At 56.7% G+C, this 55931-nt stretch carries 58 protein-coding genes (1 of these 58 running past the window's edge); 25 read left to right on the top strand and 33 right to left on the bottom strand.

What is annotated here, in order from left to right; all coding sequences use genetic code 11:
- Window positions 1-59: 59 nt before the first annotated feature.
- From pta to GOX61_RS20645, 6 genes are all read left to right on the top strand, one after another.
- Complete coding sequence (pta, locus tag GOX61_RS20620; RefSeq protein ID WP_170336763.1) at window positions 60-1082, top strand: phosphate acetyltransferase; 1023 nt, start codon at window positions 60-62, stop codon at window positions 1080-1082.
- 77 nt (window positions 1083-1159) lie between these two features.
- Entirely contained in the window at window positions 1160-3973 is a 2814-nt protein-coding gene (locus tag GOX61_RS20625) for a molybdopterin oxidoreductase family protein (RefSeq protein WP_170336765.1), read from the top strand.
- On the top strand, window positions 3970-4734 hold the full coding sequence (locus tag GOX61_RS20630; protein WP_170336767.1) for a 4Fe-4S dicluster domain-containing protein: 765 nt from the start codon (window positions 3970-3972) through the stop codon (window positions 4732-4734). Before GOX61_RS20625 ends, GOX61_RS20630 begins: the two co-directional genes overlap by 4 nt.
- Window positions 4734-5621, top strand: coding sequence for a dimethyl sulfoxide reductase anchor subunit family protein (locus GOX61_RS20635; RefSeq protein ID WP_170336769.1), 888 nt, complete (start codon window positions 4734-4736; stop codon window positions 5619-5621). Before GOX61_RS20630 ends, GOX61_RS20635 begins: the two co-directional genes overlap by 1 nt.
- Window positions 5622-5725: 104 nt before the next feature.
- Window positions 5726-6187: a carboxymuconolactone decarboxylase family protein gene (locus GOX61_RS20640; protein WP_170336771.1), complete on the top strand. Its 462-nt coding sequence runs from the start codon at window positions 5726-5728 to the stop codon at window positions 6185-6187.
- Window positions 6184-7080 carry a sigma-70 family RNA polymerase sigma factor gene (locus GOX61_RS20645; protein WP_367646992.1) on the top strand — a complete coding sequence of 299 codons (897 nt, stop codon included), beginning with the start codon at window positions 6184-6186 and terminating at the stop codon, window positions 7078-7080. Before GOX61_RS20640 ends, GOX61_RS20645 begins: the two co-directional genes overlap by 4 nt.
- 23 nt (window positions 7081-7103) lie before the next feature.
- Here the strand turns inward: GOX61_RS20645 and dapA are convergent, their stop codons facing one another.
- The gene (gene dapA / locus GOX61_RS20650; RefSeq protein WP_170336967.1) at window positions 7104-7976 is read right to left on the bottom strand and encodes a 4-hydroxy-tetrahydrodipicolinate synthase; all 873 of its coding nucleotides are present in this window, start codon (window positions 7974-7976) and stop codon (window positions 7104-7106) included.
- 133 nt (window positions 7977-8109) lie between these two features.
- On the opposite strand from dapA, the gene GOX61_RS20655 reads away from it, so the two are divergent.
- Window positions 8110-10083, top strand: a complete 1974-nt coding sequence (locus tag GOX61_RS20655; RefSeq protein WP_170336773.1) for a lytic transglycosylase domain-containing protein — start codon at window positions 8110-8112, stop codon at window positions 10081-10083.
- On the opposite strand, the gene GOX61_RS20660 is transcribed toward GOX61_RS20655, so the two are convergent.
- A complete protein-coding gene (locus GOX61_RS20660) occupies window positions 10057-10926 on the bottom strand; it encodes a DMT family transporter (RefSeq protein ID WP_155145741.1) in 870 nt (289 codons plus the stop codon). The two genes, GOX61_RS20655 and GOX61_RS20660, sit on opposite strands and share 27 nt — an antisense overlap.
- Complete coding sequence (mnmD, locus tag GOX61_RS20665; RefSeq protein WP_170336775.1) at window positions 10923-11588, bottom strand: tRNA (5-methylaminomethyl-2-thiouridine)(34)-methyltransferase MnmD; 666 nt, start codon at window positions 11586-11588, stop codon at window positions 10923-10925. Before mnmD ends, GOX61_RS20660 begins: the two co-directional genes overlap by 4 nt.
- Window positions 11589-11643: 55 nt before the next feature.
- Between mnmD and GOX61_RS20670 the strand changes: the two genes are divergently transcribed.
- Window positions 11644-12678, top strand: coding sequence for an NAD(P)/FAD-dependent oxidoreductase (locus GOX61_RS20670; protein WP_170336777.1), 1035 nt, complete (start codon window positions 11644-11646; stop codon window positions 12676-12678).
- Here the strand turns inward: GOX61_RS20670 and GOX61_RS20675 are convergent.
- From GOX61_RS20675 to GOX61_RS20690, 4 genes are all read right to left on the bottom strand, one after another.
- Window positions 12670-13485, bottom strand: coding sequence for an FAS1-like dehydratase domain-containing protein (locus GOX61_RS20675; protein WP_170336779.1), 816 nt, complete (start codon window positions 13483-13485; stop codon window positions 12670-12672). The genes GOX61_RS20670 and GOX61_RS20675 overlap by 9 nt on opposite strands.
- A gap of 49 nt (window positions 13486-13534) precedes the next feature.
- Complete coding sequence (locus tag GOX61_RS20680) at window positions 13535-14077, bottom strand: NADPH-dependent FMN reductase (protein ID WP_170336781.1); 543 nt, start codon at window positions 14075-14077, stop codon at window positions 13535-13537.
- A 134-nt stretch (window positions 14078-14211) separates the two neighbouring features.
- Window positions 14212-14883, bottom strand: coding sequence for an OmpA family protein (locus tag GOX61_RS20685; protein WP_155145750.1), 672 nt, complete (start codon window positions 14881-14883; stop codon window positions 14212-14214).
- 117 nt (window positions 14884-15000) lie between these two features.
- Entirely contained in the window at window positions 15001-15693 is a 693-nt protein-coding gene (locus tag GOX61_RS20690) for a helix-turn-helix transcriptional regulator (protein WP_170336783.1), read from the bottom strand.
- A gap of 104 nt (window positions 15694-15797) precedes the next feature.
- Between GOX61_RS20690 and GOX61_RS20695 the strand changes: the two genes are divergently transcribed.
- Window positions 15798-15989 (top strand): hypothetical protein, encoded by a 192-nt coding sequence (locus GOX61_RS20695; RefSeq protein WP_155145754.1) that lies wholly within the window; start codon window positions 15798-15800, stop codon window positions 15987-15989.
- A gap of 6 nt (window positions 15990-15995) precedes the next feature.
- Here GOX61_RS20695 and GOX61_RS20700 read toward each other — a convergent pair whose 3' ends face one another.
- A complete protein-coding gene (locus tag GOX61_RS20700) occupies window positions 15996-16643 on the bottom strand; it encodes an RluA family pseudouridine synthase (RefSeq protein WP_170336785.1) in 648 nt (215 codons plus the stop codon).
- A gap of 96 nt (window positions 16644-16739) precedes the next feature.
- Between GOX61_RS20700 and GOX61_RS20705 the strand changes: the two genes are divergently transcribed.
- Together GOX61_RS20705 and GOX61_RS20710 are read left to right on the top strand one after the other, a co-directional pair.
- Complete coding sequence (locus GOX61_RS20705; RefSeq protein ID WP_170336787.1) at window positions 16740-17150, top strand: nuclear transport factor 2 family protein; 411 nt, start codon at window positions 16740-16742, stop codon at window positions 17148-17150.
- Between the two features lie 2 nt (window positions 17151-17152).
- The gene (locus tag GOX61_RS20710; RefSeq protein WP_170336789.1) at window positions 17153-17866 is read left to right on the top strand and encodes an SGNH/GDSL hydrolase family protein; all 714 of its coding nucleotides are present in this window, start codon (window positions 17153-17155) and stop codon (window positions 17864-17866) included.
- Here the strand turns inward: GOX61_RS20710 and rarD are convergent.
- The 10 genes from rarD to GOX61_RS20760 all read right to left on the bottom strand — a co-directional run bounded on the left by rarD (window position 17857) and on the right by GOX61_RS20760 (window position 28981).
- Window positions 17857-18759: an EamA family transporter RarD gene (gene rarD / locus GOX61_RS20715; RefSeq protein ID WP_170336791.1), complete on the bottom strand. Its 903-nt coding sequence runs from the start codon at window positions 18757-18759 to the stop codon at window positions 17857-17859. The genes GOX61_RS20710 and rarD overlap by 10 nt on opposite strands.
- A gap of 178 nt (window positions 18760-18937) precedes the next feature.
- The gene (locus tag GOX61_RS20720) at window positions 18938-21391 is read right to left on the bottom strand and encodes a GcvT family protein (RefSeq protein WP_170336793.1); all 2454 of its coding nucleotides are present in this window, start codon (window positions 21389-21391) and stop codon (window positions 18938-18940) included.
- A gap of 87 nt (window positions 21392-21478) precedes the next feature.
- Window positions 21479-22462 carry a GlxA family transcriptional regulator gene (locus GOX61_RS20725; RefSeq protein WP_170336794.1) on the bottom strand — a complete coding sequence of 328 codons (984 nt, stop codon included), beginning with the start codon at window positions 22460-22462 and terminating at the stop codon, window positions 21479-21481.
- Between the two features lie 10 nt (window positions 22463-22472).
- Entirely contained in the window at window positions 22473-23366 is an 894-nt protein-coding gene (locus GOX61_RS20730; RefSeq protein WP_170336796.1) for a homocysteine S-methyltransferase family protein, read from the bottom strand.
- 12 nt (window positions 23367-23378) lie between these two features.
- Complete coding sequence (locus GOX61_RS20735; protein ID WP_170336969.1) at window positions 23379-24431, bottom strand: alcohol dehydrogenase family protein; 1053 nt, start codon at window positions 24429-24431, stop codon at window positions 23379-23381.
- 10 nt (window positions 24432-24441) lie between these two features.
- On the bottom strand, window positions 24442-24918 hold the full coding sequence (locus GOX61_RS20740) for a cupin domain-containing protein (RefSeq protein WP_170336798.1): 477 nt from the start codon (window positions 24916-24918) through the stop codon (window positions 24442-24444).
- A gap of 19 nt (window positions 24919-24937) precedes the next feature.
- A complete protein-coding gene (locus GOX61_RS20745; protein WP_170336800.1) occupies window positions 24938-27388 on the bottom strand; it encodes a GcvT family protein in 2451 nt (816 codons plus the stop codon).
- Window positions 27389-27403: 15 nt separating this feature from the next.
- Complete coding sequence (locus tag GOX61_RS20750) at window positions 27404-27784, bottom strand: GFA family protein (RefSeq protein WP_155145776.1); 381 nt, start codon at window positions 27782-27784, stop codon at window positions 27404-27406.
- A gap of 4 nt (window positions 27785-27788) precedes the next feature.
- Window positions 27789-28412 carry a LysE family translocator gene (locus tag GOX61_RS20755; RefSeq protein ID WP_170336802.1) on the bottom strand — a complete coding sequence of 208 codons (624 nt, stop codon included), beginning with the start codon at window positions 28410-28412 and terminating at the stop codon, window positions 27789-27791.
- A complete protein-coding gene (locus GOX61_RS20760; protein WP_155145780.1) occupies window positions 28412-28981 on the bottom strand; it encodes a helix-turn-helix domain-containing protein in 570 nt (189 codons plus the stop codon). The genes GOX61_RS20755 and GOX61_RS20760 overlap by 1 nt, the downstream gene beginning before the upstream one ends.
- A 56-nt stretch (window positions 28982-29037) precedes the next feature.
- Here GOX61_RS20760 and GOX61_RS20765 point away from each other — a divergent pair, with 56 nt between their 5' ends.
- Window positions 29038-29379 (top strand): DUF1294 domain-containing protein, encoded by a 342-nt coding sequence (locus GOX61_RS20765; RefSeq protein ID WP_367646993.1) that lies wholly within the window; start codon window positions 29038-29040, stop codon window positions 29377-29379.
- Between the two features lie 21 nt (window positions 29380-29400).
- On the opposite strand, the gene GOX61_RS20770 is transcribed toward GOX61_RS20765, so the two are convergent.
- The 3 genes from GOX61_RS20770 to GOX61_RS20780 form a co-directional block, all read right to left on the bottom strand.
- Window positions 29401-29679, bottom strand: a complete 279-nt coding sequence (locus tag GOX61_RS20770; protein WP_170336804.1) for a DUF3303 family protein — start codon at window positions 29677-29679, stop codon at window positions 29401-29403.
- Window positions 29680-29787: 108 nt separating this feature from the next.
- Window positions 29788-30237: a GAF domain-containing protein gene (locus GOX61_RS20775; RefSeq protein ID WP_170336806.1), complete on the bottom strand. Its 450-nt coding sequence runs from the start codon at window positions 30235-30237 to the stop codon at window positions 29788-29790.
- A gap of 89 nt (window positions 30238-30326) precedes the next feature.
- Window positions 30327-31499, bottom strand: a complete 1173-nt coding sequence (locus GOX61_RS20780; RefSeq protein ID WP_170336808.1) for a thiolase family protein — start codon at window positions 31497-31499, stop codon at window positions 30327-30329.
- 98 nt (window positions 31500-31597) lie between these two features.
- Between GOX61_RS20780 and GOX61_RS20785 the strand changes: the two genes are divergently transcribed.
- The 3 genes from GOX61_RS20785 to GOX61_RS20795 all read left to right on the top strand — a co-directional run bounded on the left by GOX61_RS20785 (window position 31598) and on the right by GOX61_RS20795 (window position 34187).
- Window positions 31598-31939: an STAS domain-containing protein gene (locus GOX61_RS20785; RefSeq protein WP_170336810.1), complete on the top strand. Its 342-nt coding sequence runs from the start codon at window positions 31598-31600 to the stop codon at window positions 31937-31939.
- Window positions 31940-31958: 19 nt separating this feature from the next.
- A complete protein-coding gene (locus GOX61_RS20790) occupies window positions 31959-32396 on the top strand; it encodes an ATP-binding protein (protein ID WP_170336812.1) in 438 nt (145 codons plus the stop codon).
- A 213-nt stretch (window positions 32397-32609) separates the two neighbouring features.
- A complete protein-coding gene (locus GOX61_RS20795) occupies window positions 32610-34187 on the top strand; it encodes a gamma-glutamyltransferase family protein (RefSeq protein ID WP_170336814.1) in 1578 nt (525 codons plus the stop codon).
- A gap of 35 nt (window positions 34188-34222) precedes the next feature.
- Here the strand turns inward: GOX61_RS20795 and hspQ are convergent, their stop codons facing one another.
- On the bottom strand, window positions 34223-34549 hold the full coding sequence (gene hspQ, locus GOX61_RS20800; RefSeq protein ID WP_155145794.1) for a heat shock protein HspQ: 327 nt from the start codon (window positions 34547-34549) through the stop codon (window positions 34223-34225).
- 80 nt (window positions 34550-34629) lie between these two features.
- On the opposite strand from hspQ, the gene GOX61_RS20805 reads away from it, so the two are divergent.
- Window positions 34630-35511, top strand: coding sequence for an AEC family transporter (locus GOX61_RS20805; RefSeq protein WP_170336816.1), 882 nt, complete (start codon window positions 34630-34632; stop codon window positions 35509-35511).
- Between the two features lie 60 nt (window positions 35512-35571).
- On the top strand, window positions 35572-36153 hold the full coding sequence (locus GOX61_RS20810; RefSeq protein ID WP_170336817.1) for a lytic transglycosylase: 582 nt from the start codon (window positions 35572-35574) through the stop codon (window positions 36151-36153).
- 16 nt (window positions 36154-36169) lie between these two features.
- On the opposite strand, the gene GOX61_RS20815 is transcribed toward GOX61_RS20810, so the two are convergent.
- The 4 genes from GOX61_RS20815 to GOX61_RS20830 form a co-directional block, all read right to left on the bottom strand.
- Window positions 36170-36766 carry a LolA family protein gene (locus GOX61_RS20815; protein ID WP_170336819.1) on the bottom strand — a complete coding sequence of 199 codons (597 nt, stop codon included), beginning with the start codon at window positions 36764-36766 and terminating at the stop codon, window positions 36170-36172.
- A 40-nt stretch (window positions 36767-36806) separates the two neighbouring features.
- Window positions 36807-39752 carry a DNA translocase FtsK gene (locus GOX61_RS20820; protein WP_170336821.1) on the bottom strand — a complete coding sequence of 982 codons (2946 nt, stop codon included), beginning with the start codon at window positions 39750-39752 and terminating at the stop codon, window positions 36807-36809.
- Window positions 39753-39766: 14 nt separating this feature from the next.
- Window positions 39767-40948, bottom strand: a complete 1182-nt coding sequence (locus tag GOX61_RS20825) for an aminotransferase class I/II-fold pyridoxal phosphate-dependent enzyme (protein ID WP_170336823.1) — start codon at window positions 40946-40948, stop codon at window positions 39767-39769.
- Between the two features lie 109 nt (window positions 40949-41057).
- Window positions 41058-42386, bottom strand: a complete 1329-nt coding sequence (locus GOX61_RS20830; protein ID WP_170336825.1) for an amidase — start codon at window positions 42384-42386, stop codon at window positions 41058-41060.
- An 88-nt stretch (window positions 42387-42474) separates the two neighbouring features.
- Here GOX61_RS20830 and GOX61_RS20835 point away from each other — a divergent pair, with 88 nt between their 5' ends.
- A complete protein-coding gene (locus GOX61_RS20835) occupies window positions 42475-43701 on the top strand; it encodes an FAD-dependent monooxygenase (RefSeq protein ID WP_170336826.1) in 1227 nt (408 codons plus the stop codon).
- On the opposite strand, the gene GOX61_RS20840 is transcribed toward GOX61_RS20835, so the two are convergent.
- From GOX61_RS20840 to GOX61_RS20855, 4 genes are all read right to left on the bottom strand, one after another.
- Window positions 43698-43883 (bottom strand): Trm112 family protein, encoded by a 186-nt coding sequence (locus GOX61_RS20840; protein ID WP_155145805.1) that lies wholly within the window; start codon window positions 43881-43883, stop codon window positions 43698-43700. The genes GOX61_RS20835 and GOX61_RS20840 overlap by 4 nt on opposite strands.
- Window positions 43880-44521 (bottom strand): LON peptidase substrate-binding domain-containing protein, encoded by a 642-nt coding sequence (locus tag GOX61_RS20845; RefSeq protein WP_155145807.1) that lies wholly within the window; start codon window positions 44519-44521, stop codon window positions 43880-43882. The genes GOX61_RS20840 and GOX61_RS20845 overlap by 4 nt, the downstream gene beginning before the upstream one ends.
- Before the next feature lie 27 nt (window positions 44522-44548).
- Window positions 44549-45466 (bottom strand): thioredoxin, encoded by a 918-nt coding sequence (trxA, locus tag GOX61_RS20850; RefSeq protein WP_170336828.1) that lies wholly within the window; start codon window positions 45464-45466, stop codon window positions 44549-44551.
- Between the two features lie 88 nt (window positions 45467-45554).
- Complete coding sequence (locus GOX61_RS20855) at window positions 45555-46343, bottom strand: exodeoxyribonuclease III (protein ID WP_155145811.1); 789 nt, start codon at window positions 46341-46343, stop codon at window positions 45555-45557.
- A gap of 181 nt (window positions 46344-46524) precedes the next feature.
- On the opposite strand from GOX61_RS20855, the gene GOX61_RS20860 reads away from it, so the two are divergent.
- Window positions 46525-46848, top strand: a complete 324-nt coding sequence (locus GOX61_RS20860; RefSeq protein WP_170336830.1) for a DUF2004 domain-containing protein — start codon at window positions 46525-46527, stop codon at window positions 46846-46848.
- Between the two features lie 199 nt (window positions 46849-47047).
- On the opposite strand, the gene GOX61_RS20865 is transcribed toward GOX61_RS20860, so the two are convergent.
- Entirely contained in the window at window positions 47048-47734 is a 687-nt protein-coding gene (locus GOX61_RS20865) for a response regulator transcription factor (protein ID WP_120634046.1), read from the bottom strand.
- Window positions 47735-47896: 162 nt separating this feature from the next.
- On the opposite strand from GOX61_RS20865, the gene ribA reads away from it, so the two are divergent.
- Together ribA and GOX61_RS20875 are read left to right on the top strand one after the other, a co-directional pair.
- Entirely contained in the window at window positions 47897-48991 is a 1095-nt protein-coding gene (gene ribA / locus GOX61_RS20870; protein ID WP_170336832.1) for a GTP cyclohydrolase II, read from the top strand.
- Window positions 48988-49488 carry a L,D-transpeptidase family protein gene (locus GOX61_RS20875; protein ID WP_170336834.1) on the top strand — a complete coding sequence of 167 codons (501 nt, stop codon included), beginning with the start codon at window positions 48988-48990 and terminating at the stop codon, window positions 49486-49488. Before ribA ends, GOX61_RS20875 begins: the two co-directional genes overlap by 4 nt.
- On the opposite strand, the gene GOX61_RS20880 is transcribed toward GOX61_RS20875, so the two are convergent.
- Both GOX61_RS20880 and GOX61_RS20885 read right to left on the bottom strand, forming a co-directional pair.
- A complete protein-coding gene (locus GOX61_RS20880) occupies window positions 49472-50131 on the bottom strand; it encodes a YggS family pyridoxal phosphate-dependent enzyme (protein ID WP_170336835.1) in 660 nt (219 codons plus the stop codon). The genes GOX61_RS20875 and GOX61_RS20880 overlap by 17 nt on opposite strands.
- Before the next feature lie 103 nt (window positions 50132-50234).
- Window positions 50235-51254 carry a porin gene (locus tag GOX61_RS20885; RefSeq protein WP_155145821.1) on the bottom strand — a complete coding sequence of 340 codons (1020 nt, stop codon included), beginning with the start codon at window positions 51252-51254 and terminating at the stop codon, window positions 50235-50237.
- A gap of 314 nt (window positions 51255-51568) precedes the next feature.
- On the opposite strand from GOX61_RS20885, the gene GOX61_RS20890 reads away from it, so the two are divergent.
- The 4 genes from GOX61_RS20890 to holA form a co-directional block, all read left to right on the top strand.
- A complete protein-coding gene (locus tag GOX61_RS20890) occupies window positions 51569-52057 on the top strand; it encodes a DUF3576 domain-containing protein (protein ID WP_155145823.1) in 489 nt (162 codons plus the stop codon).
- A gap of 71 nt (window positions 52058-52128) precedes the next feature.
- The gene (gene leuS, locus GOX61_RS20895) at window positions 52129-54684 is read left to right on the top strand and encodes a leucine--tRNA ligase (protein ID WP_170336837.1); all 2556 of its coding nucleotides are present in this window, start codon (window positions 52129-52131) and stop codon (window positions 54682-54684) included.
- Window positions 54671-55162 carry an LPS assembly lipoprotein LptE gene (lptE, locus tag GOX61_RS20900; RefSeq protein ID WP_170336839.1) on the top strand — a complete coding sequence of 164 codons (492 nt, stop codon included), beginning with the start codon at window positions 54671-54673 and terminating at the stop codon, window positions 55160-55162. The genes leuS and lptE overlap by 14 nt, the downstream gene beginning before the upstream one ends.
- Window positions 55159-55931 carry the 5' portion of a DNA polymerase III subunit delta gene (gene holA / locus GOX61_RS20905; RefSeq protein ID WP_170336841.1) on the top strand. 256 nt of this gene lie beyond the right edge of the window, so only the first 773 of its 1029 coding nucleotides appear in the window; its start codon is at window positions 55159-55161; its stop codon lies off the right edge, out of view. The genes lptE and holA overlap by 4 nt, the downstream gene beginning before the upstream one ends.

Raw genomic sequence — 55931 nt, forward strand, 5'->3', positions numbered from 1 at the left:
ACCCGTAGCAGTCGCTGGCATCGACGCAAACGACATGACACCGCAAGAGGCGTAACTGGGTGAAACCTCTACGCACAATACTCGGAGCTGCAACCAGCTCCGACAAGATCATCGCCCTCGCTGAGGGCGATGATCCAAGAGTCGTCGAAGGCGCCCTGAAGGCCCGCTCTGAAGGGGTCGCCCGAATTATCCTTATTGGTGAGCAGGCCAAGGTCAAAGCTGAACTGGCAAAGCAAGGCGGTTCGGATGTTGATGGGATCGAAATTCACGACCCCAACAGCTCTTCTCTGACCGAGTCCTTCGCCGCGGAACTGCATGAACTGCGCAAGCATAAGGGCATGACGCCCGAGCAGGCCCGAGAGCAGATCACGAAACGCCTGAACTATGCCGCGATGCTGGTTCACAAGGGGCTGGCCGATGGAACTGTCGGCGGCGCGGTAGAAACAACATCGGACACCGTCCGTGCAGCCTTGCAAATCATTGGCAAAGCACCTGATGCCGCCATGGTTTCGAGCTTCTTCCTGATGCTTTATTGCCGCGATCATCATTCCGTAAGGGGCGCTCATATCTTTGCGGATTGCGGTCTGGTTGTTGATCCGAACGAAGAAGAGCTGGCGGCAATCGCCCGTGCCTCGGCAGCATCCTACCACGCATTGACGAATGAAACGCCACGCGTGGCGATGCTGTCATTCTCGACCACAGGCAGTGCCAAACATCCAAAAGTGTCAAAGGTCGTCGAGGCAACACAGATTGCCAAGGCTGCGGACCCGGATCTGCTGATCGATGGTGAACTGCAGTTTGACGCAGCCTTTGTTCCGGAAGTAGCGGCCAAGAAAGCGGCAGCTTCTCCGTTGCAGGGCCAAGCAAATGTCTTTGTTTTTCCAAATCTCGACGCTGGCAACCTTGGCTACAAGATTGCGCAACGTATCGGCGGCGCCGAGGCGATCGGACCAGTCCTGCAAGGATTAGCGAAACCTGCAAATGACCTCTCGCGCGGTTGCTCGGCCGAAGATGTCCTGCACATGGTGGCGGTGACCGCAGTCCAGGCGCAAACCTCCCAAACCCGAAAGGATGTTTCCTAAACTCGGGCGAAGCAAAATAATGTTCCGATTTTTCCACCGGGTATGGAAAGATCGGTTCAATAGCCACAGGGACCCAAATGAACCAGCCAATCATCGACACATCGCCAAAGGTTTCAGACGAAATCCGGCGAACCACTTGCTACATGTGTGCCTGCCGCTGCGGCATCAATGTGCACATGAAAGACGGCAAGGTTGCCTATATCGAAGGCAACCGCGATCACCCTGTAAACAAGGGTGTGTTATGTGCCAAAGGCTCGGCTGGCATCATGCAGGTCAACGCCCCATCGCGGCTACGCGCACCGCTAAAGCGGGTGGGGCCGCGCGGTTCCGGCGAATTCGAAGAGATCAGCTGGGATGAGGCGCTTGAAATCGCGGTTGGTTGGCTAAAGCCAATCCGCGAGGACAATCCCGAAAAGCTTGCGTTTTTTACTGGCCGCGACCAGAGCCAAAGCTTCACCAGTTTCTGGGCGCAGAACTTCGGCACCTGTAACTATGCAGCCCATGGCGGGTTCTGTTCCGTGAACATGGCCGCTGGTGGTATCTACACGATGGGCGGCGCGTTCTGGGAATTCGGTCAACCCGACTGGGATCACACCAAGCTATTCATGTTGTTTGGAGTAGCCGAGGACCACGACTCGAACCCAATCAAGATGGGCATCGGCAAGATCAAGGCGCGCGGCGCGCGTGTGATCGGTGTCAACCCGATCCGGTCTGGCTATAACGCTGTTGCCGACGACTGGGTCGGGATCACTCCCGGCACCGATGGCCTTTTCATCTTGTCGATGATCCATGTGCTGATGAAAGCGGGTAAGATCGATCTCGACTACCTCAGCCGTTACACCAATGCTCCGGTTCTGATCGACGCGGCCGAAGGCCCGACCAAAGGTCTGTTCCTGCGCGATGCGGATGGCAAACCGCTGGTCGTCGACCGCAACACAGGCGAGTTGACCGCCTTCGACAAGCCCGGCGTCCGCCCGGACCTGTCGGCCACCTATGAAAAGGATGGCGTCACCCACCGTCCGGTCTTCCACCTGATGGCCGAGCGCTATCTCAGCGACGAATACGCCCCCGAAAAGGTGGCCGAACAGTGCGGCATTCCCGCCACCCGCATCCGCGCAATCGCCGGCGAACTGGCCCGCGTCGCCTTTGACGAGGCGTTTGAACTGGATCACGAATGGACCGATTTCCGTGGTGAGAAACACACCAAGATGATCGGCCGCCCCGTCGCCATGCACTCGATGCGCGGCGTATCGGCCCATGCCAACGGTTTTCAGACCTGCCGCGCGCTGCATGTTCTGCAGATCATCCTCGGCACTGTCGAGGTTCCCGGCGGCTTCCGCTTCAAACCGCCCTACCCCAAGCCGGTCGAGGCACACCCGACACCGCACTGCAAGGTGACGCCAAACTCGCCGCTGGATGGCCCGCATCTGGGCTTTGTTCAGGGCCCCGAGCACCTGGCGCTGAAAGAAGATGGCAGCCCCGCGCGGATCGACAAGGCATTCACCTGGGAAAACCCGATGTCCAGCCACGGGCTGATGCATATGGTGATCTCGAACGCGCATGCGGGCGACCCCTACAAGATCGACACGCTGTTCATGTACATGGCCAATATGTCCTGGAACTCGACCATGAACACCAAAGGTGTCATGGAGATGCTGACGGACAAGGATGAGAACGGCGATTATGTAATCCCGCACATCATCTATTCCGACGCCTACTCCTCGGAAATGGTGGCTTATGCTGACCTGATCCTGCCGGACACCACTTATCTGGAGCGCCACGACTGTATCTCGCTGCTTGACCGCCCGATCTGTGAGGCCGAGGCAGCAGCAGACGCCATCCGCTGGCCCGTGATAGAACCCGACCGAGACGTGCGCGGCTTCCAATCGGTGCTCATCGATCTGGCCAACCGGTTGGAATTGCCAGGCTTTACCAAAGAGGATGGCAGCGCCAAATGGGTCGATTATGCGGACTATATCGTCAATCACGAACGTAAGCCCGGCATCGGTCCCCTCGCCGGCTTCCGTGGTGAAAATGGCGACAAGGAAGGTCGTGGCGAGGTCAATCCAGACCAGCTGAACCGTTACATTGAGAACGGTGGCTTTTACGTGGCGCATATTCCCGAAGGTGCGGATTACTACAAACCGTGGAACACGGCCTATCAGGACTGGGCCGTTGGCATGGGTATCTATGACAGCCCGCAGCCTTACCTGTTCCAGCTGTATTCCGAACCGATGCGCAAATTCCAATTGGCCGCCGAAGGCCATGGTGAGCGTCAACCGCCGGACCATCTGCGCGCGCGGATCAAGGAAACGCTGGACCCGATGCCGATCTGGTATGAAACCGACCAGCACGGCAACGAAGGCTTCACCGTCAACGCCCTGACCCAGCGCCCTATGGCCATGTACCACAGCTGGGGTACCCAAAACGCGTGGCTGCGTCAGCTGCACGGACGCAACCCTCTCTATGTTCCGACAAAACTGATGCGCGAGCATGGGCTGCAGGATGGCGACTGGGCAAAAGTGACGTCTCCGCATGGTGAGATCACGGTTCCGGTCATGGAAATGGCGGCACTGAACGAAAACACCGTCTGGACCTGGAACGCCATCGGCAAGCGCAAAGGCGCGTGGGCGCTGCAAGAGGACGCACCCGAGGCGACCAAGGGCTTCCTGCTGAACCACCTGATCCACGAGCTTCTGCCGCCTAAGGGTGACGGTTTGCGATGGGCTAACTCTGACCCGATCACCGGTCAGGCTGCGTGGTTCGACCTCAAAGTGAAAATCGAAAAAGCTGCGCCACCTTCGGATGCAGAAAGCCAACCCGAGTTCGATCCAATTAAATCGCCGGTTGGCACCGGCCCCAAAGACTTGGCGTGGAAGGTAGGCAAATGACCCAACTCCCCCAATCCACTGAACGCAAGATGGGTCTGGTCATCGATCTAGACACCTGCGTCGGCTGCCACGCCTGCGTGATTTCGTGCAAAGGCTGGAACACCGAAAATTACGGCGCACCCCTGTCAGATCAGGACGCTTATGGCGCCAACCCATCAGGGACCTTCCTGAACCGAGTGCATTCCTACGAAGTGCAGCCCGAGCAGGGTCATGCCCAGCTCATCCACTTTCCCAAATCCTGCCTGCATTGCGAAGACGCGCCCTGTGTCACCGTTTGTCCCACAGGGGCCAGCTACAAGCGGGTCGAGGACGGTATCGTGCTGGTGAACGAAAGCGATTGCATCGGCTGCGGCCTGTGCGCGTGGTCCTGCCCTTACGGTGCACGTGAACTGGATCAGGCCGAAGGCGTGATGAAAAAGTGCACCCTCTGCGTTGACCGGATCTATAACGAAAACCTGCCCGAAGTAGATCGTGTCCCGTCATGCGTTCGCACCTGCCCCGCCGGAGCGCGACATTTTGGCGATCTTGGTGACCCGGACAGCGATGTCAGCAAACTGGTCGCAGACCGTGGAGGCATGGATCTTATGCCCGAAATGGGCACCAAGCCGGTCAACAAATACCTGCCGCCGCGCCCCAAGGATCAGGTCGAAGAACAAATCGACATCCTGGCACCGCTGCTGGCCCCGGTCGCTGAGGAGTCCAAAGGGTTCCTGGGCTGGCTGGACAAAGCGCTCGACAAAATTCCCGGAGGAGCGAACTGATGCATCCCGCACCTTCAGTCATCATCTTCACGACCTTTTCGGGTCTGGGCTTTGGGCTCTTGTTTTTCCTGGGCCTCGGCCAACCGCCGGTCACTGGCTTTGTCGCCTTCGTATTCTACGCCATCGCCTATGCGCTGGCGGTGGGCGGTCTTCTGGCGTCGACATTTCATCTGGGCCATCCGGAACGCGCATGGAAAGCCTTCAGCCAATGGAAATCCAGCTGGCTCAGCCGCGAGGGCGTCTGCGCAGTTGCCGCGCTTATCATTATGGGTCTCTATGCGCTTGGAGCAGTGTTCCTGCAAAGCCACTGGACATTGCTGGGCTGGGTCGGTGCGATACTCAGCCTTGCTACCGTCTTCACCACCTCAATGATCTACACTCAGCTCAAGACCATCCCACGCTGGAACATGAATCTTACACCAGCCATGTTTCTGTCCTTTAGCCTGGCGGGCGGTGCGCTGTTATCAGGGGCTGAAACACTTGCCCCCTGGCTGCTTGCAATAGCGGGCGCAATTCAGCTGGCATACTGGGCCAAGGGTGATCAAGCCTTGGCAAGCTCCGGCACCAATCTGGGCACAGCAACTGGTCTTGGGGATCGTGGCACCGTTCGGGCGTTCGAACCACCGCATACCGGAACCAACTATCTGCTGCGTGAATTCGTCCATGTCGTGGGCCGCAAACACGCTCAGAAGCTGCGTGTGATTTCATTCGTTCTTGCGTTTGTCCTGCCCTTACTGCTGATCCTGACACCGGTCGCGGGGGTCGCGATCAAGCATGTTTTTGCGCTGCTTGCCGTACTGTCACATCTGACCGGGGTTGTGGTCTCGCGCTGGCTGTTCTTTGCTCAAGCCGAACATGTGGTCGGGTTGTACTACGGTAAACGATAATCTGATTAAGAGCCTCGGTAACGAGGCTCTTTTTTTACCAACCATGTCACAAACCCGGTGGCCCGCCCGTCCTGTTTTTGTTCAAATCAAAACAGGAGAATTCGATGTCCCCCCGGATCAATCATTTTGCCGTCGCACCTGAACTGCTGCAACCAATGCTCGACATGGAGGAGCGCCTGCGTGCCTCAGGGTTGGAGCATAGTCTGAATGAACTCGTCAAACTCAGGGTTTCACAGATCAATGGCTGCGCCTATTGCATTCACATGCACACGCACGACGCCCGAACCAATGGTGAGAGCGAAGATCGCCTGCACCTTCTGAACGCCTGGCATGAGTCTTCGCTTTATTCAGAACGTGAACGCGCCGCTCTTGCATGGGCCGAAGCCCTGACCCGCGTTGAAACCAATCGGGCTCCGGACGATGTGTATGAGACGATGGCGAAGTATTTTTCGGAACACGAGCAGGTCGCACTGACTTTGGTGGTCACCACCATCAATGCATGGAATCGTCTGGCGATCGGATTTGCAGTTCCTCACCCCGACACCACTAAGGCCACAGCAGCGTGACACAGACGGGTCCACAGCCTAAAGAACAGGCTTTTGTCGATATGCAACCGCGACTTTTCGCGGTTGCATATCGCATGCTCGGATCAGTCAGCGACGCTGAGGACATCGTACAGGACGCCTATCTGCGCTGGCAGCGGGTCGAGTTCGATCAGGTACGAGATAAAACGGGTTACTTGATCCGGATCGTAACGCGCCTTTGTCTCGACCAGCTGCGCGCAGCACGAACAGTACGTGAGACCTATCCCGGTGAGTGGTTGCCGGAACCTCTGATCACTGACGATTCGACAGAGCGGCTGGATCGCGATGTTTCGGTCGCGCTCTTGATGGCATTGGAACGTTTGTCACCGCTCGAACGCGCGGCCTTCCTTCTTCATGACGTTTTCGAGCACTCTTATGAAGAGCTTTCAGAAACGCTCAAACGCAGTCAGAGCAGTTGTCGTCAACTCGTCAGCCGTGCGCGCAAACATGTCGAACAGGTCAAGCCACGGGTTCGGGTTGAACGTGAGCATGGTGAGGAACTGGCCAAAGCGTTTTTCAGCGCTGCAAAAAGTGGAGATACAAAGCACCTGACTGCTCTTCTGGCGCGCGATGTTCAATTGCACTCGGACGGTGGTGGAAAGATCATCGCAACTCTGAACCCGATCTATGGACGAGACAAAGTCACTCGTTTCTTTTCCGGGCTGGCACGAAAGCCGTCAGCACCACGTTCATTCCGATGGGCATTTTGTTGGTTGAATGGTTTGCCCGCAATCATCAACCGCGAGCCCGGAGGCTCATTGCAGGCAACATCACTGAAGATCGAGGATGGGCAGATTGCGGAGATCTACATGGTCCGCAATCCGGACAAAACTCAGCATCTGGAAGATCTGCTGGATAAACAGGGCCTGCTTTAGCCAGCAGACCCTGACAGCTGAATCTACACCAGTCCGGCGTGCGCCATGGCCTTGTCGATGGCCGATTTTGTGCTGTCCTCAAGTGTGGTCAGCGGCGAACGAACCTCTTCACTGCAACGGTCCAGCTTGCTGAGGGCGTATTTGGCACCCACGAGACCGGGTTCGATAAAGATAGCCTCATGCAGAGGCATCAGACGATCCTGATACTCCAGCGCTTTCGCATAGTCGCCATTCAGCGTTGCCTGCTGGAATTCAGCGCAAAGCTTGGGCGCAACATTGGCAGTGACCGAGATACAACCCACACCCCCATGCGCATTGAAGCCCAGCGCCGTCGCGTCTTCGCCAGACAGCTGGCAGAAATCCGTGCCACAGCTGGCACGTTGCTGGCTGACACGCGCCAGATCACCGGTGGCATCCTTGACGCCGACAATGCGCGGCAGCTGAGCCAGCTCACCCATCGTGGCAGGTGTCATGTCGATGACAGAACGACCCGGGATATTGTAGATGATGATCGGAATATCCGCGCAGTCGTGCAGTGCACGGAAATGCGTGATCAGTCCCTTCTGGGTCGGCTTGTTATAGTAGGGGGTCACAACCAGAGCCGCCGCCGCACCAACCTTTTGAGCGAATCGCACAAAGCGGATTGCTTCGACGGTATTGTTGGATCCAGCACCTGCAATGACTGGCACGCGCCCTGCCGCCGCTTTCACAACCTCTTCGACCACGACCTCGTGTTCTTCGTGGCTCAGTGTGGGGCTTTCACCGGTTGTCCCAACAGGCACAAGTCCGGTCGAACCTTCCTGAATCTGCCATTCCACCAATTGTTTGAGCGTATCCAGGTCCAACTCGCCGTTGCGGAACGGGGTGACGAGAGCTGGCATCGAGCCTTTGAACATGGAGCGCTCCTTAGCGTGCAGTTTGCAGATTTTGCGTCCCGGTCCGTCACGATTTTGAGTTTGTGAGTTGATCCCGGTGGCGCAAGGTTTATCCTGCATGGCTGTATCCTTGGTTGGTTGGGAAATGCAAGGGATGACACGCATTCTGTCACTTATGATCGCCGTGATTCTGGCTTCGGTGTTGCAGGTTCAGGCTGCCCGCGCCGATGCGGCTGCGGATTTACGCGCCGCGCTGTATCAAATGCGGAAAGGCGATTGGAACGAAGCACTGCGGGTGGCTGGTGCGCGTGGCTCCGTCTCGCGCGACATCATTGTCTGGCATTGGCTGCGCGAGGGTTTTGGCAGTTCGGGCGACGTGCTTGTGTTTCTTGACCGCCGTCCTGACTGGCCCGGTCTGGCGTGGCTCCGCCGCAAGAGCGAACCCTCCTTCACCGGTGCTGACCCGGATCGGGTCTTAAAGTTCTATTCGGACACTCCCCCGCAATCTGCCGAGGGCGCCCTGAACTATGCCGTGGCCTTGATGGCCAAGGGGCGTCAGGGTGATGCTGAGGCAGATATCGTGGCTGCGTGGCGCACGATGCCCATGGGGTCGGGACTGCAGGGTGACTATCTGGAAAACTTCGGCAAGTTGCTGAAACCACATCACGAGGCGCGCTTGGATCGTCTATTATGGGATGGTCATCTGGTCAGCGCCAAACGGATGCTGCCGCTTGTAAGTTCCGATCAACGCAAACTGGCCGAAGCGCGCATTGCGCTGCAGGAACGTGCGCCAGGTGTAGACAGCAAGATTTCGGCTATACCAAAATCGCTCACATCATCGCCGGGCTTGGCATTCGACCGTTTCGTTTGGCGGGATCGGAAAGAACTGGATGACAGCGCAATCGATCTGATGCTGGAACGCTCGACCAGCCCAAAGTCGTTGGGCGAACCGGATAAGTGGGCCGAAGGGCGACGCCGGCTGGCCCGGCTGGAAATGCGCAACGGGGACGCAAACCGCGCTTATGCCATCGCTGCAAACCATCACATGACGCCTGAAATGGGCTATGGTTATGCCGATCTGGAGTGGCTGGCGGGATTCCTTGCTCTCCGCAAGTTGGATGATCCGGCGACAGCTGTGCGGCATTTCCAGAATTTCTCGGACGCTGTCGCATCACCGATCTCCAAAGGCCGTGGCGGGTATTGGCTGGGTCGCGCCTATGCCGCGCAAGGTGACGCCGAGAAAGCCTATGAGGCCTATGCGGTCGGAGCTGACTATCAGACCTCATTCTATGGTCTGCTTGCAGCCGAGCAGATCGGTCGCCCATTCGACAGCGAATTGGCGAACCCGCGCCGCGCGCCTCATTGGAAACAAGCGGAGTTCACGAAATCCAGCGTGTTGGAAGCCGGGTTGCTACTGCATGCGGCCGGGGAGCCAAACCTGTCCGAACGCTTTCTGACACATCTGGTCGAAGAACTTGATCAGGTTCAGGCCAATCAGCTTGGGGATCTCGCGCTTGAGCTGAAAGAGCCCCACCTCGCCGTAATGATCGCCAAACGCGCCGCTAAAACCGGTGTTGTCCTGCCTGCAGCCTATTACCCGGTGCATCCGGTGGCTGATATGGGCCTGCCGATGGCCAAAGAGATGACGCTGGCCATTGCCCGTCGCGAAAGCGAATTCGATCCGGTAGTCATCAGCGGGGCCGGCGCCCGTGGACTGATGCAGGTCATGCCAGCCACTGCGAAACTGGTCGCAAAGGATCTGGGTATCCTCAGCGGCCATCAGACCGGTCGACTGACCACTGACTGGCAGTACAACGCCAAACTGGGGGCAAACTATCTGGCTGGGTTGGCCGAGGATTTCAACGGCAACATCGTCATGATGGCTGCAGGTTATAATGCAGGACCAAGGCGACCCATCTCATGGATGGAGCGCTATGGCGATCCCCGCGCCGGAGAGATTGACGTGGTGGATTGGATCGAAACGATCCCCTTCAACGAGACCCGGAACTACGTGATGCGGGTCGCCGAAAGCCTACCAGTTTATCGGGCACGACTGGGTCAACCTGCCTTGCCCGTTCCGTTTACAGAAGAACTGAACGGCTCAACCTTGTCGTCTTTCGCGCCATAGGGTGAACAACCCGGCTGCGACCACCAATGCAGCGCCAATTACGACTGCAGGTCGCAGCGTTTCGCCAAAGATCGAGATGCCCAGAATGGCGCTCCAAACCAGATGGAAATAAGCAAAGGGCTGAACTGCGCTGGCCTCGGCCATCTCATAGCATTTGATCAGCAACCAGTGACCCAACACACCACTGACGCAAAGCAACGCCATCCACAGCCAGTCCGGGCGGGCCATCGGTTCCCAGAACCACATGCCCACCGCAGTCATCGCGACCGCACCGACAATACCTGTCCAGAAAAAGCTGGTGGCTGAGCTGTCACGCCGGGCGACATATCGGGTCAGTAGTCCATAAATTGCAAACATCAGGGCCGAAATCAGCGGTATGATTGCCCAGGGGTTGAACACCCCAACACCCGGTTCGAGGATGATAAGCACACCGATGCATCCTACCCCGATAGCCGCCCACCGGCGCCAACCAACCTTTTCGCCCAGCACCGGTCCGCTAAGCGCCGCAACCAACAGTGGGTAGCAAATGAAAACGGCCATACTGTCGATCAGACCAAGGACAGTGAAACCATAAACAGCAACACAGATTTCACCCGCCAGCAACACACCACGCAGAATCTGCAGACCTGGTTGGCTTGTCTGTGTGGCGGCCTTCAGACCACCCGGCGCACGCGCTGCAAGCGCTATAACAAAGGCGGCAAAGAACCAGTACCGGATCATCACGACCATATAAGTATTGTAGGTGCCTGCCAGATGACGTGAAACGCCGTCCTGTAGTGCGAAGACGATGGTTGCCGCGATCATCAGAGCGATACCTGCGCGGCTGTTGTTCTGCTGTGTCATGCTTTGACTGCCTGCGTCATGTGCCGCTTGCGGCCATATCCGGAACATCGCGTAACGGCAAAGCCAGCCTCTTCAAGTCCCCTGCGGACAAAGCCAGCAGCGGTATAGGTCGCAGCCGTTCCACCCGTCGCTGTGTGATCCGCAACCTGCTGCATCAGATCTGCTTCCCACAATTCGGGATTCTTCGCGGGAGAAAATCCATCAAGAAACCAGGCATTTGCACTGCCCGTCCAGCAGGACAAAGTCTGGCGTGCATCGCCTTCGATGACCTCCAGATGCAGCGTATCCAGATCGCATGTTTTACCATTCCAGGCTGCCAGGAATCTCTCGCTCCAAGGCGACAACTCGGGAAAAGCTTGCAGCGCGCGATCCATGTCTTCTAACGCCATTGGGAAAGCTTCAAAGCTGGTGAAAGACAAAGGAGTGGTTTGCCCCGATCTCTCCCACTCGGACCAGACCGTAAGCATATTGAGGCCAGTGCCAAATCCCAGCTCGGCAATCCGGAATCCGGGTACAAAACGCGCTGGCAAATCATTCCCCGCCAGAAAGACATGGCGTGTTTCCTCCAGCCCGTTCTGAAGCGAGTAATAGGGGTCGTCGAAACGGTCCGAGACGGGAATCTGGTCCTCCGTCCAAGTCAATTTGGCGCGCTGGTTTGCCATCGGGTATTCCTGTAGCTAAGCGACGCGACACTGAAGAAGGAAAAAGGGATTGGCAATGGTCGATGTGACGGTTCGCGGTGCAGGAATTTTCGGCCTGTCCATCGCCTGGACCTGCGCCCGTCGCGGCGCAAGGGTACAGATTGTTGACCCCTTCGGCCCCGGCGCGGGATCAAGCGGGGGGTTGGTCGGTGCATTGGCCCCACATGTTCCTGAAAACTGGAATGCCAAAAAGGCGTTTCAGTTTGAAAGCCTGATCATGGCCGAACCATTCTGGAAGCAGGTCGAAGCGACCGGAGGTGTGTCGCCCGGCTACGCTCGTCTGGGCCGCATTCAACCGATCCCGGATCAGCGCAGTCTGGAACTTGCACAACAACGTCATGTCACGGCGCAAGAGCTTTGGCACGGTAAAGCGGAATGGCGTGTGGTCGAAGCGGCTGCGGAAGGTGCATGGTGCCCTCCAACCCCGACCGGTTACGTCATTCACGACACTCTGACAGCACGCATGCATCCGCGCCGCGCATGTGCCGCTCTGGTCGCCGCTCTCGCGGTGATGGGAGTTGAAGTTGTGACAGAAGCGCAGGACAAGGGGCGCATCATTCACGCGACCGGAGTCGCCGGGCTGCAGGAGCTTAGCGAAGCCCTTGGTAAAACCGTTGGGAACGGGGTCAAAGGACAGGCGGCTTTGCTGCGGTTTGATGCGGGCGAGGTACCTCAGCTATTCGCGGATGCGATCCATATCGTCCCCCACGCCGATGGAACTCTGGCAATCGGCTCCACATCGGAACGCGATTATAATGACCCCACTGGTACGGACGATGCATTGGATGACGTGATCGAGCGAGCGATGCGCGCAGTCCCGGTGTTGCACGGCGCCGAAGTTATAGAACGCTGGGCTGGTGTCAGACCGCGCAGCAAGAGCCGGGCACCAATGCTGGGTCAGCACCCCCTTTATTCGGGGCAATTCATTGCAAATGGTGGTTTCAAGATCGGGTTTGGCATGGCCCCGAAAGTCGCAGAGGTGATGGCAGATCTGATTCTGGAGGACCGCGATACGATCCCCGAGGATTTCAGACCTGACGCCTCACTCTGATCGCGGTACTGCCACCGCTTGCATGCACTGACGACCATCCGGGCCGCGTACCCAAAGGTCTTGCCCATTGCGACAGAACAGAGCGGTTTCAAAATGCATAAGCGGTGACGACGCTCTGAATGAAAACTCGGCCAAGGGTCCCATAACTTCGGTCGCAAGCAGCATCAGATGTTGGGCCAATAGCGGACCGTGAACCACCAGCCCGGCATACCCTTCGACATCGCGGGCATAGTCCAGATCATAGTGGATACGGTGACCGTTGAACGTCAGTGCCGAATAGCGAAACAACAATGTGGAATCGAAGCTGATATCGCGGCTATCCGTTTCATCGGCCCGGGCCGTGGGCGGGGTCGGCTTTGTTGCGTCAGGGACAGGATCTTCACGATAGACGAGGTCCTGCAACTCGGTCAGACGCAAAGTACCCTCCTGCCAGATTTCATGCCTGAGCGTGACAAAACCCAGCGGGCCGGTTCTTCCGGTTTTAGAGCTTGCGCTCTCCAGCTCCGACCGTCGCTCTGCCTCGACCCCCGCCTTCAGGGGGGATTGGAACTGCAATCGCCCGCCGGCCCACATGCGGCGTGGCAATCCCATGTCCGGGATCAATCCGGCCCCACCAACCTTCGGGTGCCCATCCCTTCCCAATCCGGAAGGCGGTTGAGGGGACCAGAAGTAGAGCTGGTGGAAAAACGGCGGAAGCGGCGACCCGTGTGCGATCGAAGCCGCCTGCCCCAGCGCCACCTGAAAAGCGGCAGCCCGGGCAGGATCCATTACATCGCTTTGCGTTTCGGTCGGTGTTTTGTTCGTCATACCGGCAGCTTAGGCCCCGTCAGATGGCGGAACAAGCGGCAAGGTATGGTCAGAATCCCACTTCGGCACGAAGCTTTTTCATCAGGGAGTGAAGCGATTTCTCATATCGCTCATTTGTCAGCTTGCCCTGTTCATCAAACTCATTCGAACTGTCGGCAATATGAATCTCAGGACCCTGCAGAATTCGGGGTTGGAACGGAACCATATAGGCACGCAGGATCATCTGGGCACGTTCACCACCTGCCCGACCTGCGGCAGCGGACATGACGGCAACGGGCTTGTCCGCCCACGGCCGCCCATCCGTCCGGCTCACCCAGTCCAGCGCGTTCTTCAACACACCAGAAGGGCCTTTGTTATATTCCGGGGTTGAGATGACCACAGCGTGGGCCTGCGCAATCTGATCAGCCAGCACCTGAACCTTTTTCGGGATCCCCTCGCCATCTTCCAGATCACCATCATACAAAGGCAAGTCCAGATCAGCCTCGATGTAGGTTCCGGGCTCAAACAGCCGTGCTGCTTCGCGCACAAGTTTGCGGTTGGTTGCGCTTTGGCGCAGCGAGCCGGACAGGGCCAGAAGGATTGGTTCAGACATTATGGGGAACTCCGTCAGTCAAATTTCCGGTAGTTTAGCCAAGTCATTACCGCACTGCAGCCCAATTGACGCGCAGTCACTGTGCAAAAAAGGGGCCTGGCAGGCCCCCTTTGATCATAGCGACTGCGTAGGGATTACGTGTTGCCGCTGGGCACAACTACGATTTCAACCCGACGGTTCTGAGCTTTGCCTTCTGCCGTCAGGTTCGAAGCGATCGGGTTATTCTCACCTTGCCCGACTGTCGTGATGCGGCTGTAGCTGACACCATTTGCCTGAAGAATGTCCGCCACCGCATTTGCGCGCCGTTCTGACAAACGCAGGTTATAGGCGGCTTCACCATCGCTGTCCGTGTGGCCGATAATCTGGACGTTAGAGTTGGGGTAGTTGACCAGATTCTGACCGACCCGGACCAGGTCCGACCGCAGCGCCGGACGCACGGTTGAACTGTCCGTATCAAATGTAATGTCGTTTGGCACTGTCACGATCAACCGGTCGCCCGCATTTACGATTGTGATGCCATCATTGGCCAATTGCTGGCGCAATTCAGCCGCCTGCCGGTCCAGTTGATTGCCGATCAGGCCACCACCGGCCGCCCCTACCGCAGCGCCTGCCAAAGCACCCAATCCAGGGTTTGAATCATTTGCAATGGCGCCGACGCCAGCACCGATCAGGCCGCCCAGCAGAGCACCCTGTTTTGCGTTCTGGTTCGGATCGTTCTGCACAGTCAGGGTACCCGGGTCAGTACATGCGCCCAGAACAAGGGCCGAACACAGTCCTGCCGACAGAACAAACTTGGAAATCGTCATGGAATCACCTTCTGCTCCACTACCCGTTAGCCGGGTTTGCCTCTTTGGCGCAGTATAGCATGGCAGTCATAAGCGGGCTCAAGCAACAATGCAGTGAGATCGGCAAATACCTGCCGTCTACTCTGCGGCAGCATAGGTCTCCCATTGGTTTTGCTCCTGCCAGATGGCACGCAGATGCTGCCCCTGTCCGCAAAAGTGATCGTCGATCAGGTCGCAGGACCAGATCCGGTCAGTGCGAAAATGGCGAAATCCGTTCCTCATCTCGCACCAAGCAGCCAGCATGGTGCATTCGATATGGTAGATCAGCGCGACAGGTCGCACGATCCTCTCTGTGCGCTCATCCTTGGCATTTACATAGGTGATGCGAATCTTCTGCTCGGCCCGGATGGCTTCGCGATAGTTTACTACGGGCACGCATCCCTTTTCCGGATCATCAAGCGGCGCCCCCCAAGGCGCAACCTGTAGCCAGTCGGCCGGATCACGCAGCGCTTCGATCTTGCGACACACGCGGTCTGCTGCCTGCTGTAGGGTACTGTCACCCGTTCGGGCCAGCATCGACAATCCCACCCACAGCGCCTCGACCTCTTCCGCGTCGAAATTCAGTGGCGGCAGATCATAGCCTCGCCGCATCAGATATCCCACACCAGCTTCGCCTTCTATCGGCGTACGCTGGGATTGCAGCGCAGCAATATCGCGATAGACCGTGCGCACCGACACTTCGAGCTTGTCCGCCAAGGCCTCAGCCGTCACCGGCGCATCAGCTGCGCGCAGAATCTGAATGATCTCGAACAAACGGGTCGAACGGCGCATGTCTCACTCCTAGCGGTCTGCTGACACTTTAGCACACCCCCCTGACAAGGTGGTGTCAGGAGTGATGGGCGAAGCTTGGTCAAACACAAGAAAGGAGATTGGATATGCCAAGCCGGGACAATCACGTCATGATGACCTTGCAACTGGGCCGCTGGGCGCAGGATCATACACTGCGCGCCTATGAGATTGAGCGCGAGATTATGGCTGATCGGCAGCCACGGTTCGCTAGCCCCAAAAAACGCACCAAACGATTCTCGCTGGGAAATCTGAAAATGTTGTGGAGCAGCACAGCCTAGCGATGCTCAGAAATCTGCTGCTGCCCTGAACTTCATCGACATGCCATCTTCGGGATGCTTCAATCGCAGTTCTTCGGAATGCAGCATTAGCCGTTCGAAATCCCGAGCCGGGCCATCAGAATAGAATGGGTCCCCCAGTATCGGATGCCCTAGCGCCTGCATATGAACGCGCAACTGATGTGATCGGCCGGTTTTGGGAAACAGGCGAATGCGCGTGGTATCGCCCTCATGCTTTACCACGCGCCAGTCGGTCACCGCGGGCTTTCCGGTTTCGTGACACACCATCTGCAAAGGACGATTTGGCCAGTCGACAATCAGCGGCAAATCAACCGTCCCTGTCTTGGGCTCGACACTGCCCCAGACCCGCGCGACATAGGTCTTGCGGGTCTGACGTTTTTCAAACTGTAGGCTCAGATGGCGTTGCGCATGGGGTGATTGCGCAAAAACCATTACACCAGATGTATCCCGATCCAAACGATGCACCAGCAACGCCTGCGGAAACGCAGCCTGAACGCGGGTTAGCAGGCAATCGGCCAGATGCTCTCCCCGCCCCGGCACAGACAACAGGCCAGAGGGTTTGTTCACCACGATCAACTGCGCATCTTCATGCAGCACGTCCAACGGGGTTGTCGGGGGATTATAGGTCTCGCTCATGCGCGCCTGCCTAGCGCAGCGCGCAACCTCTCGCAACGTCGTCCTTGCCCAGATCCCTGGCTTAGGCGAATCTGACCTCAACGGAGAGGAGAATTCATGCACCCGACTATTGAGCGAATGCAGGAGGTTGTCGCCAAAGGAGACGAAAACCTGATCCACGAGCTGCTGGCCGAAGATGTACGTTTTATGCCGCCAACCTACTATAAAACATGGACCGGTCGTGCGCCGGTGGCAGCTGTGCTCGGCCATGTGGGAAAGGTGTTCTCGGACTTTCGCTATCGCCGGATCATGGGGCAGGGCAACGATTGGGCGCTGGAGTTTCAGTGCAAGGTCGGAGAGCTGGATGCCATTGGCGTCGATCTGATCACACTCAACGAGGATGGACTGATCCAGGAGTTCGAGGTGGTAATGCGCCCCTACAAAACCATCGGCGCGTTGCGGGATGCTATGAATGCCCGGGTTATGACCGATGCCCGTTTCCTTGAATATCGCGAAGCTTTGTCCTGACAATGCCCGGCCCTATCGCCGCTGATCAGATCCTACGTGTTCCCTTGTTGCCGCTGTTGGCAGCGCAGGGCCTGTCCGTTCGGCGCAATGCGCAATTGCTCCCGGAACCAACAGGCCCACGCGAAGGGCGCGAAGGGCGAGGGCCACGGCTGCGATTGCTGATCGCCGGGGACAGCTCTGCCGCAGGTGTCGGTGCCGGAACCCAAAAGCAGGCTTTGTCCGGACAACTGGTGCGGCAACTGGGCAAACACTACACCGTCGAGTGGCGGCTGGAGGCTACCACCGGCCATACCACCCGTGACACCATTGAACGGTTGCAAAACATCGAAGGTCGTTACGATGTCGCTGTAACCGCGTTGGGTGTGAATGATGTCACCCGCGCGGTTACCAAAGCGCAGTTCGTGCACAGGCAAACCCGGTTGCTGAAGCTGCTGACGGAAACCCTGGGAATCCGTCGCATAGTGCTTACCGGCGTTCCTCAGATGCACCGGTTTCCAGCCTTGCCGCAACCATTGGCCTGGGTACTAGGTAGACAGGCAGGTCGGCTTGACCACGGGTTGCAGCAGGTTGCGGCGTCTTTTACGCAAGCCCGTCACCTTTCGCTGGATTTACCCGATGACCCGGCACTGGCCGCACCGGATGGATATCATCCAAGCCCCAAGGCTTATGCGATCTGGGCAGAGGAAGTGGCGCAGATCATCCGTGATCAAGGCTGAGCCCGCATCTGCCGCACCATCGGAATAGAATAGATTACCAGTGCTGCCCAAATCATAGGAAACGCAATCATGCGGCCCCGGTCAATGTGTTCTCCGAACAGTGTGATCGCGGTGATGAAGATCATGGTTGGTGCAATGTATTGCAGGATGCCCATTGTCGACAGGCGCACCAGCTTGGCCCCATTCGCATAGATCAACAACGGGACTGCAGTCACCACGCCCGCACCGGCCAGCAAAAGTGTATCAGTTGTTGCGGCGCCGAAATGCCCGGTGCCTTGTGCACCCAACCACGTGACATAGGCGAGCGCCGGGATCAGCAGGATCAGCACTTCGAGCAGAAAACCCTGATTGGGACCGATCGGAAGCGACCTCTTGAAGAAAGCGTAGAAACCCCAACTGACCATAAGACCCAATGCGGCCCAGGGGAGTTTTCCTGCCTCAAGCACCAGAACAAGGACACCCAGCGCAGCCAGTGCCACAGCTGCCAATTGCGTTCGGTTCAGCGGCTCACGCAGAAGGATCGCGCCCAGTGCGATGCTGAACAGAGGGTTGATGTAGTAGCCCAGCGCCGCATCCAACGCATTGCCGCTGGCGATTGCCCAAACATAAATCGCCCAGTTGACCGAGATCAGGGCTGCAGTCAGACAGGCCATTCCAAGCATTTTTGGATTGCGCAAAGCCGCCTTCAGATCGCGGGTACGTCCCAGCGCAATCAGCAATAGCCCTGCAATGGGGATCGACCAGATGATCCGGTGCGCCACGACCTCGACCGGAGAGATGTGCGCCATCGCCTTCATGTAGAGCGGAAGGAACCCCCAAAGAAGGTAGGCCGTAATGGCCAGCGCCAAACCCTTAGGGGTGTCGACATTCTCTGGTTTCACAGGTTCAGTCATGGTTTGTCTCCGCATGATACCGTTTGTCTTTACGGCACGTCGAGCGGGTAAGGGAACTGCGAAAACTGTGAGGTAGGGTATCAAGAAAATTGATAAGTTGCAGTCACTGGCAGTCTGCGAACCACAAACGAAAAACGGGGCGCATGAAGCGCCCCGCTCAACTACTCACCGTGAGGGATCAGACCTTCACGCGTTCGGATTTTGGATCGTACATCGGCTTTAGCGAAGCCTCGGCCTTCACTTTCACACCGCAAACGTCGATCTCATATGTCGACGCCAGCACGTCGGCCGCTTTTTCGCCTTCGCAAGGCACATAACCCAGACCGATGGCGCCACCCAGCGTATGACCATAATTGCCCGAGCTGAGATAGCCGACGTATTCACCGTCACGGATGATCGGCTCGTTGTGGAACAGCAGCGGTTCGGCTTCGGTCAGCTTGAACTGGACCAGACGGTTTTTCGGGCCGCTTTCCTTGCGCGCGATCACTGCCTCTCGGCCGATGAAGTCGCTGCCTTTGTCCACCTTGACCGCAAAACCCAGCCCCGCATCAACAACGTGATCTTCGCAGGTGATGTCGTGGCCAAAGTGGCGGAAGCCCTTTTCGATCCGAGCGCTGTCCATCATGTGCATGCCGCACAGTTTCAGGCCCACGTCCTGCCCCGCTTCGTGCAGGGTTTCAAACACGTGACCAGCCATGTCGGAGGAGACATAGATTTCCCAACCAAGCTCACCAACGTAGGTAACACGGTGTGCGCGTGCCAGGCCCATGCCGATCTCGATTTCCTGTGCAGTGCCAAAGGGATTGGTCGCGTTGGTAAAATCGTTCGGCGAAACCTTCTCGAGCAGAGTGCGTGCGTTGGGGCCCATCACCGCCAGAACACCTTCACCCGCTGTCACATCTGTGATGACCACGTTGAAGTTGCCCGCGTGACGCTGCATCCAGGTCTGATCCGCCAGACGAGTCGCTGCTGGGGTAACCACCAGATACGACGTTTCAGTCAGACGCGTTACAGTAACGTCAGCTTCGATCCCACCGGTCCGGTTGAGGAACTGGGTGTAAACGATCTTGCCGTTCGGCACCGAGTAATCGCCGCCGCCTACGTAGTTCATGAATGCTTCGGCATCCGGGCCTTCGACCCGGATCTTACCGAACGAAGACATGTCGTACATGCCAACGTTTTCGCGCACGGCTTTGTGTTCAGCGGCCGAGTTCTCGAACCAGTTCTGACGCTTCCAGCTGTACTGGTACTCCCGCTCCTGCCCTTCATTCGCAAACCAGTTGGCACGTTCCCAACCTGCAAGCTCACCAAATACGGCACCCTGTTCTTTCAGGTGATGATGGAAAGGAGTACGGCGCACACCACGTGCCGTGGCCTTTTGACGATAGGGATAGTGATCGGCATAAAGCAGGCCCAGCGTTTCTTTCGAACGCTCAAACAGGTATTGTTTGTTGCCCTGGAACGGTTGCATCCGGCTAATGTCTACATCGCCCAGATCAAAAGGTTTCTCTCCGGTATCCATCCACTCAGCCAGTGCCATACCCGCACCACCAGCAGATTGAATCCCGATCGAGTTGAAGCCTGCCGCGATCCAGACATTATCCATCTCAGGTGCCAGACCCAAGTGATACGCATCATCCGGCGTGAAGGATTCAGGACCGTTGAAGAAGGTATGAATGCCCGCTTCGGCCAGCATCGGCATCCGGTTACAGGCCGCTTCGAGGATCGGTTCAAAGTGATCGAAGTCTTCGGGCAACTGGTCGAACTCGAACGTATCCGGGATACCGTCCATGGCCCAAGGCTTGGCGTTGGGCTCAAATGCGCCCAGCAGAATTTTCCCGGCGTCTTCCTTGTAATAGGCGCATTCGTCTGGAACCCGCAGAACCGGCAGTTGGGACAGTCCATCGATGTTTTCGGTCACGATGTAGAAATGCTCGCAGGCGTGTAGCGGTACGTTAACACCAGCCATGCGACCAACTTCATGCCCCCACATGCCGGCACAGTTCACAACCATATCGCATTCGATGTGACCCGAGGCGCTGCCGTCATCGGCAACCCAGTCGACGCCGGTTACATTGCGCCCGTCTTTGACGATATCGGTGACCTTCACGCGTTCCTTCACGATACCGCCACGCTGACGCGCACCTTTGGCCAGAGCCAGCGCAATATTGGCCGGGTCGCCCTGACCGTCGAGCGGCAGATGAACAGCGCCCTTGACCCCTTCGAGGTTCAGATGGGGATACAATTCCTGCACACGCTCGTTGGAAATCTCTTCAACTTCGACACCAAAGGCGCGAGCCATAGCTGCCTGACGGTAAATCTCTTCCTTGCGCTCTTCGGTCAGTGCCACAGTGATTGAGCCGTTGCGCTTGAAGCCGGTTGCGACGCCGGTCTCTTCTTCAAGCGAGCCGTAGAGCTCCTGGCTATACTTTGCCAGCTTGGTCATGTTCGCTGTTGCCCGCAACTGGGCGATCAGACCCGCTGCGTGCCAGGTCGTACCGGACGTCAGCTGCTTGCGTTCCAACAGGACGACATCAGTCCAGCCCTTTTTCGTCAGGTGATAGGCAACAGAACATCCGATCACACCGCCGCCAACAATGACCACACGGGCTTTGGTAGGAAGATCAACCATGGTGAAGACTCCGAATTTTAGCTGAATTCTGACTGACACGAATTGCCGACAGAAAACCCATCAAAAACGTCAGAGCATCCGTAATAATCACCGATGTGAGGCTTGCCGCTTTTCTCGCCGTAGAACAAATGGCGTAATGCCAAAGTAACTCTTGTAGACAGAAGAGAATCCGTTGGGAAAGCCGCAGGCGAGTCCGATCTCGCGAACACTCATGGTCGTGTTCAGAAGCAGATTGTTGGCCTTGGCCAGACGCATTTCACGATAGAACCCGTTGGGAGTTGTCCCGAAAAACGATTTGAACTTTCGCTCAAGTGACCTGTTTGAAAGATGCAGTTCCTCAACGATCCGGTTGATCGGCAAAGGCTCTTCAATGTTTGCCTGCATAAGCTTGATACACTGATCCAGCTTGGCGTCTCCGGTTGCGGTGTTTTTGGCACCCGAAAATGGCTGCATTGACGAAAAGTCGCGAATATTCTCATGCAACATAATGTCGGCAACCGTCATCTTGGCCGGTCCGGAAATGTGACGCCCGATCACGGCCAAAGCAATATCCGTCGTGGCCTCCATCCCTGCACAGGTGACGACCCCACCCTGTTCGGTTGCGATTGACAGCTTGGCTTCAAACTGAGCTCCGCGTTCCCGCAGGAATGATGCGTTTTCCCAATGGGTTGCCAGATCAGCTGTCCCTTGCTCTTTGATGTAGCGACTGGCCGCCTCGGCCAGCAGAAACACCTGCGCGCCGCGATAGGTATAATCCGATACAATTCGCCCAAGCGACAGATCCGGCTGATCCGGATCAGAATTGCCAATCACGAACAGATAATCCGCTTCCGGCTGTGCAGATACGCCTTTGGTCGAAATCATTGCAGCACTGCTGCTTTCAATCGGCCCGCCCCTGATCGAACGATAGGTATAAGTAAAAGGTGGATGTGGGCAAACGCGGTTAGCAAGACGTATGACCTCGACCAAAGAGGCCAATTCCAGCAGCACATATCCAGGCGCCACCAGAATATCGAAGTGTTTCTGCTTCGTCTTGTTTGGCGATTCATCCGGCCTTTTATTGGCAGCCATCATCCTCTCCTCAAACGATTCGATGCCCGGCATTGCGCAGGTTTTGGGCTAGTGTTTCGATGTGGTCTGGGCCAACTTCGCAGCATCCACCCACAATCGTTGCGCCTTGGGCAATCCACGTCATCGCGTGTTCTGCATAGGCTTCCGGTCCGAGATCTTTGCGTTGCTCAAGCGCATCGACAGTTGGCGCGTCTTTCAGAAACCCCTCGGAGATACGCGTGAACCCATTTGCGTAGGCACCAAACGGGCGACCCGCTTCCGATACTATATCCAGCGCAGCCGGAATCGCCTCGGGTCGGGAGCAGTTGATCAGAACGGCCTCGACATCAAAACGCTCAATCACCGGAATGATATCAGCTAGTGCCTCACCTGAACGCAGGTGGGTGCCGTCTTCATCCATAACGGTCAACGCCAGCCAGACAGGCTTGCCACAGCCCTGAGTTCCTCGCAGCGCACCTTCCGCCTCTTGCAGTGACGACACGGTTTCGATGAGAAACAGATCGACACGATCCGCCATCTTACGAACGATTTCCGAGTACCTTTCCGCGGCTTCGTCCGGATCCGGTTTCAGATCCGGGCGATATGAGGCAAGCAACGGACCGAGTGATCCGGCGATGCGGCCTTCAGCCCCCTCACGCGCCTTTTCGGCTTGCGAAACTGCCGTGTCGATCAGAGAATCCATCTGATCTTCCATTCCAACGCGTACGAGGCGGGACCGATGCACTGCATAGGTGTTGGTCGTGGCTATGGTCGCACCCCGCCGGAAGTATTCAGCATGAACATCACCGACCAAATCGGGGTAATCAATCATGACACGCGTCGACCAAAGCGGTGTCGCTCTGTCACCGCTGCGCTTTACCAGCTCCTGACCGATCGAACCGTCGAGCAGAGTTATGTCAGCCATGGATCAGCCTCCTTAAGGGATCAGGACAAGTTTTCCCGCAAGCGCCTTGGATTGGAAATCCTCCTGCGCTTTCGCAATTTCGTTCAACGGGTAGGTTTTTGAGATCAGGGGTTTGATCTGGCCTTCGTTCATCATTGCGACAAGGCGACCGAAGACCTCATAGGCCTGATGGGTGCATCCGTGGATGGTAATGTCACGCAGGTAGATTTCGCGCAGGTCCGCCTCGACAATCGGACCGGCAATTGCGCCGGACACGGCATAGTGCCCGCCGGGCTTCACCGCGCGTATGAGACCGGGCCAAGCAGGTCCACCAACGACATCAATTACTACGTCGAACATATCTTTGGGAAGGTTGGCATCGCGGGCAAATGTGTCCGTTGCACCCTGCCCTATGACAAAATCGGCCTTGGCTGAGCTGGTCACCCCCCAGACAGCGGCACCGCGTAACGCCGCCAACTGCACAGCCGCCAATCCCACACCGCCGGATGCGCCGGTAACCAGAACTTTGTGTCCTGCAGTTACGCCTGCGCGCGTCAGCAGGTTTTCAGCTGTCCCAAAAGCACACGGGATTGCAGCAATCTCGACGTCAGTCAGCGGGGATGCAGAAACATCATAGAGATCGTCCGCTTCGACCAGACAATATTGGGCAAATGCACCGTCGATCTCAGAACCCAACGCTATGAACCCCTGCGGATTTCCGGGGCGCGGGCGCGGCAAATTGATAGGACAGGTAACGCGCTGGCCAGGATCAAAGGAAACACTCGATCCGACCGCCGCGACAATCCCGCACAGATCACCACCCTGAATGCGTGGAAAAGCGAGGGCACCGCCCCAACCGCCTGCCTCGACATCCTGTTCAACAGCATCCGTCGCAGCTGTCACATCAGACGAGTACCATCCGATCCGGGTATTGATATCCGTGTTGTTGACCCCTGCTGCAGCAACTTTGACCAGAACCTGACCGGGTCCGGGCGTTGGAACAGGGATATCGTCCCTCCATTCCAGCACCTCCGGCCCGCCGTGACGGGTCAGGTAAACTCCGGACATTGTCTTTGGTGTTGCCATGACGTCCCTTTCAGACAGTGTCGTCGGGATGCGCGGGAACCGGTCCCATGGGGATGATGTCATAGCGACTGTTGAGTTCGGCCATCTTGGCCTCGTCTGCAAAATCAGCCTCAGTCATTGTTGCAAGTTCAGCCAGAAACCCGTCGAAACCCGAAGGCTGAAAGATCATCAGCATCCGGGCCGGAGCGTTATTGGCGACGCGACAGGCATGCGGTACGCCGGGCGGAACATGCATTGTCGTCCCTTGCTTGCAGCAATGCCAATCCCCATCGACATAGAAATCGACCTCGCCCTCAAGAAAATAAAAGGTTTCGGCATGCGTATCATGCCGATGCAAACCCAGCGCAAAGCTGGATTTGAGATTGTCCTCCATGAGCGTATAGGCGCCACCGGTGTCCTGACCGGACACTTTGACAAAGGTATGATCGTTTTCCCAGTCATAGTTGGGACCCTCACCGGGTCCCAGTTTGGCGTACCTTGTGCCCATGGAGGCCTCCTTATCGCGATCAGGCGCGGAGCCGCTCGTTTTCAGCATCCCAGAGCGGCTGATCTTCCTGTACCACAGCGCGGCACTTTTCGCCGTAGATTTCGACCTCAAGCTCGGTACCCGGCACCGCCAGATCAGGGCGAACCATACCCAACGCGACTGACGCATTGATGCGATAGCCCCATGCGCCAGAGGTGGTTTCGCCAACAATCTGACCATCATGCCAGATGCAGGACATGTACGGCGCGTCGCAATCCTTGGCGTCAACCAGTAAGGTGACGAACTGCTTTTTCGCGCCCTGCTGTTTTTCATTCAGGATTGCAGCCTTGCCTGGGAAGTCCTGCGGTTTATCGAGTTTGACAAACCGACCCAGACCACCTTCGAGCAGCGAGAAGTCAGTCGACAGATCGCCTTTCCACGCACGGTATCCCTTTTCGATGCGCAGGCTGTTCAGCGCATACATTCCAAAGGGCTTGGCGCCTGCATCGATGATTGCCCCATAGATCGCGGGCATATGCTCGTTCAGGGCGTGCACTTCCCAGCCCAACTCTCCGGCGAAGGAAACGCGGATCAGATAGGCAGGCTGGCCAGCAACAGTTGCCGATTGGTGGGTCAGCCATCCGGTCGACAGATCCGCATCGGTCAGACCCGACAGGATCTCACGCGAATTCGGACCGGTCACGATAAGCGTGTCACGGGTTGTGGTCACATCATCGACTGTAACGCCGGCATGCATAGCATTGATCAGGATGTCACGATCATGCCACTGAGCAGTCGCAGCCGTGATCATCATGAACTCGTCGTCACCCAGACGGATACAGGACATCTCGGTCAGAATGCGGCCACGGTCGTCAGAGACATAGATCAGATTCATCCGGCCTACTTTCGGCAACCCACCGGTTGCGAGACCGCGCAATGCCTCAGCGGCACCCTCTCCTTTGACCATGAAGCGCGAGAAGCCTGGCAAATCCAACACGCCACAATGATCCCGCACGGCCTCGCATTCTTCTTTGATCCGTTGCTCCCAAGGGCCGGAACGACCCCATGTGTGAGTGCTTTCCTCGCTTACATCATCACCGGGTTGCGCGAACCAGTTGGCACGCTCCCAGCCGTTGTAAGCACCCATGACACCACCCAGTTCCTTAACCTTGGCATGCACCGGCGACAGTTTCTTGTCGCGCGCCGCAGGCCATTCGTGATGGGGGAAGTGCATGGCGTATTCGTTGCCGTAGACTTCCAGCCCTTTCTGGTTGCAGTAGTCCTGATCGGTGTAGTCGGTGTAGCGGCGCGGATCGACGGCCCACATGTCCCACTCGGTGAAGCCATCGACAATCCACTCGGCCAACACTTTGCCGGCACCACCACCTTGCGCGATACCGAAGGTGAATGTGTGTGCCTCAAATGCGTTCTGAACACCCGGCATCGGACCAATCAGCGGCAGACCGTCCGGGGCGTATGGGATCGGTCCGTTGATCACACGACCAACGCCCGATGTCGCCATCAGCGGCACGCGCTCCATCGCGTCGGTGACGATATCCTCGATGCGGTCCAGATCATCGTTCCACAGCTGGAAGCTGAAGTCTTCGGGCATCGGATCATCCTCGGTCATCCAATGGCCCTTGCAGTTGGGCTCGTAAGGACCAAGGTTGAAGCCGTTCTTTTCTTGCCGCAGATAGTAAGAGATATCCACGTCACGCAGCAGCGGCAGTTTCTTACCACCGTTTTCCTTCGACCAGGCTTCGATTTCAGGCACTTCGTCCGTCAACAAATACTGGTGGCTCATGACCATCGCAGGAACGGTTCGCCCGCCGAACGGCTTGAACCATTCACCTACACGTTGCGCATAGTATCCGGCCGCGTTCACGACATAGTCACAGTCGATATCACCCTTTTCGGTGTGCACGGTCCATGTGCCATCTTCCTTCTGCGTCACACCCGTCGCAGGGGTGAACCGCAAAATCTTCTGACCCATGTCGCGGGCGCCTTTTGCCAACGCCTGCGTCAGCTGCGCCGGGTCGATGTCACCATCGCTTGGGTCAAACAGCACGCCCTCAAGGTCGTGGGTTTCAAGGAAAGGGTATTGTTCCTTAGCCTGTTCCGGCGTCCACATCTCCATCTCGATGCCCTGATAGCGGCCCATGGCGCATGCGCGCTCGAACTCCTGCATCCGCTCTTTGCTGTGCGCCAGACGGATCGAGCCGGACTGATGATAGTTCATCGGATAATCGACTTCTTCCCCCAGGCGCGCATACAGCTCGGTTGAGTAGCGCTGCATGTTCATGATCGCCCAAGAGGTCGAGAAGGTAGGCACGTTACCAGCCGCGTGCCAGGTCGAGCCAGCAGTCAGCTCGTTCTTTTCCAGCAAAACGCAGTCAGTCCAGCCCTTTTTGGCCAGATGGTAGAGCGAGGAGGCCCCCACCACACCGCCACCGATGATGACCACGCGGGCTTTCGTCGGAAAATCACTCATGTCTTTCAGTTCCTGTTATTGCGCCTCTTGAGGCAGGTCGTCCGTGATGTCGTAGTAGTCGCCCTTGTCAGCCACAAAGATGTGGCGGGCGAGTTTCAGTCCGGTAGGTGCATCCAGCACCCCCATGGAAATCGAAATCGTGTCTTCGTCATTGTGCTGCCAGAACAGGAATGAACCGCAATTCCGGCAGAATCCGCGCCGGGCAATATCCGAGGCGCGGAACCAGCTAAGCGTATCGCTGGCCGTAAAGCTCAGATTGTCCTGATGGGTCCAGGTCGAAGCCCAGACATGGCCCGATTGCCTGCGACACTGGCCGCAATGGCAAACTGATGGTGGCGACAGCTCTCCTTCAATCGTGAAAGCCACCGAACCGCACAGACAAGAACCAGTATGCATTACCTTATCCTCTTGCTGCGGGCGTGGTGCTGGTTCCCAGCAACACACCGTATATGATGAAACACGTCGCCATGACCCGGCGCACCCAGATGTTGAACACCGCGCCCAGCGCTGCTTTGCCCATCAGGGCACCCAGTAGTGTGAAGCCTGTGTAGCTGAGCGTTGTGATGACCAAAGCGGTCGGCATGATGACCGTCATTTGCTGCCAGATCGGCACATCGGGCTGCACGAACTGCGAAAACGCAGCAAGGTAACCGGCAACACTTTTTGGGTTGATTGTGGCAACGGCCAGCGCATGCAGATAGACGTGGCGCGCAGGGCGTTCCGTTGCAGGAGCCGGTTTAGTCGCGTTCATCCAACCGCGAACACCTAGCCAGATCAGAAAGCCGGCACCGATCAGCTTGGCAATAAAGAACCCTGTTGGAGAGGCCGCGATCAATGCGGTTATGCCCAACGCCGACAGGATCAGAAATGCACTGGCCTGTGTCAGGATCGCCAGCACGCCCAGCATCGCCTTGGGGAACGGCAGGCTCATCCCGTTTGAGATGCAGTTGACTGCATTCGGGCCCGGGGTGGTCACGAATACCACCCAGAAAACCGCAAATATGGTCCACGCCTCAAAGCTCATCAGTACACCGGTGGAGCGATGACCCAGACTGCAACAGCAGGCTCGTCATAGGGGTTGGACCATTGGTAGGGCTCGTGCTTGATCCGGAAACTGTCGCCGGGACCAACGGTGTATTCGCGATCTCCGATTTTCAGATCAAGCTGGCCGGAAACCAAATAGCCGACTTCCTGCGTGGGGCGGTTCGCCGGGGTTTGCATATGGGAATGCGGCTGAAAGGTGGAATGCACCATCTCGAAATCGTCGGTCAGATCAGGTGAAAGCAGCTCTTCGATCAGCCCTTCTTCGCCCGAACCCATGGGACGGCGTGATCCCGCGCGAACAATATGACCCTGTTCGTCAGCAGGTGCAGCCGAATGTGCGAACAACATCGACATCGGAACACCCAGACATTGAGCAATCTGCCGCAGATCAGAGATGGAGGGCTCTGACATGTCGCGTTCAACCTGACTGAACCAACCAACTGATCGATCAAGCTTGGCAGCTATCTCGGCAAGTGTCAGTCCGCGCGCCTTTCTCAAGGCACGGATATCGGCACCAAGTGTCGCGCTATGAGGGGCTTGGTCGTTCAAGAACCGCTCCGAATCTCGTGAAATTTTCTCCTCGTTTTTCACGATGCCTCGAATCGGTGAAAAAACCAAGCGTTTTTTCATTTGCTGCGATCATAGGCATTGGCTATGCCCGGCGCATGTGGATCGCGATCATGTATCTTTGGGCCATCAACGGGCTGACACTATTGGCATTTGGCTGGGACAAGCTGCGTGCTCGTCGCAAGAAGCGACGGATACCGGAACGCAGGCTGTTGTGGCTGGCCGCTCTAGGCGGAAGCCCCGGCGCTCTGGTCGGGCGCTGGATTTTTCAGCACAAGACCCGCAAGCGCAGCTTTTCTGTCTGGTTATTCGCGATCACGGCTATTCAGTTGGCGACTTACTATCTGATAGCGTCAGGCGCTTTATCGTTACAATCGTGATCAACGGCGAGCAGCCATGCCTTACAAGGCACGCTGCAAATCATCCGCTGTAAGTACTGGCTGAATTTCAATTGATGCGTTGAGCGCTGCAAACAGCGGTTCGTTGAGCTTAGGCATCCGGGCCTGATCTGTTTCTTCAAAGATGATGATACCCATGCGCTTACCATCTTCGAGCGCGAAGTAAGACGCCTCGGCCTTGACCTCTTCGATCAGCCCGGCAATCGCCTTACCCAATGTACCGTCGCGCTCGGCCTCGTTTCCTTTTTCAACCGGAATTGTGAATTTCATCATCAAACGCATTGTGTTCTCCAATACTTGAAACTGCAGCGCTTGTATCAGAAACCGCTCAATCGCTCACGCGGTATCCACGCGCAGCGTTTTCTCAGGCCTTTGAATTATCGCCTAAGACTAGGCAAATACAGTCGACAAAATCGCACCAATCGCGTCTGCGTCAGCTTGGGTAAAGGCATCAGGCAGATCACTGTCGATATCAAAGACCGCTATGATTTCACCCGCGGCATTCCGAACCGGCAGCACCAGTTCTGAACGTGTCGATGACGCGCAGGCAATGTGCCCCGGGAATGCATCCACATCCGGCACCAGCTGCGTTTCACCTGTTCGAGCAGCCGCACCGCAAACACCGCGCTCGAATGGAATGACAAGACAGCCGTGCCCGCCCTGATAAGGTCCTATCTTCAATAGACCCGGCTCAGTCACGCGGTAGAAACCTGTCCAGTCAAACCGATCATCCGAATGGTGCACTTCGCAGGTAACGGTCGCCATGAGTGCGACCTCATCGGTTTCACCTTCAGTCAGTGCAGCGATTGTCTTTGCAAGCGTGTCGTAATCGGCAGTCATGGCAATGCTCTTGATAGGTTTGGGAAAGGACTTCCCTTTCCCAAACCCGGTTTCATTCGATCCGGAAGTATTTGGAAATGGCCGAGGCGTCAAACACGTTCGATCGCGATGGCCGTACCTTCACCACCCCCGATGCAAATGGCAGCCACACCTCGCTTGAGCCCACGTTTCTCAAGCGCGTTCAGCAATGTCACCATGATGCGTGCGCCGGAGGCACCGATTGGATGGCCCAGCGCACACGCACCACCGTTTACGTTTACTTTGTCGCGCGGAAGACCCATTTCATGCATGAACGCCATCGGAACAACGGCGAAGGCTTCGTTGACTTCCCAAAGATCAACCTCATCAGCACTCCAACCGATCCGATCAAGAAGTTTCCGGGCTGCAGGAACGGGGGCCGTTGTGAAAAGACCCGGTGCTTGCGCATGGCTGGCGTGTCCGACAATCCTTGCACGCACCGTCAATCCCTTTGCCTCGGCCGCGTCTGCGGAAGCCAAAACCAGTGCGGCTGCACCATCTGAGATTGACGAGGAATTGGCAGCCGTCACGGTGCCATCCTTACGGAAGGCTGGCTTCAGCGTCGGAATTTTCTCAGGGCGGGCAGATTTGGGCTGTTCATCTGCATCGTGAGAAGTTTCACCTTTACGAGTTTTGACGAGAACCGAGGCAATTTCACCATCGAAAGCTCCACTCTCCTGCGCAGCCAGTGCATTCGACAACGACCGAAGCGCATACTCATCCTGCGCCTCGCGTGTGAATTGATAGGCCTCAGCGCAGTCTTCCGCGAACGTCCCCATCAAACGGCCTTTGTCATAGGCATCTTCCAGACCATCCAAAAACATATGGTCTACGACCTGGCCATGGCCGATCCGGGCACCGCCGCGCATTTTGGGCAGAAGATACGGGGCGTTGGTCATGCTCTCCATTCCGCCAGCAACCATCGTATCCGCATGACCTAGCGAAATCTGGTCAAAGGCCATCATTGCCGCCTTCATGCCCGATCCGCACATCTTGTTCAGCGTGGTGGCCGGCACCTCTTCGCCAAGTCCCGCTGCGAACCCGGCCTGCCGAGCCGGAGCCTGCCCCTGTCCGGCCGGAAGAACGCAGCCCATCAGCACTTCGTCCACTGTCGAAGTACCCGCACCTTCAAGAGCTGCGCGGATAGCAGCCCCACCCAGATCAGCAGCGGCAACCCCATCAAACATACCCTGGAACCCACCCATCGGCGTCCGGACGGCACCGGCGATCACGACCTCTTTCATCTCAACTCCTCCTCTTTTGATGAGTTGAATACCGAATGGTAAGAAATGCCGTCTAGCGTATTTCTACGAGGTTTTTTCAGTTTTGGAGAGTGGCGCCAATGGCTCTGACCAGCAGCACGACCGGCACGACGCAGGTTATTACAGTTCGCGCAGATCGGATTGACGCCGCCATGGCCATCCAATTCAAAGAGGACATGCGATGCCAGACCGAAGGCGGCCCCACACGTGTCATACTGGACCTGAGCTCTGTCGAATTCATCGATTCCAGCGGTCTGGGAGCGATAGTTGCCTCAATGAAGCAACTCGGCAGCGGGCGCACTCTGGATCTGGCCGGACTTCATCCGGTTGTTGAAAAGGTATTTCGATTGACGCGCATGGACACCGTTTTCAGATTGTACCCAACCATGGACAGCGCCCTTTCGACGGCGGTGGAACAATAGTCGGCGGGAGTTGACGGGTGTGAACCGCAAGTGTGACAAGAAATGCCTTGAGCTGAGCTTTCCGGCAGTCGAAGCGGAGGCAAGCAAGGGGATTGCGACGCTTAGCGCGCGATTGACCCAAAACGGTTTGCCTGAACACAAAACCGATGACGTCAAGATTGCCCTTGCAGAGGCCATCAATAACGTTGTCGAGCATGCCTATTCGGGAATAGCCTCGGCAAATGTGCAGGTGAATTGCCGCCTTTGCAAAGAACGCTTGGAAATCGTGATCTCGGATAGCGGTGCTCCGTTGCCCGGCCTGCGCATTCCTGACGGCAAACCCGCACAGTTGGGATCTAGTATTCAGAACCTGCCAGAAGGCGGATTTGGCTGGTTCCTGATCCACCAGCTTACAAGCGAAATTCGCTACGAACGGTATGACGGGAACAACCATTTATGCTTGCGATTTGACTTATAAGAACGGCATTGAATGGCCACAATAACGCCGTTTTCGCACCATTGTCGCGCCGCAAACAAATGTGAAAAACAGAATGTAGCTCAGATAGCTTCCCTCGGCGCCTTGTGTCACAGCCCCCACCCAGTGAACGGCGCCGAGGAACTTCTCCTTGAAATGACTGGACAAACTTCAAGCGCGTTCTAGTGTCGGCGTGTTCAAAGGGAGAGCGGTATCATGCGTGATTTGCACATGCCGGGCCGATCCGAGGTCCTGGCGACTGAGGGGATGTGTGCAACATCTCATCCACTGGCGGCTAAGGTAGCACTGGATATTCTGGACCAGGGTGGCAATGCGATGGATGCCGCAATTGCAGGCGCGGTGTTGCTGGGTATTTGCGAACCTCAGATGACCGGCCTCGGCGGTGATTGCTTTGTGCTCTATAACCGCCCCGGTGAAAATAACATTCGCGCTTTGAACGGATCGGGCCGGGCCGCGTCCGCCGCGACAGCGCAATCGCTGCGTGCTCAAGGTCTGCCTGCTGTGCCGCTGAACAGCCCTGATGCAGTCACCATACCCGGCGCAGTGGATGCAATTTGTCATTTGTCGGAAACAGAGGGACGTCTGGGTCTCGATACCATTCTACAACCAGCTATTCAGTACGCTGAGATTGGCGTGCCCGTCGCCCCGCGCGTGGCGTTTGACTGGGCAACCGGCGTCTCAACCTTGCAAGGTGCGGCGCGAGACCACTATCTGATCAACGGCAAGGCGCCCAAAATCGGGCAAGTTTTCCGCTCACCCGGGCAGGCAGAAGTCTTACGGCGAATTGCCATAGAAGGTCGGGATGCATTTTATTCTGGGGAAGTTGCTGATGACATGATCGCCACCCTGACAGCCAAAGGTGGCGTACACACGGCCAAGGATTTCGCAGATACAAAATGCAGTGAAACCCAACCGGTCAGTGGCGAGTATGGCGGCACAGAACTCGTCGAGCACCCACCAAACGGTCAAGGCGCAACTGCAATCCTTCTACTGAATATCCTGAAGCATTTCGATTTGGCCGGGATGGATCCATGGGGCGCAGAGCGCGTTCATATCGAGGCCGAAGCAACCAAGCTCGCCTATGATGCAAGGGACCGATTCATCGCGGATCCGAACTACACCACCCGAATGGAGCATTTTCTGGCACCAGAAACCGCAGCAGAACTGGCTGCATTGATCAATCCACAAAAGGCGATGGCAGCCGCAGCGCCATTGACCGAGGCGGTTCACAAAGACACGGTTTACATCACGGTCGTGGACCGGGACCGTATGGCCGTATCACTCATCTATTCCATCTTTCACAGCTTCGGGTCGGGGATTGCTTCTGACAAGTTCGGGATTTTGCTGCAAAATCGGGGGGCCGGTTTCACACTCGAGGCAGGGCACCCTAACGAGCTTGGTGGCGGTAAACGTCCAATGCACACCATCATCCCCGGCATGTTGCGCCAGAACGGCAAGGTTACGATGCCATTTGGTGTAATGGGCGGCGCGTATCAGCCAACTGGCCATGCGCGCTTCTTGTCAAACCTCACCGATTTTGGCCTTGAACTGCAACAAGCAGTGGATGCGCCGCGCGCATTTGTCGAAGATGGCGCTTTGAAACTGGAACGTGGCTATTCAGATCAAGTTTTGAGACAATTATCCGACTTTGGCCACAATGTTGAGATCAGGGAAACGCCATTGGGCGGAGCTCAGGCCATACGAATCCGTGAAGACGGAGTTCTGGAAGGTGCAAGTGACCCACGAAAAGATGGTTGCGCACTAGGCTATTGATGAAAACCCAAAGGCGTCAATCTCAACCGGTCAAATCAGTTCAACTGGAAGTGCAGCGGGTACGACCCGTCTTCGAATGGTCCAAACATATCCGGGATATCCGGATGGTCCACCGGTTCACCAGATTGGTCCTCAACCAGATTTTGTTCAGAAACATAAGCCACATAGAAGGATTGATCGTTCTCAGCCAACAGGTGGTAGAACGGTTGATCCTTGATCGGACGGCTGTCTTCCGGGATCGCCTGATACCATTCTTCGGTATTTGCAAATTCCGGATCCACGTCAAAAATCACCCCTCGGAAGGGATGTTTTTTGTGTCGAACCACCTGACCCAGGCGGTACTTGGCATGTGTCTTCAGCATTGTTTCAGCCCCCAAACACGTTACTACATCTTTCCGGGCCGGATTGCCAATCATTGATCTGAAATTCAGGGAAACAGTCTGTGAACCTCATACTGACAGTGTTCGAAATCGTGGCCCCAGTATTCCTGTTGTCAGGGATTGGATTCACGTGGGTTAAGCTGGGATTCGAGTATCGGCTTCAGTTCGTTACACGTTTTGCGATGACATTGGCGGTGCCCAGCCTGATCTTCGTCGCCCTGATGCAGACCGAAATCCCGGGTGGGGACCTATCCCGGTTCACGCTCGCTACCATCGCAGCCAATCTTATTCTGGCTGTCGTTTTCCGGGTGCTGGTTCGCGTGCTGAAGCTCGAGCAACGCACATATCTTTCTCCGCTTATATTTGGGAATACCGGCAATCTGGGCCTACCATTGTGCATCTTTGCATTTGGTCAGGCCGGACTTGGGTACGCAGTGATTTTTCTGGCCGTTACGGCTTTGTTTTCCTTCACTTACGGCATCTACCTGGTCGCGGGGAAAGGTGCATTTGGCAAAGTTGTACGTGAACCCATGGTGTGGGCAACATTGCTGGGTGCCCTGTTTCTGTGGCGCGGATGGGAAACACCCTTATTCCTGACAAATACGCTGGATTTGCTGGGGCAGATGGCGGTTCCGATGATGCTGATTACTGTTGGGGTTGCGATCGCACGCCTGACAACCCACAGCCTGAGCCAAGCAGTCTGGTTATCGATGCTTAAGCTGGCAGTGTGCTTTGCCTTGGGGTGGGGAATCGCCGTTGCCTTTGAGCTCGAAGCGATCGCGTTTGGTGTACTTGTCGTACAGATGTGTACGCCGGTTGCGGTGACCTCATATCTGTTGGCTGAGCGGTTCAATGCCAACTCGGACGCGGTTGCCGGAATGGTTATGGTCTCGACGCTGCTTTCAGTGGCCGCATTACCTGTCGTTCTGGCTATGGTTTTGTAACGATTGTGATTTCCTAAGCGGTCAATTTGCGCTAGAATGCCGAAAAAAGGCACGAGGCACATGAGCAGAATTCTTTTCGTACTCTTCGGGGTGCTTCTTTTGGCATCCTGCGGGGGCGGGTCTCAACGACCCCCCAGCAATCTGAATGACGCCTGCAGCATTGCGCGCGAGCGTCCGGATTTCATCAAGGCCTTCAAAAGCACCGAACGCAAATGGGGTGTTCCCGTGCATGTTCAGATGGCCACGATCTATCAGGAAAGCCGTTATCGGCATGATGCACGCACCCCACATAAATACGTACTGGGCGTAATCCCCATGGGACGTCAAAGCAGCGCCTATGGGTTCAGTCAGGCACTGGATGGAACATGGGATGAGTATCAGCGCGAAACCGGGAAACGCCGCGCGAAGCGGGATCGGATTCGTGACGCATCTGACTTTGTCGGCTGGTACATGAACAAAAGCTATGAGCGGAACGGTATCCACCCCAGTGATACGCGCAATCAGTATCTGGCCTATCACGAAGGGCACACTGGCTTCTCGCGCGGTACCTACAACAACAAGTCGTGGCTGCTGCGGGTAGCCAGCGATGTTGACGCCCGCGCGCAGCTTTATCAGGCCCAGTTGGCCAGCTGCAGATACTAATTAGAACCCTTGCGGGTCAGCGATCAGCTGACCCGCTTCTTTTTCTGTTAGAAAACAGGCTCTGATCCACAGACCCTGTTTCGTTCAACGGGCCTAGCAATACGGTAGTCTGACTGCCTGCATTGTCATGAATAACCCATTTGCGCAGTTCGATTGGCTCACCAGTGAACATCAGTTCAATGCGACCCGATTCCGGGTTTTTGGGATCCTGTGCTGTCACAACGGTCGCTGTGCCATCAAAATCATGCCCCACGACCATATTGGCCTGATTCAGGTTCACGTTCCGGGCCAAAACCAACGATAGCGGTGTACGCTTTAGCGGATACTGCTCGGGTGGCTGATTGGACTTAGGATCAAAAATCATCACCGTACCAGCGCGCGCAAGTACCACAGCACTGTTGGGCGGATCGTATTCGAACCGCATCTTTCCCGGTCTTTGCAACCACAGCTTACCTGTGCTGAGCGATCCGTCGTCGTTCACTTGCGTGAACGTCGTCTGAACCGTCTTCATATTGTTCAGGTAGTTGGAAATCTGAGAGAGAGGCAGCTTATCAGCAGCCCAGGCCGCCGGGGCAACCAGTGTAAATGCAAGGGCAAAGGCAATCTGTTTCATAAATTACCAGATAAGCGCTTTGCCCTTGTTATTAAATATCCTACTGCTCAGGAACGAGGATTTCGCGCTTACCGACGTGATTTGCCGCCGAAACAACGCCTTCGTCCTCCATTTGCTCAACAAGTCGCGCAGCTTTGTTGTAGCCAATGGCGAGTTTCCGCTGAATGTACGAGGTCGAGCATTTGCGATCCTTGATCACAATCGCCACCGCTTGATCATACAGTGCATCCTCACCGTTGGTATTGCCACCTGTGTTGAGCCCCAGAACCGCATCGATGTTATCGGCCTTGTCCTCGGCAGGACCATCAACAACACCACCAATATAATCAGGCGGACCAAACTGCTTGAGGTGGTTCACAACCTCTTCGACTTCTTCATCCGAAACAAACGGGCCATGGCAGCGCGTGATCTTAGCACCGCCGGCCATATAGAGCATATCACCCTGCCCCAGCAGTTGTTCGGCACCCATTTCACCCAGGATGGTACGGCTGTCGACCTTTGAGGTCACCTGGAATGATATCCGGGTGGGGAAGTTCGCTTTGATCGTACCGGTGATCACATCCACCGATGGGCGCTGCGTGGCCATGATCAGGTGAATGCCTGAGGCGCGCGCCATCTGTGCCAGACGCTGGATACAGGCTTCGATTTCTTTACCTGCAACCATCATCAGGTCCGCCATCTCGTCGACGATGACCACGATATAGGGCATGGCCTTGGGCTCGAACTCTTCGGTCTCGAACATCGGTTCGCCGGTTTCATCGTCGAAGCCGGTCTGAACTGTGCGGCTGAACATCTCACCCTTGGCCAGCGCATCCTTCACACGGCCATTGTAGCCCGCGATGTTACGCACACCCATCTTGGACATCTTGCGATAGCGGTCTTCCATCTCGCCCACGACCCATTTCAAGGCAACAACCGCCTTTTTGGGGTCGGTAACGACCGGCGACAGCAGATGCGGTATGCCGTCATAGACCGAAAGTTCCAACATTTTGGGGTCGATCATGATCAGGCGGCATTCATCCGGCGACAGCTTGTACAGCAGTGACAGGATCATGGTGTTGATCGCAACCGACTTACCCGAACCCGTCGTACCCGCAATCAGCAGGTGAGGCATCTTGGCGAGATTGGCCACGACCGAGTCACCACCGATGTCCTTGCCCAGCGCAAGCGGCAATGCCTGATTGCCATCGCCAAAGTCACGGCTTGCAAGAATCTCGCGCAGAACAACCATTTCGCGGTTTTCGTTCGGAAGTTCGATACCGATGACCGAGCGGCCCGGCACCGTTGAAACACGTGCCGAAAGGGCTGACATCGAGCGGGCAATATCGTCCGCCAAACCGATCACACGGCTGGCTTTCAAGCCCGGCGCAGGTTCCAGCTCGTACATGGTGACAACAGGACCAGGCCGGACGCTGACGATCTCGCCCTTTACGCCGTAATCATCCAGAACATTTTCCAGCATCCGAGCGTTTTCTTCCAACGCTTCATCACTCAGATGGTGGCGTTGAATGCCGGTCGGATTGGTCAACAAGCCCAGTGGTGGCAATTCGAAATCCGAATGGCGCTCTTCAAAGGACAAGGTAGGCTGCGCCTCGGCCTGCGCACGGCGGGATGGCAGAACATTCCGGCGAACCGGTTGAGCCACAACCGGCTTGCGTGGCTCGGCAACGGGAATTTTCATAGCTGGTGCCGCGGGGGCTACAGGCTCAACTGCTTCCTCGAACACTGCCTCGTCGTCGTAGCCCGGATCCGAAAGATCATCCTGAACATAACCAGCTTCAGACGCGTAGTCCGGTTCGGGCGCGTATTCGTTGATCTGAGGCTGTTCCCACTGTGGTGCTTCCATCGCCGTCATCGGTGGCTCTGGCGGCAATCCATCAGATGTCAGCGGCGGCTCGGCAGGCAATTCGCCCGATTGCATCGAATTCAGGATCAACGGGTCCGGCCCTCTGCCCCGGCCTTTGGTCAGCGGCAGATTGGGATCGGGTTCAGGGGTCAGCTCTCCTGTTGCAACTTTGCGGTTGCGCACGGCTGCCGAGATTTTTGAGCGAATACGGTCCTCGCCCGGCATTTCATCATAGCCCTGGACAGGTTCGGGATCGATCAGTTCAGGCTCGGGCATAGGTTCGGGGCGACGGATCAGAGCAGGCATCCGCGCCAACAGCCCCGTTTTGACCGCTGGTTCGGGTTGCTCAATCTCCGGTTCCTCAAAAATGGGGTCGGCATAGGCCAGCTCATCATCAAACGTGGCCAGTGCGGGTTCAGCACGCGCTGCCTTGCGTTCTTCCCATTGCGCCCGACGTTCACGGGCCGCCTGCGCAGTCGCGGTGGCGCCACGGCCCAGAAGCTTCATCATCATGTCATAGGACATCACGAGACCCAGCAGGAAGGCGCGGAATCCGCGCTGAACATCAACCTTGCTAAAGCCGAGTACGAATACGCCAAGCGCCAACATGCCTACAGCCATGGCCAGAGACATCAGCTTGACCAGAAAATGTGAGGAGATTGGCAAAAGCGTCAGCAAAGCACCCATCACGGTGTCGCCGAATAGACCGCCAAGACCATAGCTGTGTGTTGCACGCCATTCCGCACCCGGCACCAGCGTCGCAGCATATACTGATACAACCGCAATCCAGATTGGTGCAAAAATCAAACGGGCGACAGCGCGCTCTTCGCTGAAATGGCCCGTGAAACGGACACCCCAACCGATAAGCACCAGCGCAACACCCAGACTGCCCCAGCCCACGATCATGAACAAAGGCGCAGCAATCGATGCCCCAATCCGCCCCATCCAGTTCTGTACCGGTGCATCTGTTGACACCATCCAGTTCGGATCATCGGGCGTGTAGGACCAGATCATCGCCGCAGATGCCAAACCCAACAGGATCAGGGCAATTCCGATCAGTTCCTTACTGCGCCGCTCGAGTGCGGCCTGAGTCGTGCTGTCCAACAATGGGTCGCGATTGCGCGCGTTCAAAGATGCCATTTTGCCCTCGTACCTCACGAATAGATGCAGTCGCGGAGTGTAATCAGCCCGCGCTGCAACTCTGTTTTTGGGGCCACCATTGCGACCCTGATAAATTCTTCGCCCGGGTTCTGCCCCGGATCACCTTGTGAAAGATATGCGCCTGGAAGAACCCGAACGCCGGTCTCCTGCCACAGTTTCAATGCGGTTGCTTCGCCGCTCTCGACCGGCAGCCACAGGAAAAAGCCAGCTTCGGGGGGCATGTAGCCTTGTACCCCTGCAAACACCTCGTCTGCGATGGCGTATTTCTCCTGATAGAGCGCGCGATTTTCCTGAACATGAACCTCATCTGCCCAGACCTTGGCCGCTGCAGCTTGCAGAGGCGCTGGCAGAGGTGCACCGGAATAGGCGCGCAACTGTTTCACCCGTTTGATGGTTTCCGGACCACCAGCAATAAGGCCCGAGCGCAGACCAGCCAGATTCGACCGTTTCGAAAGCGAGTTGAACAATGTGATCCGCTCAGGATCCGCGCCAAGCTCGTGCGCGACTGTCAACACACCGGTAGGAGCTTCTTCCCGATAAATCTCCGAATAGCACTCATCGGCGAAAATGCGGAAATCATACTTCTCGGCAAGCTGGATCAGCTCGGCCCAATACTCGCGTGACGCAACCGCGCCCTGCGGATTGGCCGGCGAGCAGATATAGGCAATAGCGGTGCGGTTCAGCACATCCTCGGGCAATCCAGCGTAATCCGGCAGATGCCCCGTAGCAGCGGTGGCAGGCACAAAGAAAGGCTCGGCGCCAACCGAAATCGAAGCCACCATGTAGACCTGATAGAAAGGGTTCGGGCAAAGAATGATCGGCCTTTGACCATTTTTCTGCTCGGGGCACAGTGCCATTGCAGCGTTATAAAGGCCCTCACGCGTGCCATTCAGCGCCATGACGTTGGCGTCGGCATCTAAAGAAACGCCATACCTACGCCCGATCCAATCGGTGATGGCTGCCCGCAGCTCTGGCGATCCTTCATTTGGCGGATAGCCCCGAAAATCTGCGGCATTTTCCATGATGATGTCGGTAACCCAACCGGGAAAATCGTGTTTGGGCTCACCAATCGTCATATGCACGACTTCACCGCCCGGCTGATGGTGATCCAACAGGGCGCGCAGACGCGGGAATGCATAAGCCGGTAGGTTCGAAAACCGCTCGGGGAAATTCATAACTACTGCCTCAATACCGGGATCATTTTCGCCCCGTTTTTTTGGCAGATTACAGGGCACGCCCTGCTTCGTCCAGACAAAGAGGTGCCGAATCAGGGGATTGTGGCATTCAGGCCAACGCAGTTTCGGCCGCTGATCCCAGGCGCAGCAAGACTTCTTCAGACCCCGGATAACCCAGCATCATCAACCCGCACCCCGGGGTTCCGGTAGGCAAAGTCAACGCCGCCAGACCCATCAGATTCCCGATACGCGTGTTGCGCAGGGCCAGAAGATTCTCGGTCACGTAATACTCATGATCGCTCATCAACCGATCCAGGTTTGGTGGCAGTATTGGCGCAGTCGGCGCAAGAACCGCATCGAATCCGGAAGTCGCCTCATCCCACGCAGCCCGACAGGCCTTCAGCCTGGACCACGCCGCAACATAGTCCGGACCGGAATATTCTTTCCCCATGCGGAACCGCTCCAGTATCTCCGGGTACATCGCATCTGGATTGGCCTCGATCACATCACGCCACAGCCCATAGGCTTCGGTCGTGTACAAAACACCTGACAAGGCCATCGCTTCGTTCAATTCAGGCACTTCGAGCGGGACGATTTCGGCTCCTGCATCCCGCAAACACTGCAGGGCGTACTCATAGGCCTCGCGCGGGGAGTCGCGCAGATCGTCTTTGGCTACGTTCTGCAAATCCGCAAAACGGCGGCCCTTCAATGTTGAGCCGCGCAAATCGGCCACTGGTTTGCCTTCCAGAAGCGCCAGCATATGCGCTGCATCCTCGACCGAGCGCGCCAGCGGCCCCACGGTATCGAACCTCAGGCAAAGCGGCACTGTACCCTCAAGGCTGACACGTCCGGCGGTTGTTTTCAGACCCACCAGGTTGTTCCATGCAGATGGGATTCGGACCGACCCACCTGTGTCCGAACCAATCCCACACGCCGCCAAACCCCACGCAACCGATGCTGCCGCACCTGAAGATGACCCGCCCGGCACCGCATCTTCATCATTCACACAAGGCGGTGTGTCGGTGATCGGGTTCAGGCCCAAACCGGAAAAGGCGAGCTCGCTCATATGGGTTTTGCCAAGGCAGACCGTCCCCATTGCCGTGACATTGCGCACAACAACGGCGTCATGATCAGGTACCCGCCCCTTCAGAAGAGCCGAACCTGCCTCTGTCCCAATACCAGCGGTGTCGAAGAGGTCCTTCCAACTGATCGGAACCCCGTCCAGCAGGGAACGGCGAAGCCCTAATCCTGCCCGCTCCTGCGCGGCTTTCGCCTCTGCAAGGGCACGATCGTGGGTTACGCGGGCATAAATTCGATCCCGATGCGGGTGCGCGTCAATCGCCGCAAGATAGGTCTCGGTCAGCTCAACCGGATCGATCTGCCCCATGCCAATGCCCCGGCCCAGATCACACGCTGTCATGGTCAGCCAATCCTGCATCACACCCCTCCCGAATTCTGTGCTTTCGGGGACGGTAGCGACAGGACCGCACATGGACAATCCCGAAAGGGCGCGCATATTGCACATCATGACAAAGGCTTCGGATATCCTGATCGTTGGCGGCGGCCTGAACGGCCCTGCCTTGGCACTGGCACTTGCGCAGACCGGGCATTCAGTGACCGTGATTGATGCTCTGGCCCAGAAGGTGCGAAAGAACGCTGCCTTTGACGGGCGGGCCTATGCGCTTGCACTCGCATCAAAGCGATTGCTGGACGCCATCGGAGTTTGGGAGCGCGTCGCAGACCACGCCCAGCCGATGTTGGAAATTAAGGTGACCGACGGCCATGCCGGTGCTGGTCCTGCGCCCTTCTTCATGCATTTCGACCATGCCGAAATAGAAGAAGGCCCCATGGGTTACATGGTAGAAGATCGCCATCTGCGCCGCGCCTTTCTGGATGCAATGGCCGAAAACGAACGAATTACGGAAATCAGTGGCAAAACCGTTGTGTCTCAGGACGCGGATGTGTCCGAGGCAACGGTTACGCTGAATGACGGGACAACCCTCACGGGCGAACTGCTTGTCGGATGTGACGGGCGTCGCAGTGGCACAGCGCAGCGAGCAGGCATCAAGCGAACCGGTTGGGATTATGGCCAAACCGCGCTCGTATGCGCCATCGAACACGACCTGCCGCACCACGGCGTTGCACATCAGTTCTTCATGCCGCCGGGACCGCTGGCGATCCTGCCTTTGACTGGAAATCGCAGCTCAATTGTCTGGAGCGAGCGTACAGAGACAGCTCACCAGATCAACGCCATGTCCGAGTCAGACTATCTTCAGGTTCTGAGGCCCCGTTTCGGGGACTTTCTGGGCGAAATCCGACTGCAAGGCGATCGCTTCACTTATCCGCTGAACCTTACGATCGCAAATTCATTCATCTCGGATCGTCTCGCTCTGGTTGGGGATGCAGCCCACGGCATGCACCCGATTGCCGGTCAGGGGTTGAACGCGGGCCTGCGCGATGTTGGCGCTCTGGCCGAGGTCCTCACACTGGCCGGTCGCCGCGGTGAAGACATCGGTTCGACACTGGTTCTGGAACGGTATCAGGAGTGGCGCCGTTTCGACACCGCAGCGCTTGCAATGGCGACGGACGTGTTCAACAAGCTGTTTTCGAACGACAACCCTATCCTGCGGATGGGGCGTGATATTGGCATGGGGATTGTCGGCTCATTGCCAGGCCTGCGCCGGGGCTTTGTACGAGAAGCAGCCGGGCTGACGGGTGATCTGCCCAAACTGCTGCAGGGTCGCGCGATCTAGTCGAGTTCGCGCGCCTCATCCACCAGCATGACCGGAATGCCATTGCGGATCGGAAACGCAAGACCAGCAGCCTTGGAAACAAGTTCCTGCCGGTCAGCATCATAGTGCAGTGTCGTATGGGTCTGCGGACAGATCAGTGCCTCAAGCATGTGCCGGTCAAAGGCAAATTCAGAATCGGTCATTGCAGTGTTTCCTCATTTGATCCGCCTCGCAGCGAAAATTCGATCAGTGTCACAAGTGTCTCACGCCGGGTACGCAGGCAAGGTGCCTCAAGCAGGGCCTGCTTATCCTCGGGGTCGAAATCCAATAGCATCGAAAGCGAATTGACCAATAATTCGTCGTCAGCATCTTTCAACGTGTCCCAATCGGTCGACAATTGGCGCGAAGAAAAGAAGCGCTCCAAAAGCTCAAGGAAACGCGCACGGTTAAAGCTGTCATCCAATTCAGCCTTACCCAGATCGCGATCAAAGCCATCCCATGAGACCTGACAGCGGCGATATGGGGTAAAACTGTCCAGTTCGGACTTGATCCGAAACCGAGAAATCCCGGTCAGCGTGATCAGATATCGGCCGTCTTCGGTTTCGGAAAATTGCGTCACACGGCCAGCACAGCCGATCTGATGCAGCTTGTTCTCATTGCTAAGGCAAGGGTTCGGCTGAACCATACCGATCAGCCGTTCCTGCGTTTTCAACGCATCGTCCAGCATCTGCAGATAGCGCGGCTCGAAGATGTGCAACGGCAAGCGTGAACGGGGCAGCAACAGCGCCCCGGGCAATGGAAAAACGGATACCATATCCGGCAGGTCGGCGGGATGCATCATGTACCCGAGTGTAGTCCTGAACGGGAATTAGGCAAATATCATCGAGCTGAGCTTGCGTCGCCCATTCAGAACAATAGGGTCATTGGGCTTGAGCGCATCGAAAACGGTGAACAACTGCGTCTTGGCCGCGCCGTCGTTCCATTCGCGGTCCCGGCGGAACAGCTCGAGCAATTGTGCCACTGCTTGTTCGACATCACCATTGGCGTGCAATGCCTGTGCCAGATCGAAACGGGCCTGATGATTGTCGGGCTCAGCCTCGACCGCTGCAGTCAATTCAGCCACCGGGCCCGCATCAGCGGCTTGCTTGGCCAGTTCCAGCTGGGCATGTGCCGCCTCAAGCTCCGTTGAACCTGAAATCTCAGCCGGTGCGCCGCTCAGGATGGCTTCGGCCTGCTCCAGATCACCAAGGGCGATATGGGCACGCACCAGCCCGCCATAAGCGCCCGCATGGTTTGAATCTTCGCCCAGAATTGCAGCAAAGGTCTGCGCCGCATCGACCGCTGCGCCGTCGTTCAGCATGTCTTCGGCAGCCTGCACTGCATCTTCCAACTGACCACCGGGGCTTTCGCCACCGGCAGCTTCGATCACGCGATCAACAAATGCCTTGATCTCGGATCCGGGCACTGCCCCCTGAAAACCATCAACCGGCTGACCTTTGAAAAATGCATAAACGGTCGGGATGGACTGAATACGCATCTGCGAGGCGATCATCTGCGCCTCGTCGACGTTGATCTTGACCATCTTCACCGCGCCCTTGGCGGCGGTTACGGCCTCTTCCAACAATGGACCCAGCGTTTTGCAAGGGCCACACCAGGGCGCCCAGAAATCGACGATCACCGGGATTTCCTGCGAGGCTTCGACCACGTCGGCCATAAAGGTCGCCTCTGACCCGTCCTTGATCAGATCGGTGGCTTCGGGGCTGGCTGCGCCGTTCAGAAGGTCCATAGCATTCACTCTCCGGTTCGTCCTTGCGCCCTATATGCAACCACGTCGCGCGGAAACCAAGGGCCGAGTTGGCGAATTACGTTTTTGATCAGACGTCGAAAGTTGCAAAGACGGGTGCATGATCACTGGGTTTTTCCCAGCCACGCGCGTCACGTAAGACACGACTTGAATGGCCCGCGTTCGAAATGTCGGGCGTTGCCCATACATGGTCCAGGCGCCGTCCTTTGTCCGCAGCATCCCAGTCACGCGCGCGATACGACCACCAGCTATAAAGCTGTCCTTCGGGGATATCCTGACGCGTAATGTCGACCCAGCCACCTGCATCCTGCGTTTCGGCCAGCGTTTCGACCTCGATTGGTGTATGCGAGACCACTTTCAACAACTGCTTGTGAGACCAGACGTCATCTTCACGCGGAGCAATATTCAGATCGCCGACAAGGATGGATTTCTCGGGCTTTTCAGCATGGAACCAATCGCGCATATCCGTGAGGTAGTCGAGTTTTTGGCCGAACTTCTCATTCTTTTCGCGATCCGGAATGTCACCGCCTGCCGGAACGTAGAAATTGTGGATCGTCACACCGTTTTCCAAACGACCCGCGATATGGCGTGCGTGGCCCAGACCGGCAAAATCCTTGTCACCCACTTCCTCGATCGGCAAACGCGACAGGATGGCGACACCGTTATACCCCTTTTGCCCGCGCGCAATCATGTGAGTGTAACCCAGTTCGGCGAACCCCTCGGTCGGGATCTTTTCGACCGGAGATTTGCACTCCTGCAGACACAGCACATCCGGAGCTTCTTCCTGCAACAGTTTCAGCACGATAGGCTCGCGCAGACGCACGGAGTTGATGTTCCAGGTGGCAAGGGTAAAGGGCATCGGCGGTTTCCTTTGTCGCGTTTGGCGAGAGGTTAGCGTGGTGTGAGATGGGGTGCCATGAGAAAAGGAAGCTAAGCGGACAAAGCGAACGACTTAATGAAGCACTTATTGATGACCTATGCATTCAATACCGGTGCGCTAGTGATACTTGGGACACCACACAACGAACGGAGTTTCGACAATGAGCATTGATGAACGTGAGAGAGATGCCAGAGAGAAGATCAAGGCGCTCTATGGGACTCCAGAGGGTGAATTCGGCCCGACGCTGTTTGTTTCCCATCACAAAGAAGAACTGGAAACTGACTATTGGACAGATACTTACAGCACTGATGCACCAACTGCAGAGCAAATTCTTGATTCATTAGTTTTGGTGGACACTTGGAGTTCAGAGGACGACGATAACGTAGATACCTATGATTTCAGTCTACCGAACGAGGCTACGAATTATCTGTTATCCGCGCGTTTCGAAGATGGCGAAGTCGTAGAAGTTTCGATGGAGAGCTGACGCAATCGATAGCGGCACCTTAGTCTGCTAAGGGCTCTATGCCGACCTTTGCTCCCAATTAAATCACAAAAAAAAGCCGGGCCAAAGGCCCGGCAGTCCAACAGGGAGGTACATGTCATTACCCGGACATGTGCGGGATGGAAGTAACCTTAGTATGGGTCAGATAGTATCACTTTGATCCAACTCAATCCACATCCAGTTAAGAAACCAGCCTATAGCCACCAGATTCTGTGACCAAAAGGCGTGCATTCGACGGATCAGGCTCAATCTTCTGACGAAGCCGGTAGATGTGAGTTTCAAGCGTGTGAGTTGTCACACCGGCGTTATAGCCCCAGACCTCGTGCAGCAGCACGTCACGTGCGACAACGCCATCTGTCGAGCGATACAAGAACTTGAGGATATTGGTTTCTTTCTCAGTCAGGCGAATCTTGCGATCGTCTTCGGTGATCAGCATTTTCATCGCGGGTTTGAACGTATACGGCCCCAATACGAACACTGCATCCTCAGACTGTTCATGCTGGCGCAGCTGCGCACGAATACGGGCCAGCAGCACCGGGAACTTAAATGGCTTCGAGACATAGTCGTTGGCACCGGCATCCAGACCCAAAATCGTATCTGCATCGCTGTCGTGACCAGTCAGCATCAGAATTGGGCTTTTCACGCCCTGTTTGCGCATCAGGCGGCACAGTTCACGCCCATCGGTGTCCGGCAGGCCCACATCCAGAATCACCAGGTCGTAAATCGCCTCGCGGGCGCGCTCCATGGCGGATTGACCGTCATGAGCTTCGAACACATCGAAATCCTCGGTCATCACAAGTTGCTCGCTGAGCGCCTCGCGTAGGTCTTCATCATCATCCACCAGCAGGATTTTCTTGAGCTGAGCCATGTTCGGGTCCTCCTAAGCCTGTTGCATCACTTGCGCGTGGAATATGCAATCAACAAGATTTACTGCAATCGTCTCACGGCCTCGTGTCCGACGCGGCGGAAATGTTTCACATTTGCTGCAGAAAGGGCTAGGAGAATGCCTGATCGCTATAGGGTATCATAGATGAGTCTCATCCCTGACATTACCGAACTGCTCGCGCGCGCACGTGCGGATCTGCGAATGGGCGTGCCTGTGGTCCTGACCGATGACAGCGGTTTCAGCGTGCTTGCACTGGCTTCCGAGACCCTGAGTGCTCAGCGCCTTGCCGATTTGAGAGGATTGGGGGGTGAGCCTGTTGTCGCAATCACCGGACGTCGGGCGGAAACACTCAAGGCGCGGGCCTATGATGGTGATCTGGCACGTGTGATCATTCCGTCAGATGTGGACATCGCCTGGGTTCAGGCCGTCGCCGACCCATCCGACGATCTCAATGCCCCGATGAAAGGTCCACTGATGACAGAGCGGCAGGGCAACGCCAACCTGCATCGCATAGCCATTGCGCTGACGAAATCCGCGCGCCTGCTGCCTGCTGCCGTGGTAGTCCCTGTCGAAGATGGTCGGGCATTCGCTGCAACAAACGGGCTGACCTGCATCGATCATACATCTGCCGCGCCACACCTTGCAGATCGCAGTGCGCTACATGAGGTTGTAGCAGCGCGTTTGCCTATGGAAGTTTCCGAGGCTGGCCGATTGCATGTATTCCGGCCCGAAGATGGGGGTGAGGAGCATTATGCTGTGGAAATCGGGCGACCTGATCGTGGAAAACCCGTCTTAGCGCGCCTGCATTCAGCCTGTTTCACAGGCGATCTCATGGGCAGCCTGAAATGTGACTGCGGGCCGCAACTGCGCGGTGCGTTGGCGCAGATGGGCGCCGAAGGCTCAGGTGTATTGCTGTATCTGAATCAGGAAGGCCGAGGTATTGGCCTGGCCAACAAAATGCGGGCCTATTTCCTTCAGGATCAGGGGTTCGACACCGTCGAAGCCAACCACCGGCTGGGCTTCGAAGATGATGAACGCGATTTCCGATTGGGATCGGATATTCTGAAATCACTCGGGTTCAATTCGGTACGGCTGTTAACCAACAACCCTGCCAAAATCTCCATGATGGAACGCACAGGGATTGCAGTCACTGAACGTGTGCCACTCAAAGTCGGTGAAACAGCCCACAACCGGGGATATCTGGCTACAAAGGCGGCGAAATCGGGTCATCTGCTTTGACACCCGACGATCTGGTTCTGACCCCAAAGGGGGTGCGGTTTTCAGGAAGACTCTTTCCCTGCTCAATCGGCAAGGGTGGACTGAGCGACCAAAAGCGCGAGGGTGATGGTGCGACCCCGATCGGCGTTCATAGAATCGCTGGTATGCTCTATCGACCTGACCGGATCACGCCCCCTGCCCCGTGGGCACGCCCCATAGGGCCACATGACCTCTGGTCGGATGATGTTTCAGACAACAACTATAATCATCTCGTCACAGCCCCATATTCGTTCAGTCACGAACGTCTAAGACGATCCGATCCTTTGTATGATCTTGTGCTGATCACGGATTGGAACTGGCCCAATGCAGTTCCCGGAAAAGGATCTGCGATTTTCATCCACCAATGGAGGCGGCCAGGCTATTCGACAGAAGGCTGCGTGGCATTTCGACGTGACCACCTGCGCTGGATCGCGGAACGGATATCACCCGGTACCCGCCTGATTATTCCGCCGACTTAATCCGCTCACCAAAGATGGCAGATCCCACGCGCACATGTGTAGCACCCAGCGCGATCGCAGATTCGAAGTCTCCACTCATCCCCATCGACAACCCTTCAAGCCCGTTTCGCTGAGCGATTTTGGCGAGCAATGCGAAATGCAAAGAAGGCTCTTCCTCTACAGGGGGGATGCACATCAATCCGCGCACAGGCAGATCAAGTTCTCGGCAATCGGCAATGAATGCGTCAGCATCAGCAGGCAGAACACCCGCCTTTTGCTCCTCTTCACCTGTGTTGACCTGAATGAACAGGTCCGGACAGGAACCCATTTCCTGCGCGAGCCGGGCGAGAGTCTTTGCCAGTTTCGGTCGGTCCAGCGAATGGATCGCGTTACACAGCTCCATCGCCTGCCGGGCTTTGTTCGTCTGCAATGGGCCGATCAGATGTAAATCTATGTCCGAATAGCGCTCTTTGAATTCCGGCCACTTCCCTGCTGCCTCCTGAACACGGTTTTCGCCAAAGCAACGATGCCCCTGATCAAGGACGGCCTCGACGCGCTCATTCGGTTGCACCTTAGAGACAGCTATCAGCTTCACCGATCCCGCCGGGCGACCAGCTGCGGTTTCAGCTTTGGCGATACGGGCGGTGATTTCTTGCAGCGGCATTGCGCGGTCCTCAATTTTGTTTTGCGCAGAGAAACACCAAGTCAGCGCAAAAGAAAAGGGCAGGTCCTAAGACCTGCCCTCAAACCTTGCGGTTCAGATCAACTTAGAAGTTGAACTGTGCACCGAAGTCAGCTTGGGTCACGCTTGTGCCCTGACCGCGCTTCGAGCGACCAACACCACCGCGCAGGGTTACACCGCCGCCCAGATCGTAGATGGCGCCGATGCCGTACTGCTGGTTATCGTCGTCAGCAGAACCGTCACCGTAGACGAACTGCAGAGTGGTTGCGGAACCAACAGTGTAGGCACCCGAAACACCGTATGCAGTACCGTTGCGAGCAGCGTTGACCACGTCATCGTCCGCTACAAACAGGCTACCAGTGAAGTTGCCGAATTCTGCACCCAGAGTGAATACAGTCAGCGACTCTTTTGTGCTGGAGCTGTTCACGCTTGCTTTGGTCTGACCGTAGGCCAGAGCAGCTGTGATGTTGTTGAACGCATAGGTTGCGCTGATGTCCCAGCGGTCGCCGTCCTGCGGAACACCGTTAACTGCGAAAGTCGCTTGGTCGTACGATGCGCCGAACGAGAAGTCGCCAACTGCATACTGGAAGAATACAGCGTTCGAGCCCGAACCGGTCGACGAGTAAGCCAGGAAGTTGTAGTCAACGCCCGAGTACTGACCTGCGAACAGTTCCAGACCGATTTCAGTACCGTAGTAGTTTGCCAGGTTGTCAAACGAACCCGCTACGTTACCCGCGTCAACACGCAGACCGCCGTAGATGACCGAGAAACGTGCGCCGTTCAGGCCAGCCGAGTTGGCTTCACCGGTGTTGGCGTTTTCGTCAGCCTGCAGACGAACACGAGCCGAGAACTCAACGCCACCGTCGGTTTCTGCGGTGCCGTCGATGTTCAGACGGAAGCGCGAGACCAGGATGGTGTTGTCGGTTGCAACAGTCGCCGTGCCAACGGTCGGCGGAGTTGTGGTGGTGTCGATGTTCGGTACAGTACCGGTACGGTCTTCTTTGTACGCGATACCAAAACGGCCGTAGCCGCTGAACTTAACTTCCGCTGCTGCAACGCTTGCGGTCGCGATCAGCGCGGTCGTTGCGAAGAGAACTTTTTTCATCTTGTTTCCCTCGGTTTCAATAATTTCTACTCGACATATGCCTGCTGCACATGTCTCAGCACGGACATCGTTTCGCTCTTTTCGCCCCCAAAGCGCAAGCTTGCTATAAATGCACCGACGTCATTGAGCCCTGATTGGTGCAAGGATGCCACAGTGCATTTGTGCGAAAAGCTGCGCCGACCCCCCGACGGCACATGAACGTGCCCGCAGTGCCCCTAATTAATAAGTGCCAAGTTGGGGGTTGTTGCAGGAGTTTTCCTTCTCTAGGAGTATCTCTCAGCAATAAACAACAAGTGAAACAGGACCTGCCGACGATGCGCCTGCTGACGATTCCGGGTTTGATCATACTGACTGCCACCGTTTCGGCCTGCGGTCGTAATAATGACGGGCCTCCGGCTTACAACCCGAAGACACTTGGGGGTGGAAATGCAGCCGAGGCGGAACTTGATGATCCGAATCGCTCCACAATCTGGGATTTGTTTGGCCCAAATAACGCCGAACAGACCACACAGGTGAATCGGTACTTGTGGGCGGCATCGCTTGATGTGCTGAATTTCCTGCCCGTTCAGGAGGTTGATCCGTTTACCGGTGTCATCGTCACTGGATACGGCACTCCTCCGGGTGGAGGCCGATCCTATCGCGCGACTGTGCATATCAGCGATCCGGCCCTTGCTGCACGCTCTTTGTCGGTCGCGCTGCAGACCAGCGGAGGTGCTCCGGTAAGCGCCGCAACAACGCGGGCGGTCGAAGACGCCATCCTGTCGCGGGCGCGCCAGCTACGTATTGCGGACAACAAGCTCTAGTAACCCGCATCAAATCGCAATATTACCACGCCGGGTTCATGCCCGGCGTTTTCATTACGAAGGACCGTACGATGTCTCGCTACTCGGCCAACGAAATCGAAGCAAAATGGCAGGAAGCCTGGGACAAGGCTGGAATCTTCACCGCCAACCACAAGGCGGACAAGCCGAAGTATTACGTGCTTGAGATGTTTCCCTACCCGTCGGGCCGAATCCATATGGGGCACGTACGCAACTATACGATGGGCGATGTGATCGCGCGTCACAAGCTGGCAACCGGACACAACGTGCTGCACCCGATGGGCTGGGATGCGTTCGGGATGCCCGCAGAAAATGCCGCTATGGCCATTGGCGGCCACCCCAAAGACTGGACCTATAGCAATATTGCCGACATGCGCGGGCAGATGAAACCGCTGGGCCTGTCGATTGACTGGTCCCGCGAATTTGCCACCTGTGACCCGGAATATTACGGCCAGCAGCAGGCATTGTTCCTTGATATGCTCGATGCTGGCTTGGTTTACCGCAAGAACGCCGTGGTGAACTGGGATCCGGTCGATATGACTGTTCTGGCCAATGAACAGGTGGAAAACGGCCGCGGGTGGCGCTCGGGTGCGCTGGTGGAACGGCGCGAGCTGACCCAGTGGTTCTTCAAGATTTCCGATTATTCCGAAGAATTACTCGACGCGCTGGACACTCTGGATAACTGGCCCGCTAAGGTACGCCTGATGCAGGAAAACTGGATCGGCAAGTCGCGCGGCCTGCAGTTTGGCTTTGAACGCACCGATGGCGGAGAGCCGATCACCGTATATACGACTCGCCCCGATACGCTGCTGGGCGCGTCTTTCGTTGGCATCTCACCAGACCACCCGATTGCCAAGCAGCTTGAGGCCGAAAACCCCGAAGTCGCTGAATTTGTTGCCGAATGCCGCAAGGGTGGCACCACGGAGGAGGCGATCGAGACCGCTGAGAAACTGGGCTATGATACCGGTATCCGCGTAAAACACCCGCTGGACCCAAATTGGGAACTGCCGGTCTGGATCGCGAACTTCATCCTGATGGACTACGGCACCGGCGCGATCTTTGCTTGCCCTGCACATGACCAGCGTGACCTCGATTTCTGCCGCAAATATGGCCTGCCGGTCGTCGATACATTCTTTGCACTTAATGACGACACGCCGGTCGACCGGATCGCCTTTGTACCTCCTAAAACTGAAAAAGTCCGCTGGGTGAATCACTTTGCTGGCTTGACCGAGGCGACCGGTGAAGAGGCAATCAACGCCACAGTCGATTTCGCAGAAAAGGCCGGTTGGGGCGAAGGTGTCACCAAATACCGTCTGCGCGACTGGGGCTTGTCACGCCAGCGCTATTGGGGCTGCCCGATTCCCGTTGTTCACTGTGAAAAATGCGGCACCGTGCCCGAAAAGAAAGAGAATCTGCCGATCGAGCTGCCATATGACGATGGCAACGGTAAGCCGATAGACTTCTCGATCCCTGGCAACCCTCTGGACCGCCACCCCAACTGGCGTGATACCCCGTGTCCGTCCTGCGGAGCCCCGGCCAAGCGCGAAACCGACACGATGGACACCTTCGTCGATTCGTCGTGGTATTTCGCCCGTTTCACTGCCCCGCGTGCTGAAACGCCAACCGATCTGACTGAGGCCGAGTACTGGATGAATGTGGACCAGTATATCGGCGGGATCGAGCATGCGATTCTGCACCTGCTCTATTCGCGTTTCTTTGCCCGGGCGATGAACATCACCGGACACCTGCCGAAGAAGGCCATTGAGCCGTTCAATGCCCTGTTCACGCAAGGCATGGTGACACATGAGATTTATCAGACCCGTGATGCCAACGGTCGTCCGGTCTATCACCTGCCCGAGGACGTGACCGACGGCAAATTGGCTGACGGCACCGAGGTCGAGATCATCCCCTCTGCCAAAATGTCGAAGTCCAAGAAAAACGTGGTCGACCCCGTCAGCATTATCTCGGCCTTCGGTGCGGATACCGCACGATGGTTCGTTCTGTCCGATTCGCCACCAGAGCGTGACGTGGAGTGGACCGCTGCGGGTGCGGAAGCAGCCTTTAAACACCTGAACCGGGTGTGGAATCTCTGCGACAAGATCGGCGCCATGGACCCTGATGCGAAAGGCGAAGGGGATGAGGCACTGCTGCGCGAGATGCACAAGACCATCCACGATGTGACGCTGGGTGTGGAAAGCTTTGGCTTTAACGCAGCTATCGCGAAACTCTATGCATTCACCAATACGCTTGCGAAATCCAAAGCAGGTGCAGCCGCTCAAAAGCAGGCGATCAAGACACTGGCGCAGCTGATGTCGCCAATGACCCCGCATCTGGCCGAGGATATCTGGGCACATCAGGGCGGCGAAGGTCTGGTAGCCGTCGCTCCTTGGCCGGTCGCTGACGAGGCTATGCTGGTTGATGACACCGTCACCCTGCCGATCCAGATCAACGGCAAGCGCCGCGCAGAAATCAGCGTGGCCAAGGATCTGGCCAAGGATGAGGTTGAAAAAATCGCGCTCAGCACCGAAGCTGTGCAAAAGGCGCTGGATGGTAATGCGCCTAAGAAAGTGATTGTTGTACCGGGCCGGATCGTCAATGTCGTCGTTTGATCGCAGAACCTTGTTGCTGATGCCGTTGGCAATTGCCGCGTGCGGTTTTCAGCCCGTGTATGCCCCAGGTGGGGCGGGATCGAACCTTTACGGAAAGGTCGCCGTTTCTGCCCCCAATACGGTCGACAGCTACTTGCTGGTCCAGAATCTCGAGCAACGGCTCGGGCGTAGTGCGACATCGGGCAGTGATTACAATTTGGATGTGCAGGTTTCGGCCGTTGTCCGGGGGGCCGCCATCACCCCAACCAACGAAACCACGCGCTACACGATCGATGGTCGGGCGGATTACTCGCTGAAATCCGCAGAAACCGGTCAGATCGTTGCCTCGGGCACGGTGACCGATTTCGTCGCCTACTCTGCGGCAGGCTCAACCGTGTCCACGCTCGCAGATGAACGCGATGCAAAAGATCGGTTGATGACGATCCTTGCGGATCAGATTGTCACGCAGCTTTACGCCAACCCCGGTCTGGCCACATGAAGTTAAGCCCGCGTGAGGCAGAAGGCTATTTCGCTAAGCCCGACGCGGACAAGGTTGGATTGTTGATCTACGGGTCGGATGCCATGCGCGTCGCACTCAAGCGTCAACAAGTCTTGGCATCTCTGCTCGGCCCGAATGCCGAAGAAGAGATGCGCCTGACACGAATGCCCGGTGCAGATTTGCGCGGTGATCCGGCACTTTTGTTGGATGCAGTCAAAGCAGTTGGCTTTTTCCCTGGTCCCCGGGCCGTTTTCGTTGAAGACACAACAGATGCTGCCGCACCGGCGATCATCTCGGCGCTTGAAGACTGGGCACCCGGTGACGCCCAGATCATCATCACGGCCGGGCAGCTCAAACCAAGTTCCAAAATCCGCAAGGCGTTTGAGGCGAATCCTGCAGCCTATGCGGTTGGTATCTATGACGATCCGCCATCGCGGGCCGAGGTTGAGCGGGTACTCAACCAAGCCGGATTGCAGAACATCCCACGTGATTCCATGTCTGCTCTCAGCGAGTTGGCGACAGGGTTAAGTCCGGGAGACTTCACCCAAACCGTTGAAAAACTGTCGCTTTACAAGCGTGGTGACGAATCGGAATTGACGGTTGAAGATATCGAGGCTTGCGCACCCCGCTCGACCGAGGCGGCTTTGGACGATGTACTCAACGTGGTAGCCGAAGGTCGCGCCGGAGAGATCGGGCCGCTGATCCGACGCCTACAGGCGCAGGGGACCAATGGTGTAACCCTGTGCATCGGCGCAACCCGGCATTTTCG

The sequence above is a fragment of the Ruegeria arenilitoris genome, assembly GCF_013030265.1.
GTDB lineage: Bacteria > Pseudomonadota > Alphaproteobacteria > Rhodobacterales > Rhodobacteraceae > Ruegeria > Ruegeria arenilitoris_E.

Bases quoted from the DNA above. Each gene is read 5' to 3' on its own strand.
- GOX61_RS20700 (WP_170336785.1), bottom strand. From the start codon at position 16,643: ATGAGCGAGACCTATAATCCCCCGACAACCCCGTTGGACGTGCTGCAT.
- ribA (WP_170336832.1), top strand. From the start codon at position 47,897: ATGAGTCTCATCCCTGACATTACCGAACTGCTCGCGCGCGCACGTGCG.
- GOX61_RS20735 (WP_170336969.1), bottom strand. From the start codon at position 24,431: ATGGCAACACCAAAGACAATGTCCGGAGTTTACCTGACCCGTCACGGC.
- GOX61_RS20855 (WP_155145811.1), bottom strand. From the start codon at position 46,343: ATGCCCTTTACCCTTGCCACCTGGAACATCAACTCCGTGCGTCTGCGC.
- GOX61_RS20625 (WP_170336765.1), top strand. From the start codon at position 1,160: ATGAACCAGCCAATCATCGACACATCGCCAAAGGTTTCAGACGAAATC.
- GOX61_RS20725 (WP_170336794.1), bottom strand. From the start codon at position 22,462: ATGGCTGCCAATAAAAGGCCGGATGAATCGCCAAACAAGACGAAGCAG.
- GOX61_RS20835 (WP_170336826.1), top strand. From the start codon at position 42,475: ATGACAAAGGCTTCGGATATCCTGATCGTTGGCGGCGGCCTGAACGGC.
- GOX61_RS20770 (WP_170336804.1), bottom strand. From the start codon at position 29,679: ATGCGTTTGATGATGAAATTCACAATTCCGGTTGAAAAAGGAAACGAG.
- GOX61_RS20845 (WP_155145807.1), bottom strand. From the start codon at position 44,521: ATGATGCATCCCGCCGACCTGCCGGATATGGTATCCGTTTTTCCATTG.
- GOX61_RS20695 (WP_155145754.1), top strand. From the start codon at position 15,798: ATGCCAAGCCGGGACAATCACGTCATGATGACCTTGCAACTGGGCCGC.
- GOX61_RS20795 (WP_170336814.1), top strand. From the start codon at position 32,610: ATGCGTGATTTGCACATGCCGGGCCGATCCGAGGTCCTGGCGACTGAG.
- GOX61_RS20740 (WP_170336798.1), bottom strand. From the start codon at position 24,918: ATGGGCACAAGGTACGCCAAACTGGGACCCGGTGAGGGTCCCAACTAT.
- GOX61_RS20785 (WP_170336810.1), top strand. From the start codon at position 31,598: ATGGCTCTGACCAGCAGCACGACCGGCACGACGCAGGTTATTACAGTT.
- GOX61_RS20670 (WP_170336777.1), top strand. From the start codon at position 11,644: ATGGTCGATGTGACGGTTCGCGGTGCAGGAATTTTCGGCCTGTCCATC.
- trxA (WP_170336828.1), bottom strand. From the start codon at position 45,466: ATGGACCTTCTGAACGGCGCAGCCAGCCCCGAAGCCACCGATCTGATC.
- GOX61_RS20825 (WP_170336823.1), bottom strand. From the start codon at position 40,948: ATGAATTTCCCCGAGCGGTTTTCGAACCTACCGGCTTATGCATTCCCG.
- GOX61_RS20820 (WP_170336821.1), bottom strand. From the start codon at position 39,752: ATGGCATCTTTGAACGCGCGCAATCGCGACCCATTGTTGGACAGCACG.
- GOX61_RS20705 (WP_170336787.1), top strand. From the start codon at position 16,740: ATGCACCCGACTATTGAGCGAATGCAGGAGGTTGTCGCCAAAGGAGAC.
- GOX61_RS20890 (WP_155145823.1), top strand. From the start codon at position 51,569: ATGCGCCTGCTGACGATTCCGGGTTTGATCATACTGACTGCCACCGTT.
- GOX61_RS20745 (WP_170336800.1), bottom strand. From the start codon at position 27,388: ATGAGTGATTTTCCGACGAAAGCCCGCGTGGTCATCATCGGTGGCGGT.
- GOX61_RS20775 (WP_170336806.1), bottom strand. From the start codon at position 30,237: ATGACTGCCGATTACGACACGCTTGCAAAGACAATCGCTGCACTGACT.
- GOX61_RS20660 (WP_155145741.1), bottom strand. From the start codon at position 10,926: ATGACACAGCAGAACAACAGCCGCGCAGGTATCGCTCTGATGATCGCG.
- GOX61_RS20720 (WP_170336793.1), bottom strand. From the start codon at position 21,391: ATGGTTGATCTTCCTACCAAAGCCCGTGTGGTCATTGTTGGCGGCGGT.
- rarD (WP_170336791.1), bottom strand. From the start codon at position 18,759: ATGACTGAACCTGTGAAACCAGAGAATGTCGACACCCCTAAGGGTTTG.
- mnmD (WP_170336775.1), bottom strand. From the start codon at position 11,588: ATGGCAAACCAGCGCGCCAAATTGACTTGGACGGAGGACCAGATTCCC.
- GOX61_RS20815 (WP_170336819.1), bottom strand. From the start codon at position 36,766: ATGAAACAGATTGCCTTTGCCCTTGCATTTACACTGGTTGCCCCGGCG.
- GOX61_RS20655 (WP_170336773.1), top strand. From the start codon at position 8,110: ATGACACGCATTCTGTCACTTATGATCGCCGTGATTCTGGCTTCGGTG.
- GOX61_RS20865 (WP_120634046.1), bottom strand. From the start codon at position 47,734: ATGGCTCAGCTCAAGAAAATCCTGCTGGTGGATGATGATGAAGACCTA.
- GOX61_RS20630 (WP_170336767.1), top strand. From the start codon at position 3,970: ATGACCCAACTCCCCCAATCCACTGAACGCAAGATGGGTCTGGTCATC.
- GOX61_RS20810 (WP_170336817.1), top strand. From the start codon at position 35,572: ATGAGCAGAATTCTTTTCGTACTCTTCGGGGTGCTTCTTTTGGCATCC.
- GOX61_RS20830 (WP_170336825.1), bottom strand. From the start codon at position 42,386: ATGCAGGATTGGCTGACCATGACAGCGTGTGATCTGGGCCGGGGCATT.
- GOX61_RS20635 (WP_170336769.1), top strand. From the start codon at position 4,734: ATGCATCCCGCACCTTCAGTCATCATCTTCACGACCTTTTCGGGTCTG.
- GOX61_RS20750 (WP_155145776.1), bottom strand. From the start codon at position 27,784: ATGCATACTGGTTCTTGTCTGTGCGGTTCGGTGGCTTTCACGATTGAA.
- GOX61_RS20675 (WP_170336779.1), bottom strand. From the start codon at position 13,485: ATGACGAACAAAACACCGACCGAAACGCAAAGCGATGTAATGGATCCT.
- GOX61_RS20680 (WP_170336781.1), bottom strand. From the start codon at position 14,077: ATGTCTGAACCAATCCTTCTGGCCCTGTCCGGCTCGCTGCGCCAAAGC.
- GOX61_RS20860 (WP_170336830.1), top strand. From the start codon at position 46,525: ATGAGCATTGATGAACGTGAGAGAGATGCCAGAGAGAAGATCAAGGCG.
- GOX61_RS20710 (WP_170336789.1), top strand. From the start codon at position 17,153: ATGCCCGGCCCTATCGCCGCTGATCAGATCCTACGTGTTCCCTTGTTG.
- GOX61_RS20640 (WP_170336771.1), top strand. From the start codon at position 5,726: ATGTCCCCCCGGATCAATCATTTTGCCGTCGCACCTGAACTGCTGCAA.
- GOX61_RS20730 (WP_170336796.1), bottom strand. From the start codon at position 23,366: ATGGCTGACATAACTCTGCTCGACGGTTCGATCGGTCAGGAGCTGGTA.
- GOX61_RS20885 (WP_155145821.1), bottom strand. From the start codon at position 51,254: ATGAAAAAAGTTCTCTTCGCAACGACCGCGCTGATCGCGACCGCAAGC.
- leuS (WP_170336837.1), top strand. From the start codon at position 52,129: ATGTCTCGCTACTCGGCCAACGAAATCGAAGCAAAATGGCAGGAAGCC.
- hspQ (WP_155145794.1), bottom strand. From the start codon at position 34,549: ATGCTGAAGACACATGCCAAGTACCGCCTGGGTCAGGTGGTTCGACAC.
- GOX61_RS20780 (WP_170336808.1), bottom strand. From the start codon at position 31,499: ATGAAAGAGGTCGTGATCGCCGGTGCCGTCCGGACGCCGATGGGTGGG.
- GOX61_RS20840 (WP_155145805.1), bottom strand. From the start codon at position 43,883: ATGACCGATTCTGAATTTGCCTTTGACCGGCACATGCTTGAGGCACTG.
- GOX61_RS20685 (WP_155145750.1), bottom strand. From the start codon at position 14,883: ATGACGATTTCCAAGTTTGTTCTGTCGGCAGGACTGTGTTCGGCCCTT.
- GOX61_RS20880 (WP_170336835.1), bottom strand. From the start codon at position 50,131: ATGCCGCTGCAAGAAATCACCGCCCGTATCGCCAAAGCTGAAACCGCA.
- lptE (WP_170336839.1), top strand. From the start codon at position 54,671: ATGTCGTCGTTTGATCGCAGAACCTTGTTGCTGATGCCGTTGGCAATT.
- GOX61_RS20755 (WP_170336802.1), bottom strand. From the start codon at position 28,412: ATGAGCTTTGAGGCGTGGACCATATTTGCGGTTTTCTGGGTGGTATTC.
- GOX61_RS20690 (WP_170336783.1), bottom strand. From the start codon at position 15,693: ATGCGCCGTTCGACCCGTTTGTTCGAGATCATTCAGATTCTGCGCGCA.
- dapA (WP_170336967.1), bottom strand. From the start codon at position 7,976: ATGTTCAAAGGCTCGATGCCAGCTCTCGTCACCCCGTTCCGCAACGGC.